Origin of the sequence: Bhargavaea ginsengi, from assembly GCF_900109165.1 — a bacterium.
In the GTDB taxonomy this organism is placed as follows: domain Bacteria; phylum Bacillota; class Bacilli; order Bacillales_A; family Planococcaceae; genus Bhargavaea; species Bhargavaea ginsengi.
Genome location: NZ_FNZF01000009.1, coordinates 1 through 46737, shown reverse-complemented (window position 1 = coordinate 46737; position 46737 = coordinate 1). Strand labels below are relative to the sequence as shown.

Here is a 46737-nt window from a genome sequence, read left to right as displayed (position 1 = left end):
ATGGCGAAGAGGTCACACCCGTTCCCATCCCGAACACGGAAGTTAAGCTCTTCAGCGCCGATGGTAGTCGGGGGCTTCCCCCTGCAAGAGTAGGACATCGCTGGGCACAAGGCCGTCTCCTTATGGAGGCGGTTTTTTTGTGCGGAAAAACAGTCCGCAGGACTCATCCTTGCGAACGCTCATAGATATACGGCAAGCGATGGTTGAAGCCTGCTGAGCGCTTTAATCAAATGCGGCCAGATCAAATCAAACCTAACAGGATTGTCTGAGCACTAATATTAGCCCTTGTTCCATCTCTTTTGCCAGGGCAAACTCCTCGCAGCCAGCCCTTAAGGGCCTTCCGCTTCTGCGGGTACCGGCCGTGTTATAATGAACCCATCAACAGATCCGTCCGATAAACGGATAAAGGGGTTTTGGCAATGAGCAGTCAGTCGCGGAGGCCGGTGGCCGATATGCTGGAGGAATTTGCAGGTCGAAGTCCGGTATCCTTCCATGTACCAGGACATAAAAACGGGAAGCTGACGGGGTTGCCGGAAGCAGTCCGGGGAATGATGGCCTGGGACCTGACGGAACTCCCGGGGCTGGATGACCTCCATGCGCCGGAGGGACCGATACGGGAAGCCCAGGGGCTTCTGGCGGATGCGTATGGGGCAAGGCAGAGCTTTTTCCTCATCAACGGTTCAACGGCAGGAAATCTGGCGATGATCCTTGCGGCTTGCCGTCCGGGGGACCGCATCATTGTGCAGCGCAATGCACACAAGTCAGTTTTTCATGGCCTCGCACTCGCCGGGGCGCGGCCTGTGTATATTGATCCTGTTTGGGAACCGCTAACCCTCACACCCGGACATCCGGAGGCATCACTGATTCGCGAGGCCGTCCGGAGCTATCCGGAAGCCAAAGCGGTTGTGTTGACCAATCCATCCTATTACGGGACGGTGTCCCCGCATCTGCGCGAGATTGCCGAGATCTGCCACGGCAAGGGCATGCCGCTTCTCGTCGACGAGGCGCATGGGGCGCATTTCGGAATCGGCGAACCTTTTCCGGAGCCATCGCTTGCGCAGGGGGCGGATGTGGTCGTCCAGTCCGCCCATAAAACACTGCCTGCCATGACGATGGCTTCTTATCTTCATGTGGCGCATGGCTCTCTGATTGAGGCAGAGCGCATCGGACATTACCTCGGCATGCTCCAATCGAGCAGCCCGTCCTATCCGCTTATGGCGTCGCTTGATGATGCAAGGCATTATCTTGCCACTTATACAGAAGAAGATTTGCAGGACTTCCTGTTGTTCAGGCATGCACTAATCAGCGGGTTCGCAGCTATAGAAGGACTGGCTACCATATCCACGCATGATCCGCTCAAACTGCTTCTTCGCGCAGACGGGCATACGGGAAACGCACTCGCGAATTCATTGGCGCAACAAGGCGTGCACGCTGAACTGTCGGATCCCCAACAGGCACTGCTTATCCTGCCCCTCATCAAGAACGGGCATGATCCGCGCCTGCAGGATGTGCTGGGGGCAGTTCGGAGGGCCATGCAATCACTTGGTCCCGGTGTGGACGTATACGAACCGCAGGCTCCAGCCGCGAATCCGTCGATCAAAGCGGCGGACGGGCCTCCGGTTATCGAACCAGGAAAGATGTCCGAGTGGATTGACTACCGCGAATCGGCGGGGCGAATTTCCTCGGCCTCGGTCATTCCATATCCGCCGGGCATCCCGCTGCTTTTGCCGGGCGAACCCGTCACTTGCGAGACGATCGGCATGCTGCGTACCCATCTTACGGCCGGCACGGCGTTCCAGGGAACCCACCGGCTGGGCGAACAAAAAATCTTGGTCTCACAACAGTCAACGGAGGCATAATATATGAAGAAAAACGGTTTGTTCATCACACTGGAAGGACCCGACGGAGCAGGGAAGACATCCGTTCTGGAAATCCTGGCCCGACGCCTGGAAAATTCGGGTACCGATTTCCTGAAGACCCGTGAGCCGGGCGGCATCAGGATATCAGAGAAAATCCGGGAGATCATTCTCGATAATGATCATACGGAGATGGAAGCGCGGACGGAAGCGCTGCTTTATGCGGCAGCCCGCCGACAGCATCTCATCGAAAAGATCATCCCGGCACTTGAGGCCGGCAAGGTCGTCCTCTGTGACCGTTTCATCGATAGTTCAATCGCCTATCAGGGCGCTGCGCGCGGCATCGGTACCGAAGAAGTCCGCTCGATCAACCGCTTTGCAATCGGGGACACGATGCCCGACCTCACGATTCTCCTGGATGTTCCGGCGGAAGAGGGCATCCGGCGGATCAGTGAGGGGCGGGGACATGAAGTGAACCGTCTGGATGCCGAAGGGCTTGGCTTCCACAGAAAGGTCCGCTCCGAATACCTGAGGATCGCAGAGAGGGAACCGGAGCGGGTGGTCTTGGTCGATGCAACGAAAAACCTTGAAGATACAGCCGAAGTTGCCTGGGCCGCCATAAAAAGTCGCATGAAGTAAAGGGCGTTTGTGCTATACTTATATAAAAGCTGGCGAGGAGTGATCCATATGAAATTGGTCGTAGCAGTCGTGCAGGACCAGGACAGCAACCGATTATCCGCCGCTCTGACAAAGAATGACTTCCGGGCCACTAAGCTGGCCAGCACCGGCGGCTTCCTGCGCTCGGGCAACACGACCTTCCTCATCGGGACGGATGACCCGCTCGTGCCGAAACTGCTGGGCATCATCCGGGAAAACTGCCGTTCCCGTGATCAGATGGTTGCACCTGTATCGCCGATGGGCGGGAATGCGGATTCCTATATCCCTTATCCCGTAGAAGTCGAAGTTGGCGGCGCAACAGTTTTTGTGCTGCCGATCGAGCAGTTCCATCATTTCTGATTCAAAACGACCACCCGTGCCCGTGTGACTTCCGGACACGGGATTTTTCAAACAGGGGGAGACGCCGATGGAAACCGAATACAGCATCCTGGCACGGCAGCCCAAAGCCACCTCGCTGCTCGGGGGATCCGCAGCTTCCGGACGCGTCGCCCATGCCTATCTTTTCGAAGGTGTGAAGGGAGCAGGAAAAGAAGCACTTGCCCGTTTTTTTACTCAGCTTCTCCTTTGCCCGGAATCCGCCGGCGGCAAGCCCTGCGGTGTATGCCGGAATTGCCGGAGAATCCGGGAGGACAACCATCCCAACGTCACACAGATCCGGCCGGATGGACAAGACATCAAAAAAGGCCAGATTTCAGACCTGATCTATAAGCTGAACAAGACGGGGATCGAGGACGGGCGAAAAATTTATATTCTTCACCAGGCTGACCGCATGAACATAGCGGCAGCCAACACACTTCTGAAGTTCCTCGAGGAACCGGAAGGGGAAGTGACCGCCCTTCTCCTGACAGACCGATCGTCCGCTATTCTGCCGACGATCCGGTCAAGGTGCCAGGAGATCCATCTCCAACCGCCGCCGAGGGAGGCGGTTCTGGAGCAGCTTGTCGCAGAAGGCGGTGTGACCCGCTCGATGGCATCCACAGTCACGATGATCAACGCAGATCCGGATGGCGCTCTGGCGCTTGCATCGGATGAGCAGTTTGGACAGGCCCGTAAGACAGTGATAAAATTGGTGGAAGCATCGGATAAAAGTATCCAGGAAGTCCTGCTGTTCATCCAGACGGACTGGGGTCCGCTCTTCAAGGAGAAGGACGAGACCGAACTGGGGCTGGATCTGCTCCTGTTCGCCTACCGCGACATATCAGCGGTAAAGGCGGGACTCTCCACGTCGCTTGCCTATCCGGATAACCGGGCAAGATGGGAAGAGATGGCGCTGCGGCTGACATTCGGCCGTCTTGCGTCAATCCTCGAAGCCATCCTGAAGGCAAAACGCAACCTCCAAAGCAATATGAACCGCACGCTTCTCATGGAACAACTGGTGCTCAACATGCAGGAGGGTCAACATGCTCTATAATGTAGTAGGTGTCCGCTTTAAGAAAGCGGGTAAAATATATTATTTCGATCCGGGTGAATACCGCCTGGAAGAAGGGGACTACGTCATAGTCGAGACGGCGCGCGGCGTCGAGTACGGCAAGGTCGTGATCCCCGTCCGGCAGATGAGCGGCGATGATATCGTTCTTCCGCTCAAGATGATTGTCCGGCCCGCATCGGAGGAAGACCGCGCATCTGTACGGGAAAACGAGGAAGAATCCGCGCGGACGTTCGATATTGCAGCTAAAAAGATTGAGGACCATGGCCTGGAGATGAAGCTGGTCGATGTGGAGTATACGTTCGACCGCAACAAGATCATCTTCTATTTCACAGCAGACGGCCGTGTCGATTTCCGGAACCTCGTCAAGGACCTTGCATCGGTGTTCCGGACAAGGATCGAGCTGCGCCAGATCGGCGTACGCGACGAAGCGAAGATGCTCGGCGGCATCGGGCCGTGCGGCAGAATGCTCTGCTGTTCGACATTCCTCGGTGATTTCGAACCGGTCTCGATCAAGATGGCAAAGGACCAGAACCTCTCGCTGAACCCGTCCAAGATTTCAGGACTATGCGGAAGGCTCATGTGCTGCCTGAAATACGAGAATGACGAATATGAGGAAGCCAAACGCCTCATGCCGGATGTTGGCACCCGCATCACGACACCGGATGGTGCAGGCAGGGTTGTCGGGCTCAATCTGCTTGAGCGCATGCTGCAGGTTGAGCTGTCAGGTGAGAAAAAAGTGATCGATTACTCACTGGACGAAATTTTACAATCGGTTTGACGTAATCATTATGGGGTGTGAGCATTGATGGACCGGAATTTCTTGGATAAGGTCATGGAATTCGGGCAACACCTTGAATCGGCCAACCGCCAGTATGTCGAACTGAAGGAATCGGTTGCACAGATGATGGAGGAGAACCATGCTCTACAGATTGAGAATCATCATCTCCGCAACCGCCTGGAAGAGATCGAGAAGCAGCTGGAGGTCAAGGGCCGTAAGCCCGGGAAAAAGCATCAGCAGAATTCGGCGGATATCGGGGAGGGACATGACAACCTCGCACGCCTTTATAATGAAGGGTTCCACGTCTGCAACGTCCATTTCGGGAGTTCGCGGAAGGGCGAGGACTGCCTGTTCTGTCTCTCATTCCTGAACAAGCAGAATGGATAAAGACCGGTTCCGCTTCAGGCGGAATACGGTCTTTTCTTTTTGTGGCCGATATCCGCAGCATCAGAAATCGTTTCACGGAGGACAATTGTCATGAACATAGAACTGAACAAAGATGAACGGCTGGACGATCTGCTTGCGGAGGGCTTGAAAATCATCCAGAGCCCGGAAGTGTTTTCGTTTTCCCTGGATGCGGTACTGCTGGCGAAATTCGCCTATGTGCCGATCCGCAGGTCAGGGAGCATCATCGACCTGTGCACAGGCAACGGGGCGATCCCCCTGTTTCTGAGTGCGCGGTCGAATGCGGCGATCACCGGTGTCGAACTGCAGCCACGCCTGTCGGATATGGCGGAGCGGAGCGTCGGGCTGAACTCTCTGGAGGACCGGATCCGCATCATCACAGCGGACGTCAAGGGAATCGCGGATATCCTGGGACATGAAAAACATGATACGGTGACATGCAATCCGCCCTACTTCCCGGCGAATGAAATGAGCGACCGCAACATGCTGGAGGAAGTCGCCATCGCAAGACATGAACTTTATCTGACGCTTGACCAGGCCGTCGAAAACGCAAGCGCTCTCCTGAAGCAGGGCGGCAAGGCGGCATTTGTCCACCGGCCGGGACGGCTTCTTGATATCGTCACGGCGATGAGGAAGCACCGCCTGGAGCCGAAGCGGATCCGCTTTGTCTATCCGAAGAGGGGACGCGAGGCCAATACGCTTCTGATCGAGGGCACAAAAGACGGCAAGCCGGATCTGAAGATCTTGCCGCCGCTCTTTGTTTATGAGGATGACGGAACCTATACGCCTGAGGTCCGGGAGATGCTGTATGGAAAGGAAGCCTGAGGCTGAACATGTGCTATACGTGCTTGAATGTTCGGACGGTACGTACTACGCGGGCTATACGAACAATCTGGAACGCCGGGTAAAGGCGCACAATGAGGGCAAAGGCGCGAAATACACCAGGCCGCGCCGTCCCGTCCGCTGTATCTTCCATGAACCGTTCGGAACCAAGCAGGAGGCGATGCGCGCGGAATACGCGTTCAAGCAGCTCAGACGGTCAGAGAAGATCGACTATATGAAACGGAATGGAGGCGGTCGACCGTGAAATCCCAGCGGAGTGTACAGGACCCGGGCGGAAAGCTTTATCTCGTAGGGACGCCGATCGGCAATCTGGAGGACATCACCTACCGCGCAATCCGGATCCTGAAGGAATCAGCGATCATTGCGGCGGAAGACACACGGAATACGAAAAAACTGCTGAATCACTTTGATATCCATACATCACTCCTCAGCTACCATGAGCACAACCTGAAAGAAGGCGGTGACCGGATTTTGTCCGTGCTCTCGGGCGGTGAAGATGTGGCCCTCGTCAGTGATGCGGGTATGCCGTGCATCTCGGACCCCGGGGCGGACATTGCCGCCCGGGCAATCGTGGAAGGCTATGCCGTCGTTCCGGTGCCCGGAGCCAACGCGGCGCTGTCGGCACTGATTGCTTCAGGTTTGCCGGCTCAGCCGTTTTTGTTCCACGGATTCCCGCCGAGGAAGAAAAACGACCGGCGTGAACTGTTCGGAAAGCTTGCCTTGCGAGGGGAGACGGTGATTTTCTACGAGTCCCCTCACCGGCTGAAAGAGTCGCTCCGGGACTTAGAGACCGCCTTTGGAGCTGAGCGGCGGGTCGCGCTTGTCCGGGAACTGACAAAAAAGTTCGAGGAGATTCTGCGGGGCACAGCCCGGGAAGCGGTCGCCTATGCCGAATCATCCGACCTGAAAGGGGAATTCTGCATCGTCGTCGAAGGCGCTGATGCGGAAGTTGTCCAGCGTGCCGAGGAGGAAACGGAATGGTGGGCCGGCCTCTCACAAAAGGCGCATGTAGAGGCGGTTATTGAGCGTGAAGGTGTTCCGTCTAAGGAGGCCATCAAAATTACAGCAAAAGAACGCGGTGAGCCGAAGCGGGATATTTACCAGGCCTACCATCTCGGGTAATGTGGTGAATACGGACATAAAACAAAACGTCAGGCCGAATGATATAGGGCCTGACGTTTTTTTGTTTATTCCAAGGACAGCAATATGACACGGATATCCCGTCTACTTAATAAGAAGAAACTCTGTGCAACAAGTGCAGGGACGTATAAAGCAACAGAAAACCGCCCGGATAATTCCGGGCGGTTGAATAAATTTCGATTAAACGTTCTGGCCGAGTCGCTCCGAGATTTCGCTGACAAGCTTTTTCGCGCCTTCTTCGCTGAGAATCAGCTTGCCGTCGATCAGGCGGAGGTTGTCGTCGGATACGTCGCCGGTAATGGCGCATGTCATGTTCGGCATGTATTTTTTAAGGATGATTTTGTCATCATCCACATAGATCTCCAGTGCGTCTTTTTCTTTGATGCCAAGTGTTCGGCGGAGTTCAATCGGAATGACTACCCGTCCAAGTTCATCGACTTTACGTACAATGCCCGTCGATTTCATCAAGTATTGCCCCTTTCGAGTGCTATCTTATTTTTCGTCAAGATTCGACATAGTTCGTCGACTGGAACAATCATACCAACTAATGCCAATAACGTCAATTTGCAAAGCCGAAAGTTTTTAGAAAAACAGTAATTTTTCCGGCCTAAGACAAATTTATACCATTTCACGTGATAAATAAAGTATTTTGTTAGAACACACTCAAAAAAGTACTAATACTGACATAATGAAAAATGGAAATTGTCCTGCCGGATTGCCTGCATTGAAGTGGAAGGAAGCATCCGGTAAAATGAAGGGAAATGCATCTTCATGGAGGCAATGGCATGAGTGAACAGAAAACTTTCTACCTGACGACGCCGATCTATTACCCGAGCGGCAAGTTCCACATCGGCACTGCATATACAACCGTGGCATCCGATACGATGTCGCGTTACAAGCGGCTTCGCGGATATGATGTCCGTTTCCTGACCGGGATGGATGAGCACGGTCAGAAAATCCAGGAAAAGGCGGAAGAAGCCGGTATGGCTCCGCAGGAATTTGTTGACGGCATCGCAGAGGGCGCGAAGAAACTCTGGGGACTGATGGACATCTCTTACGATGACTTTATCCGGACGACCGAAAAGCGCCACAAGCAGGGTGTCGAAAAGATCTTCCAACATTTCCTCGACAACGGGGATATTTATAAAGGGGAATACGAGGGCTGGTACTGCACGCCGTGCGAGTCGTTCTTTACCGATGCGCAGCTGGAAGACGGAAACTGCCCCGACTGTGGCCGTCCTGTCCACAAGGTGAAAGAGGAATCCTATTTCTTTAATATGAAGAAATATGCGGACCGTCTGCTTCAGTACTACGAGGAGAACCCTGAATTCATCCAGCCGGAATCCCGAAAAAATGAGATGATCAACAACTTCATCAAGCCCGGGCTCGAGGACCTCTCGATTTCCCGCACATCATTTGACTGGGGCATCCGGGTGCCGGGAGACCCGAAGCATGTTATTTATGTCTGGGTCGATGCGCTGTCGAACTACATCACATCAATGGGCTACGGCTCGGATGATGACTCGCAGTTCCGGAAATACTGGCCGGCCGACGTACATGTTGTCGGGAAGGACATCGTCCGTTTCCACACGATTTACTGGCCGATCTTCCTCATGGCGCTTGACCTTCCGTTGCCGAAGAAAGTGTTCGCGCACGGATTTATCATGATGAAGGACGGAAAAATGTCGAAGTCCAAGGGCAATGTCGTTTATCCGGAGATGCTGATTGAGCGATTCGGACTGGATGCGACGCGGTACTTCCTTCTGCGGGAGCTGCCGTTCGGCTCAGACGGCGTATTTTCTCCGGAAGCGTTCGTGGAACGTGTGAATTATGATCTGGCGAATGACCTGGGCAACCTGCTGAACCGCAGTGTCTCGATGATCAATAAGTATTGCGGCGGAGTTGTGCCGGCCCATCCGGAAGGCTCGACTGAATTTGACGAACCACTGCGCAATGTAATGGAAGAAACGGTCCGGAAGTACGAAAAGGGCATGGAAAACATGCAGTTCAGTGTTGTCCTGTCTGATATCTGGGCGCTTGTTTCCCGTACGAACAAATACATCGACGAAACCCAGCCATGGGTACTTGCAAAAGACGAGGCGAAAAAAGGTGATCTTGACTCCGTCATGCACCATCTTGTGGCGAGCCTCCACGAAATTGCCGTCCTGATCCAGCCGTTCATGACAAAATCGCCAAAGCAGATCGTCAGCCAGCTTGGACTCGGCGAAGAAGCACTGGCCTGGAAAACGCTGGGTAACGGCGCAATCAAGGAAGGCACGAAAGTCGTCGAAAAAGGGACTCCGGTGTTCCCGCGCCTCGACCCGGAAGTGGAAATCGCCTACATCCGCGGCGAAATGCAGAAATCGGTCCAGCCTCAGGCGGAAGAAGCCGCAGCCGGAGAAGATAGCGCACCGAAATCGCCTGAGAAGCCGGACGTTCCGGAAATCACGATCGACGACTTCGCCAAAGTGGATCTTCGCGTTGCAACAGTGACGGCATGCGAGAAAGTGCCGAAGGCAGACAAACTGCTGAAACTCCAGCTTGACCTCGGCTATGAAACACGGCAGGTCATCTCCGGTATCGCGAAGCACTATGAACCGGAATCGCTTGTCGGCGAAAAAGTAATTGTCGTTGCCAACCTGAAACCGGCTAAATTGCGCGGCGAACTGTCCCAGGGGATGATTCTTGCGGGCGAACAGGATGGTGTCCTCAAGCTCGCATCGGTTGATTCGTCACTGCCGAACGGCTCCCAGATAAAATAAAAACAAAACCAATTACAATACAGGAACAGTACAAAACCGGAGGACTTTGGTCCTCCGGTTTTCCGTTTTATAGGAAACGGAATTCGGTTTCTTTGACTTTTCCCATGTCTTCCCGTACAAATTTAGAAGTCTCGGAATAGAGCTATGTAATTAAACTTAATCTAATTTGTAATCTAAATGTAATAGAACTGTGAAATTTGAAAAAGGATTTATGTATAGACTTGAACAATACATTGGGAGAGTGAAACGCATGCTGATCGACACACATGTCCATTTGAACGCAGACCAATACGAGGAGGACGTTCATGAAGTGATCAATCGCGCGCTTGAGGCGGGCGTTGAAAAGATGGTTGTCGTCGGGTTCGACCGGCCGACCATCCGGCGCGCGCTCGAGCTTGCGGAAGCATACCCGTTCATCTACCTGGTGATCGGCTGGCATCCGGTCGATGCGGTGGACTGCACGGAGGAGGACCTCCGGTGGATTGAGGAAATTGCCGCCGGACATCCAAGAGTGGTCGGAATCGGCGAAACGGGTCTTGACTACCACTGGGACAAATCGCCGAAGGATGTGCAGCAGGAACTGTTCCGCAAACAGATTGCGCTGGCAAAAAAGCTGAACCTGCCAATCATCATCCATAACCGCGAGGCGACAGGCGATGTGGTTCGCATCCTCAAAGAAGAAAACGCAGCAGAGACGGGCGGCATCATGCACTGCTTCAGCGGCAGCTCCGAGACGGCGAAGGAATGCGTGGAGATGAATTTCATGATCTCCCTCGGCGGACCGGTTACATTCAAGAATGCCAGGCAGCCGAAGGACGTGGCAAAAGAAATTCCGCTCAATCACCTGCTCGTCGAAACTGATGCGCCGTACCTTGCGCCCCATCCTTACCGCGGTAAGCGCAACGAGCCTTCCTATGTCCGGCTCGTCGCGGAAGAAATCGCTCGGCTCAAGGAACTGCCTTATGAGGAAGTAGCCCGCAAGACTACCGAAAATGCTATGAAACTATTTAGGATTAGTGAATAAATCGGCCTGAATTGGCCAAACTTCACCCGTAATGCGGCATTGGTAAAACCCGGTTTGGTTGACAAGCCGGAAAACTGGCCGCTATAATCACTCGGGTGATAAGGAGGAGTTTTTTAGTGTCAACGAATTCCACGAAAAACAAGCAACCCAGGTTAATGACAGGCAAGAAAATCATGATGTCCATCTTGACGATCGCGCTGTTCGCGGGCGTCATCACATATGCGGTTTACGAGGGTACGAAAAAGAACGTCACCCTTTCCGAAGACGGCGAACAAACTGAATTCCGCACGCATGCGGATACAGTCGGCGAACTTCTGGAGGAACAGGACATTGCGGTCGGCGAACATGATGACCTCTCGCCTGCCAAAGAAGCGGAACTCGGGGACGGGGCGTCCATCGAGTGGAAAAAAGCCAGACAGTTTACGATCAGCGTAGACGGAGAAGAAAGCAAAGTCTGGTCGACGAAAGACGATGTCGATGCGCTTTTGGCGGATGCCGGCATCGAACTCACTGAACATGACGCCATCACGCCGGCACGCGGCAGCGAGCTGGGCGATACGGAAACCGTCAATATTGAAAAAGCATATGAAGTTGCCATGATCGACGGGGGCCAGGAAAGCAAGGTCTGGACCACTTCGACTACGGTCGCTGACTTTTTAAGCAAGCAGGGCATCAAGCTCGGTGAGAACGACCGCGTGGAACAGGGCATGGACGAAACCGTCAAGCCGGGCTCCAGCGTCAAAGTCGTCCGGGTAGAAAAGGTCACCGATGTAGTGGAAGAATCGACAGACTTCACCGTACAGACGAAGAAAGACAACGGTTTGCTGAAAGGCAAAGAAAAAGTCGTCCAAAATGGTGAAGCAGGTAAAGTGGAACGCACGTATGAAGTCATCAAAGAAGACGGCAAAGAAGTTGCGCGCAAGCTTCAGAACGAAAAAGTCGTTAAGAATCCGGTCAACAAAGTGGTTGCAGTCGGCACGAAAGCCCCTGCACCAGCGAAGGCAGTTGCATCGAAATCTTCCGGGAAGGTCGTCCAGGCATCGGCGCCCCGCAATGAGGCACCGGCCGGCGGCAAGGAATTCTATGTGACGGCCACTGCCTATACGGCATCTTGCAACGGCTGCTCGGGCATTACCGCAACGGGCATCAACCTGAAGGCGAACCCGGGCGCGAAAGTCATCGCAGTCGACCCGCGCGTCATCCCGCTCGGCTCCAAAGTCTGGGTGGAGGGCTACGGAACTGCAATCGCGGGTGACACCGGCGGCGCAATCAAAGGCAATAAAATCGACATCTTCGTTCCTACGAAAGATCAGGCCTACAGCTTCGGCCGCCAAAAAGTTAAAATCAAAATCCTCAACTGAGGATGAACGGATCCGCGGCCGGGTGCCGCGGATTTTTGTTATTCCCCCTGGAACTGGAAGGAAAACACCGTGAAGATACCTGGGCTGATTTCCACTGCGTGCCCTTCGGCTGATGCCTTCCCCGCGGAAAGCGTCCGCCCGTAACGGAAATTCTTATTGTTATATTAGTGTCGGCCTATTTGTCCCGCCAGGTTAATTAAGGCTGGTTCAGGGTGAGATTAGATTAACTTAAGGTTGAGAAAAGCGGGACTGGGCAGTAAGCGGCGAGCGACAATGTAAATTAACGCCCAAAAGAAGTTGAGTGAGCCATTTGTAAGACCTTATGTTAGCAGGCGCCGAGTGTCATCATGCTTCCGGCAGTACCGGCTTTCTGTACAATCAGGCCGCATGCCGGTAAAATTGGAGGAAATGAACGAAAGAATGGGATCATCAGTGACTATCGAAGAAATCATTGTCGTGGAGGGCAAGTCGGATACGATCGCCGTACGGCGTGCCACCGGGGCGGACACGATTGAAACAAACGGCTCCGCCGTATCGAAAGAGACGCTCATGAAGATCCGCCACGCCCAGGAAAAGCGGGGCGTCATCGTCTTTACCGATCCGGATTATCCGGGCCGGCGCATCCGTGCAATCATCGAGGAGCATGTGCCGGGGGTGAAGCACGCCTTCCTTCCGAAGGCGCAGTCGATTTCGGAGAACGGCCGGAAAGTCGGCATCGAGCATGCCGCAGACGATGATATCCGAGCGGCGCTTGCCGCCGTACGCACGCCGGTGCAGGATAAGGTGGGCGAGCCCCCCGTCACCGATGCGGAGCTGGTCAGCCTGCGTCTTGTCGGCCATCCGGACGCCAGACGCAGACGTGAGCGGATCGGGCTCATGCTACAGATCGGACAGACGAACGGCAAGCAGCTTGCCAAGCGCCTAGCCATGTTCAGGATCAGCCGCGAGGAGTTCCTCGCCGCGGTCCAAGCCATTGACGAAGAAGGAGACATCCATGCATAGAGACATCGCCACACCCGTAAGGACCAAGGAGATTCTTGACAAGTACGGGTTTTCATTTAAAAAGAGCCTCGGCCAAAACTTCCTGATCGACCCGAACATCCTCCACAAGATCGTGTCATTTTCAGGTCTGACGGAGAAGTCGGGCGCGATTGAAATCGGGCCGGGGGTCGGTGCCCTCACCGAGCATCTCGCCCGGAATTCGGGAAAGGTTGTCGCCTTCGAGATCGACCAGCGGCTGCTTCCGGTTCTTGAGGATACGCTTTCCCCGTACGATAATGTGAAGGTCATCCATCAGGACATTCTCGAAGCGGATGTGGCGGGCGTGATCGAGGAAGAGTTTGCCGGCATGGAGCACATCGCCGTTGTCGCGAACCTCCCGTACTATGTCACGACGCCGATCCTCATGAAGCTGCTTGAGGACCGCCTGCCGATCGATTCCTTTACCGTCATGATGCAGAAGGAAGTGGCGGACAGGATTAGCGCGAAGCCGGGAACTAAGGAATACGGCTCCCTGTCGATCGCCATCGAGTACTACACTGAGGCGCAGACGGTGATGATCGTGCCGAAGACCGTATTTATGCCGCAGCCGAACGTCGCATCCGCTGTCGTCCACCTCAAGCGCAGGAGCGCGCCGCCGGTCACGGTCAAAAATGAGGACTTCCTGTTCCGTGTGACAAGGGGATCATTTGTCCAGCGCAGGAAAACGATCCTGAACAACCTGCAGACTTCGCTTCCGGACGGCAAGGAGCGGAAAGCGGAAATCGTGGATGCCCTCGCGGCAGCCGGCATTGACTCCGGACGCCGGGGAGAGACGCTGACGCTCGAGGAATTTGGGCGGCTTGCGGATGAATTGTATCCTGCATTCGGCTGATTAATTGTTACAAATTATTTGCAAGCAGATTAAAAGTATAAAAAGCTGAAGAAAAAACATTGACATCCGATGGGTGCATTGATAAAATTTTAAATTTAATTGACAGAAACTTTGAAATGTGTTATCCTTACATATAGTGAGGTGTAAGCGATAATGCCAAAAACATTAGCTGATATCAAGAAGGCGCTCGATTCTCATTTAGGTCAGCGTTTGCAACTTAAGGCGAATGGTGGCCGGAAAAAGACGATTGAGCGTGCCGGTACACTTCGGGAAACGTATCATGCCGTATTTGTCATTGAGCTCGACCAGGAGGAGCATGCGTTCGAGCGGGTCTCCTACAGTTATACGGACCTTTTGACGGAGGCCGTGGAACTGACATTCATCAACGGCTCAGAGAAAATGGATTTTGTCGTAAAGTAATGCAATTATTTTCTTACATCTTTGCCCGGTCAAACCTTTTATGGAAGGTTTTGTCCGGGTTCTTTTTTTATTTCGGGCCATACTACATGTGTCAGCCGAACGAGGAGGAAAAACCGAATGGCTAGAAACGGCGGAGTAATGTCCCATCGTCTGAAGGAAGAGATCGCGAAGGAACTTGGGTTTTACGATGTTGTGCAGCAGGAAGGTTGGGGAGGCATCAAGGCTCGTGACGCCGGTAATATGGTGAAGCGGGCTATCGAGATGGCAGAGCGGGGCGTCGGCGAAGGCCGAAAGTAACGCTTTAGTAACCCGAAATCCAAAAACGGCTGACACCGGCAGACGGAATTTATCCGTCTGCTTTTTTCATTCCTCCCGCCTATGGTAAAATAGGGGCATTGAATTTTGGGGAGGTGCCTTCATGATCCATGAAAAAGCACCGGCGAAGATTAACCTGACACTCGATGTCCTTGGCAAGCGCCCGGACGGCTACCACGAGGTCGAAATGATTATGACGACGGTTGACCTGTATGATCGTCTGACCATCGAAGGCGCAAAGGGAGGAAAGATCGTCATCAAATCCTCCGACCGCTATGTACCGGATGACCGTCGCAACCTGGTGTACCAGGCGGCGGACCTTCTCCGGCGGCGGACAGGAATCCGGGACGGTGTCACATTTACGCTCGACAAGCGAATCCCGGTCGCCGCGGGACTTGCAGGAGGCAGCAGTGACGCCGCAGCAGCGCTCCGCGGGCTGAACCGGTTCTGGAAACTTGGCCTGTCATTGGATGAACTGGCGGAATTGGGCGCGGAGATCGGGTCGGATGTTCCGTTCTGTGTTTACGGCGGAACGGCATTTGCAACGGGACGGGGAGAGCAGATCCGTCACCTGCCGGCCCCTCCGAACTGCTGGGTGATTCTGGCCAAACCTGATATCGGTGTGTCGACGGCGGATATCTACGGCAGATTCGACCTGTCCCGCGCCCGTCATCCGGATATCGGAGCGATGGAGGCTGCGCTTCATGCCGGAGACTACGGCGGGGTCTGCCGAAACCTCGGCAATGTGCTTGAGCCGGTGACGATGGACATGCACAAGGAAGTGGCTATGCTCAAGGACGGCATGGAGCGCTTCGGAGCGGATGCGGTTCTTATGAGCGGAAGCGGGCCGACGGTCTTCGGGCTTGTCTCGCAGGAAGCGCGTGTTGCTCGTATTGTCAACGGACTGAACGGCTTCTGCCCGGAAGTGCATGCGGTCAGGATGCTGGGCGGCCCGCACAGTCCCCGGCTTGATTAAATCCGGATGTTTATGTTAATCTGAAGGTAAATTATTCGGATTTAGTGAAGGTAATCCGGTGCAGACAGATGTAGAGGTGGACATTTTGAAGTGGAAGCGCAGTGAACGGCTTGTCGACATGACCCAATACTTGCTCAGCCATCCGCATACGCTGATTCCCCTGACGCACTTTTCATCCGCCTACGATGCGGCGAAATCATCGATCAGTGAGGACCTGGCAATAGTCAAGGCGACGTTCGAAGAACGTGGGAACGGTCGGCTTGTCACCGTGCCCGGCGCTGCAGGCGGCGTAAAGTACATACCCGACGCCAGCAGGGGCGAAGCCGAGGAAATTATCCGTGACTTTATGGAAGCCCTCGGCGATCCGGACCGGCTGCTGCCGGGCGGATATCTATTCATGACGGATCTGCTGGGCAATCCCGGTCTCATGGATCGCATCGGGCGGCTCTTTGCTGCGCGCTATAAAGATTCACGTATCGATGCCATCATGACTGTCGCAACAAAAGGAATCCCGATCGCCCATGCGATCGCCCGCCACTTGAATGTCCCGGTCGTTGTCGTTCGGCGCGACAGCAAGGTGACCGAGGGGTCGACCGTCAGCATCAATTATGTTTCCGGGTCGAGCCGCCGCATCCAGACGATGGTCCTCTCCAAGCGCAGCATGAAGAGCGGACAACGCGTGCTCCTAACGGACGACTTTATGAAGGTCGGCGGTACGATGAACGGCATGAAGAACCTCCTGAACGAGTTCGACTGCGAGCCGGCGGGCGTTGCCGTCCTGGTAGAGTCGGAGGATGTGCAGGAAGAGCGTCTCGTGGAAGACTATGTGTCTCTCGTGAGACTGCGCCAGGTCAACGAAAAAGAACGCACGATCGAACTTGTGGAAGGCAACTATTTCAGGGAAGGCGGAAACTGATATGAACTTGATCCAGACAGACAAGGCACCGGCGGCAATCGGCCCGTACTCGCAGGGAATCGTGACAGGCGGAATCGTCTACACATCCGGCCAGATTCCGCTCACACCGGAAGGCAGCCTCGTGGAAGGCGGCGTCGAAGAACAGACACATCAGGTGTTCAAAAACCTTTCAGCCGTGCTGGAAGCCGGCGGATCCTCACTTGACCGCGTCATCAAAGCCACTGTATTCATCAAGGATATGAATGATTTTGGCACGATCAATGAGATTTATGCGTCTTACTTCGGCGATCACAAGCCGGCACGTTCCTGCGTGGAAGTCGCCCGTCTTCCAAAAGATGTCCTCGTCGAAATCGAAGCGGTCGCACTCGCAAAGTAATAGAATTATAGCCACGGCAGCTCCCGATGCGGAGCTGCCGTTTTTTAATGCTGAAATCTCCCGGCTTTGACCGGGGCAACTCCCAATTTACAAGATTAACTGAATGAAGTGAAAGGCCGGGATGTCTGCGGGCAAACGTTAGCCGAGGTCCCCACAGAGCGAAGCAAGGCCGCTGAAAAGCTTGCCATGCGGCTGATTGAGACTCCTGCGGGAACAGCGGGCCAAGCGAGACCCCGTAGGACGTAGTCCGAGGAGGCTTGCGGACCGCCCGCGGAAAGCGAGTGCTCGTAGCGTAAATCAGCTTTTTCACTTTTCGGTGGTCTCCTTTAACTGGTGTATGAAAATGCCTAACTTTGAATAGTTCAAAAATTTTGTATTGTAAGAAGGGAATTTACCATTTATATTGAATATAGACAACCAGGATATTACTGAAGGTGGTGAGAATGTGGAAGTAACAGACGTGAGACTTCGTAGGGTAGAGACTGATGGCCGGATGCGGGCCATTGCTTCCATCACGATTGATGAGGCGTTCGTGGTCCATGATATCCGGGTCATCGACGGCAATGACGGCCTGTTTGTCGCCATGCCGAGCAAACGGACGCCGGACGGCGAGTTCCGGGACGTGGCCCATCCGATCAATTCGGGTACGCGCCAGATGATCCAGGATGCCGTACTGGGTGCCTATCACCTGACGAAAGAAGAAGAACCGACACTCGAAGGCGCCGGCGCATGACCGGTTCCTCCCAGCCGTCCCCGTTTCCGGTGGCGGTTTTTTCATGTTTCTGCCCGCTGTCCCGGTTTTCAATTTCTTGTTAAACTGGAAGACATGAGGGAGGGTCAACATGAAAAAGATACTGCTCGGCACAGCCATCATCCTGCTGGTCTTTTTGGCAGGGTGCAGGGATAAGCCGACACCCGAAGACCGGCTGGCGGAATATGTCAGCCAATGGAATAAAAGTGGTTTTGCCGTGATGTATGAGAACTATCTGACCACGGAAACTAAAGAGGCATTTCCGGAGGACGAGTTTGCGGCGCGGCAGGAAAAGCTCGTGGAGGACCTCGGAATCGATCACCTGGAGGTCACTTATGACAAGCCCGGCGAAAATCCCAAGTGGGACAAGGAGCAGCCTGCCGAGTTCGATATCCATGTGAAAATGGAGACACTTGCCGGTCCGGTCGAATTCGAAAAGCCGATCAGGCTCCGATACGAGGAGCGGGAAAAGGAGAAAACCTGGTTTGTCGAATGGGATCCGTCCTACATATTCCCGGACCTGGAGCCGGGGGATGAAATCGGTATTTCCCGTACGGAAGCAAAGCGGGGAGAAATCGTCGACAGGGCAGGGATCCCAATTGCGAAAAACGGAACCGGCTATCAGGTGGGCATTGTCCCGGAAAAGCTGGATGAAGCCAGAAAGTCGGACATTGCGAAATTGCTCGGCACCACATCCGAGGCGATTGATAAGAGCCTTAATGCAGCATGGGTTAAGCCGGATCTGTTTGTCCCGATCGGAAAGTCGGCAAAAGATGATGCCGCCCGGCTGGACCGGCTGATTGAGATTCCGGGTATTGCTGCACGGGAAATCGGCATGCGGGAGTATCCTTACGGCCCGGCACTGGCCCACCTGACCGGCTATATCGGCGCGATTTCCGCCGAACAGTTGGAAAATCTGGCGGACAAGGGCTATACGGAGACCGACCAGATCGGCCGGAGAGGCCTTGAGAGCCTGCTTGAGGACCGGCTCCGAGGCCGGGACGGCATGAAGATCACGATCAAGAAAGAGCAGGAAGGGCTGGAACCGGTGACCGTCGCCGAGCGCGCGGCGGAGGACGGGGAAACGGTCAAGCTGACCATCGACGCCGAACTGCAGAAAGTGGCCTATGACGCGATGATGGGAGAGCCGGGCACGGCTGCCTCAATAAATCCCGGAACCGGCGAAGTACTGACGCTCGTCAGCTCTCCTGCCTATAATCCTAATGAGTTTATCGCCGGCATGAGCGGTGCCAGATACAGCGAGCTCGAGGAAGACGAAAAGACGCCGCTGTTCAACCGCTTCGCCCAGAGTTATGCGCCGGGTTCGACAATAAAGCCGATTACCGCGGCCATCGGCATGGAAGCCGGCACGCTCGATCCCGCAGCGGGCCTCACGATCACGGGGAAGACCTGGCAAAAAGATACTTCATGGGGCGCTTACCGGGTGTCCCGCGTGCATCCGGAAGCACCGAACCCGATTGACCTGAACCGGGCAATGGTTTACTCGGACAATATCTATTTCGCTCAACAGGCGCTCGCGATGGGGAAGGACACTTTAGCAGAAGGGCTGAAACAGTTCGGCTTCGGCGAGCCAATCCCCCTCGAGGCGATGGAGCTAAAAGCTTCCCAAATCTCCAATGACGGCACGATCGGCTCGGAAGGCCAGCTGGCCGATACGTCATTCGGCCAGGGACAGATGCTGACGAACATCCTGCATCTCGCATCGATGTACGAGCCGATCCTGACGGGCGGGACGATGCATAAGCCCACCTTATTGTTCGACGAGGAAGACGGGCAAGTATGGAAAGAGGGACTGGTCGACCCGGCACATGCGGAAACGCTCCGCTCCACGCTCCGCAACGTCGTCGTGGATGGCTTCGCCCAGTCCGCCAATCTCACGGACGTCCCGATTGCGGGCAAGACCGGTACAGCTGAACTGAAGGCGGCAGGCGAGGACCGCGGCAAGGAGAATGGCTACTTCGTTTCCTACCCTGCTGAAAATCCGTCCTTTATCCTGGCAATGATGGTGGAAAACATCGAGGACAATGGCAGCAGCGATTATGTTGCGGCCATGTCCGCGGAAGTCCACCGCTATGCTGCCGGAAGATGAACCCATTGATGCAGCCGCTCCCGTGGAGGCGCGGCTGCTCTTTTTTATTGGGCCGTGTGTTTCCTTTGCCGGCCAAAACAATTCTGTGCTGCCAATCTTTCAGGAACGCCTGTGGCCCGGATGTCAAGCCTCGGCCTGTAAAATGTTGAAAAAAAGGCCGTTTTCGTCTATCGTTAGAGGGAAAACCAAGTTAAAAAAGTTAGGGGAACTGCCTGATGACGAATACATATGCCGTAATCCTGGCAGCCGGCCAGGGAACACGCATGAAATCAAAGCTCTATAAAGTGCTCCACCCGGTATGCGGTAAACCGATGGTCAGCCATGTTGTCGACAATGTTCGGGGAGTCGGCGCAGACCGCGTCGTCACAATCGTCGGATTCGGTGCGGAAAAGGTCGAAGAAGAAGTCGGCGGACGCAGCGAGTTTGTCCTGCAGGAAGAGCAGCTGGGAACCGGCCATGCCGTCCTTCAGGCGGAACAGAACCTTAGCGGACTCGACGGTACGACGATCGTCGTATGCGGAGACACGCCGCTGATCACGCCGGAGACGATGAAGGCGCTGATCGACCATCATAATGAGACAAAAGCAAAAGCCACGATCCTCACCGCTTTCGCGGACGACCCGACGGGCTACGGGCGGGTCATCCGTGACGATCATGGAAACTTCCTGCGCAGCGTCGAGCAAAAGGACGCGACTGCAGAAGAGCAGCAGGTGAGGGAGATCAATACCGGCACTTATTGCTTCGACAATAAAACCCTGTTCGAAACCCTACGTAAAGTCGGCAACGACAACGCGCAGGGAGAATATTACCTGCCGGACGTCTTCGGCATCCTTCAGTCGGAAGGCGAAACCATCGCCGCCTATGCCACGGATGATTTTGAAGAAACGCTCGGAGTCAATGACCGCGTCGTGCTGGCGGAGGCGGAGCGGGTCATGCGCCGCCGGATCGCGGAGAAGCACATGCGGGCAGGCGTCACGATCCAGGACCCGGCAAACACGTACATCAGCGCTGATGCCGAAATCGGCCGTGACACGGTCCTCATGCCGGGCACGGTCATCGAAGGCCGCACGGTCATCGGGGAAGACTGCCTGATCGGACCGGGAAGCCAGATCAGGGACAGCATCATCGGCGACCGGACGGAAGTCCGCCAGTCCGTTGTGATGTCCAGCAAAATCGGGGAGGATGCGGCGGTCGGCCCGTTCGCCCATATCCGGCCGGAATCCGACCTCGGCAAAAAAGTGAAGATCGGCAACTTCGTCGAGGTGAAAAAGTCGAACCTCGGTGAAGGCAGCAAGGTTTCACATCTCAGCTACATCGGCGATACAGACATCGGCGAACGCGTCAACATGGGGTGCGGCACGATCACCGTCAATTACGACGGCGTCAACAAGTTCCGTACGACTGTCGAAGACGACGCGTTCGTCGGCTGCAACTCCAATCTGGTCGCACCGGTCACCGTCGGAAAAGGCGCTTACGTCGCCGCCGGATCCACAGTGACAAAAAATGTTCCTGAAAATGCCCTTGCAATCGCGCGCTCCAGGCAGGAGAATAAGGAAGGTTATATTGAAAAATTGAACAAAAAGCGATCGGAGGAGCAATCCAAAAAATGACGAACCATTATCCGGACCATAAACTGAAGATTTTCTCCCTGAATTCAAACGAGTCACTGGCCAAGGAAGTCGCAGAGGAAATTGGCGTTCCGCTTGGCGCATGCTCGGTCAACCGCTTCAGCGACGGCGAGGTACAGATCAACATTGAAGAGAGCATCCGCGGCTGCGATGTCTTCGTCATCCAGTCGACGTCGGCTCCGGTCAACGAGAATCTTATGGAGCTGCTCATCATGGTTGACGCGCTCAAGCGCGCTTCCGCCCGCACGATCAACGTGGTCATGCCGTATTACGGATATGCCCGCCAGGACCGCAAAGCCCGTGCGCGTGAGCCGATCACCGCGAAGCTTGTGGCGAACCTGCTGGAGACTGCCGGAGCGCACCGCGTCATCGCACTCGACCTGCACGCACCGCAGATCCAGGGCTTCTTCGACATTCCGATCGACCACCTGGTCGCGGTACCGATCCTTTCCGATTACTTCAAGGAAAAGAACATCCCCGGCGAAGAGCTTGTCATCGTATCGCCTGATCACGGCGGCGTGACACGCGCCCGCAAGATGGCGGACCGCCTGAAGGCACCGATCGCCATCATCGACAAGCGCCGTCCGCGGCCGAACGTCGCAGAAGTGATGAATATCGTCGGTAACGTCGAAGGCAAGAAGGCGATTCTGATCGACGACATCATCGATACTGCCGGCACGATCACGATTGCGGCAAATGCACTCGTGGAAAACGGCGCGACCGAAGTGTATGCATGCTGCACACACCCGGTGCTGTCCGGCCCTGCAATCGAGCGCATCGACAACTCGAAGATCAAAGAACTCGTCATTACGAATTCGATCAGCCTTGCGGATGACAAACAATCGGAGAAAATCAAGGAACTGTCCGTCGCGCCGCTCCTCGCCGACGCCATCGTCCGGGTTTTCGAAAACAAATCCGTCAGCACCCTGTTCAACTGATAGCTGTTCTGAAGGCCGCCTGTGTGCGGCCTTTTTGTGCGACGGGCAGTGATAAGTGGCGCGTGCCCGTTGGGTACGTGTCTTTTATCTTCCTTCCGATACTGATGACGTCACTTCGGTGAAACGATTGGGTTATGCGGTCTAGGAAGATTCATGCCAGATGGTGAAAGTCCATCCTCAAGGAGACTGACCTAGCTTGAGAAGTCTAATCTAGGGCATCACCGTGAGGTGATGTCTGAAGGAGATGCGGACAGTCGAGAGACCCGTAGATGAACGGGCAGACCCTAATGTGAAAACGTGAAGCATGTGGCGGCCGGCAAAGTTGACGACTCTGCGAAAAGTGAGGAAGTCCGCTAAAAGGATGATGTCTCCAGAAGTCAGAACGGGACACCATAGCTTTGTTGGTGAAGATGCAGGGTATGTTCGGAAGGCACTTATCATGACCCCGTGAGGTCTCCACTCCACCCGACAGGCCGGGATTTCCTTCTATAAGGCTGAGCCGAAATGAAGACGAATGAGTGGAGAAGTCAGAGGTTCTCATAGTACGGAAGTAGTCCTGTGACCAAACGCAGGATGAACGGAAGGGGAGCCACCTTATGGTTTTACACCGTCCCGTCTGTAATGTGAACGGTAAAGCTACTGCGGTAACACTAACTGAATGGACACACGGAAAGGTGTGAAATAGCCGAATGAATCAGGAATGGAAAATGAAACTGCACAGCGTCTATGGACAACTACTGTTTGACCGGAAACTGACGGCCAGTTTTAATCAGGTAAAGGCCAATAAAGGGACCGGCGGAATAGACGGAGAAACCATTGAGAGCTATGAAGCCGAGTTGGATGACAACATCATGGACCTGCTGGAACGGCTAAGAAGTAAGGAATACAAGCCAAGTCCGGTAAAGCGGGTCTACATTCCGAAGAAAGATGGAAAGAAAAGACCCTTGGGCATTCCGACCATCGAAGATCGGATTATCCAGCAAAGCCTGGTCAATATTCTTCAACCCAAATTCGAGGACACTCTGTTTCATAACTGGTCTGTCGGCTACCGCCCCGGACGGGGCGTCAAGCGGGCACTGCAAATCATCCTTTGGAATATCGAGTCGGGATATAACCATGTCTATGACGCGGACATCAAGGGGTTCTTTGATAATATTCCACATAAGAAGCTGATGGGCATCCTAAAGAAGTACATCTCGGACAGGACGACGCTTGGATTGATTGAGGAATTTTTGAAAGCGGGGCACATGGAAGAGGGTAAGCTGATGGATAGCGACAGCGGCACGCCACAGGGCGGGGTAATCTCCCCTCTACTGGCAAACGTTTACCTAAACGAACTGGATTGGGAATTGGACTTGCATGGTCTCCGGTTTGTCCGGTATGCGGATGATTTCCTCGTCTTCGCCAAAAGCAGGGAAGATATCCAGCGTGCTGTCGGTATCACGAAGACAAAGCTCAAAGAGCTGGGTCTAGAAATAGCGGAAGGCAAAACCCGGGTGGTTAATTTCAAGAAAGACGACTTCGACTTCCTCGGATTCACTTTTCAGCATTGGACCGTAAACAAGAAAGGGAAACCGGTCTTCCATGTCGTGCCCAAAGAAGAGTCCATCAAAGACTTCCGCCTGAAAATCAAGAGGAAGACACCCAAGTCCCTAACTCTCGACAAGCTGGAATGGGTTAATCGTGTGAATCCCATCATCAGGGGGAAGGTCAATTACTATGTGCTCGTCGTAGATGCCATCAAGGCAAATACGGAGTTGGGACAGGAAAGCCATTGTGTTACCAGAAAAATCCGTAGGATTTTGGATAGCCTAGACGCTTATACAAGAAAGAGGCTCCGGGTGGCATTTATCCATAAGCATCCGAGTCAAATTAAAGAATACAAAATGCGGTCCAGATGGAACAATGAGTTCTTTCTCTCAATCCGATTGATTCCAAGCCTCTGGCTGTATCTGAACAAGGTTTACGGAATGACGCTTGAGCAATTCGCAGAGGAGAAGAAACAGGTTGCCAAGAGACGCTATGAACTGGCCAAACAACGAGCAAGAAGAAAAGGCGAGGAATATTTCACTCCTCACCGCCTGCAAAAGATGCAAAATGCCTGGAATGCATCGAGATAACAACATTCGGTAACATACTGGTAAGCCGTATGCCTGAAAAGGGCACGTGCGGTTTGATAAGGGGGAAGCCACGCAAGTGGTTTCCCTACTTTCTTTGTTTTCGGAAAATCTGTGCCGCTCTAATTCTTTCTCCGGCTTTTGTATAGAAAATTTAATTATGTTTAACTCTCTGAATAATGGGTAAACACTATCTATGTAACTAAAGAAACGGATGGTGACTGCAGATGGCTATGACAATCAAAGCAGAAAAACGGGAAAAATCAGGACGTTCCGGTCTGACCGGACTCCGCACTGAAGGATATGTACCGGCAGTGGTGTACGGATATAAACTGGAAAGTGTGCCGGTCGCAATCCGCGAGAAAGATCTGATGATGACCCTGCGCGATGAAGGCCGAAATGCGGTATTCCAGCTTGAGGTCGACGGCAAGAAAGTCAATGCGGTACTGCATGACTATCAGACAGATGTGATGAAGGGCGAGTTCAAGCACGCCGACTTCCTCGCCATCGACATGAACACCGAAATGGAAGCTGAAGTGAATGTCTCGCTTATCGGCGATGATGTGGCACCGGGCATCAAAGAAGGCGGCGTCCTCAGCCAGCCGTTCTGGACGGTCAACATTTCGGCCAAGCCTTCAGACATGCCGGAATCGCTTGAAGTCGACGTCTCGGAAATGGCTGTCGGTGACACCCTCACGGTCGGTGATATCAAGTCCAAGTGGGGTGTGGATGTAACCGATGAAGATGATAAGGTACTAGCTACAATCACCGCACCGCGTGTTGAACAGGCGGAAGACGACGCGGAAGAAGGAGCGGCCGATCCGGAAGCCGGAGCGGATGCAGAAGCAGGCGGCGGAGCGGACGAAGCTCCAAAGGAAACGGAATAAGAACTGTAGAAGGATTGTCCGATTGCGGGCAATCCTTTTTGCCTGCCCGCCTGCCGGAATCATGGTAAAATGGAAAGCATCATTGCCAAGAGGAAGATGTCCATGAAACTAATCGTCGGGCTCGGCAACCCGGGCAAGCAGTACGAACAGACCCGCCACAATATCGGTTTCCACGCCATCGACCGGCTTGCGGACCGGTGGAATGCCCCGCTCAACCAAACCAAATTCAACGGCATGTATGCGACGGCGCATCGACCGGAAGGAAAGGCGCTGCTCGTCAAGCCGCTTACGTACATGAATCTCTCGGGAGAATGCATCCGCCCGATGATGGATTATTTCGGCGTCGCAGAAGAAGACCTGATTGTCGTCTACGATGACCTGGACCTCCCTCCGGGCAAGCTCCGGCTCCGGCAAAAGGGCAGCCCCGGCGGCCATAACGGGATGAAGTCGATCATTCAGCATATCGGCACGCGCGAATTTGACCGGGTGAGGATCGGCATCGGCCGGCCCGACGTCCCGATGGCTGTGACCGATTGGGTGCTCGGCCGCTTCAGTGATGAAGAGGTTCCGGTCATGAAAGAAGCCGCGGATCGTGCGGCAGACGTCTGCGAGGCGGCCCTCGCACGCCCATTTCTCGATGTCATGAATGAATTCAACGCCAAGTGAGGCATAGCGCCCGATGCTCCTGTCTATACTGATGGGAAAGGAAGGGGGCGCATGCATGGCGATCCGGTACCGCTGCCGCCATTGTGAGACGGAGATTGGCAAGCTTCCGTTCGGCTCCGCCGACGAAGCGAGGACCCTTCTCCGGCTTGGTGAAGAGGAAGCGGAGGAATTTATCCTGGAAGGGGACGACGGGGACGCGACGGTCCAGTGCATCTGCAATGACTGCGAGCAGTCACTGGACCGCTTTCCCGACTACTACTCCCTGCAGAAATGGCTGCAATGATGCCGTTGCTTTGGCACCCGCCGGTGTCCAAGGCTTTTTCTGCGTTTGGGACACACCGGCCATGACGCACCGGAATCCGACTACTTTCCCGCAGAACGGGAATCTGATAAATCAAGAATGCTTGTTTTTCTGAAAGGATGGAACCCATGGAAGAGTTACTCGATGTACTGGCCGGAGGAGGGGAGATTGCGGACCTCCTGGGCGATCTGAAGAGTGGCCGTGACCGGCAGCTGGTTACGGGCCTTGCGGGCGGCGCGCGTGCCGCCCTGTTTGCGTTGGCGGCGAAGGAGACGGGACGGCCCGTTCTCGTCATCGAGCCGAATATGCTGCAGGCGCAGCGCACGTATGAGGACCTTGTGCGGCTGTCGGGGGAAGATTCGGTCCGCCTTTATCCCGCTGATGAGCTGACGGCGGCGGAGCTGTCCGTGGCAAGCCCGGAACTCCGGGCGCAGCGCATCGAGGCGCTGGACCACCTCATGCGGGACGGCTCCGGTATTTTCGTCACGCCGATTGCAGGACTCCGCAAGTTGCTCCCCGCACAGGCGGATTGGGAACATGCCGCACTTACAGCGGAGACCGGCGATGAGATTGATCCTGCCGGATGGGCGGCGAATCTTGTCGCAATGGGCTTTTCACGCCAGCCGATGGTGACATCCCCGGGCGAGTTCGCTCTCCGGGGCGGCATCCTGGATATTTATCCGCTCAATCGGGAAGAGCCTGTCCGGATCGAGCTGTTTGATACGGAGATCGACTCGATCCGCACCTTTTCAGCGGACGACCAGCGCTCCACGGGACGGCTGGATAAGGTCAGGATCCTTCCGGCCCATGAATTCACCTGGCCAGCGGAGAGGCTTGCCGTCACGGCGAACCGCCTGGAACAGGCGCTTGCAGCGAGCCTGAAGAAAGTGAGCGATGAGGCTGCAAGGGAAGCGCTCCTCGAAAACATTACTTCGGATATCGGGCTCATGAAGGACGGAGACATTCCGGAAGGTGTGATGAAGTATGCATCTCTCGCAGGTGAGACGGCATTTCTGGGCGATTATTTCCCGCAAGAGGGCATCCTGTTCTATAACGAGGCAGGAAGGATCATCGAGGTCGCCGAGTCACTGGAGCGCCAGGAGGGCGAGTGGCACACCGAGATGATCGCCCAGGGAAAGCTGGTCCATGAGGCGCGTCTCAGCCATACATTCAAAGAGATCGACGCGATGGCCGGACAGAAAAAAGTGTATCTGTCCCTGTTCTCGAGATCACTCCCGGGCCTTGTCCTGAAGGATACGGTGCAGATTTCCTGCAAGCCGATGCAGCAGTTCCACGGCCAGATGAACCTACTGAAGTCGGAAGCCGAGCGCTGGCAGGCCGGCGGCTTCACCGTGCTCCTGCTTGCTGACGGGGGAGAGCGGCTTGAGAAGATCCGCTCTATCCTCGGAGACTATGGCATGGAGGCGGATATTCCGAAAGAGGGAACTGTCCCGGGGCCCGGCATCCACCTGATCGAAGGAGACCTGTCCGACGGCTTTGAGCTGCCACTCCGGCAGATCGCCGTCGTAACGGACAGCGAACTCTTCAAGCAGCGCTCCCGCAGAAAGGCGCGGCCGCAGAAGCTGTCGAACGCCGAGCGGATCAAGAGCTACTCCGAGATCAAACCGGGCGACTACGTCGTCCATATCCAGCATGGTATCGGGAAATACATCGGCATCGAAACACTCGATGTCGGCGGGACGCACAAGGACTACCTGAATATTAGTTACCGCGGGGACGACAAGCTGTACGTGCCGGTCGACCAGATCGACCAGATCCAGAAGTATGTCGCCTCGGAGGACAGGGAACCTAAAATCCACAAGCTCGGCGGCACCGAGTGGAAAAAGACAAAGAGCAAGGTGTCGAAGGCGGTCAAGGACATCGCCGACGACCTCATCAAGCTGTATGCCAAGCGCGAGGCTGAAAAAGGCTATGCCTTCTCGCCGGACGACGATCTCATGCATTCGTTCGAGGCGACGTTCCCGTATGAGGAGACCGACGACCAGCTGAGGTCGATCGAAGAGATCAAGCGGGACATGGAGCGCGAGCGCCCGATGGACCGGCTGCTCTGCGGCGATGTGGGATACGGCAAGACGGAAGTCGCGATCCGCGCCGCCTTCAAGGCGGTCGGCGACGGCAAGCAGGTGGCTTTCCTCGTTCCGACGACGATTCTCGCCCAGCAGCATTTCGAGACGATGAAGGAGCGCTTTGCCGGCTTCCCGGTCGAGGTCCGAATGCTGAGCCGGTTCGGCACGAGAAAAGAGCATCAGGAAACCGTCAAAGGCCTGAAAGACGGTACAGTCGACATCGTGGTCGGCACGCACCGCCTCCTTTCGAAGGATGTGGAATACCGCGATCTCGGCCTGCTCATCGTTGATGAGGAGCAGCGCTTCGGTGTCACGCATAAAGAGCGTATCAAGCAGATGAAGGCAAATGTCGACGTCCTGACACTGACGGCGACCCCGATCCCGCGTACGCTCCATATGTCGATGATCGGTGTCCGAGACCTGTCCGTCCTGGAGACGCCGCCGGCAAACCGTTTTCCGGTCCAGACCTATGTCATGGAATACAGCGGCCCGCTGATCAGGGAAGCGATCGAACGCGAGATGGCGCGCGGCGGCCAGGTATTCTATCTATACAACCGCGTCGAGGACATGGCGAGGAAGGCCGAGGAGATCCAGATGCTCGTGCCGGAAGCCCGCATCGCGACCGCACACGGCCGCATGTCCGAAACGGAACTTGAAGCGGTGATCCTCGCTTTCCTGGAAGGGGAGTACGATGTCCTGGTGACGACGACGATCATCGAGACCGGCGTAGACATCCCGAACGTCAATACGCTCATCGTCCATGATGCAGACAGGATGGGCCTCGCCCAGCTGTATCAGCTGAGGGGGCGTGTCGGCCGGTCGAACCGCGTCGCCTATTCATACTTCCTCTATCAGCGCAATAAAGTTCTGTCCGATGTGGCGGAAAACCGCCTGCAGGCGATCAAGGAATTCACCGAGCTGGGCTCCGGCTTCAAGATCGCGATGCGCGACCTGTCGATCCGGGGTGCAGGGAACCTGCTCGGCGCCCAACAGCACGGCTTTATCGATTCAGTCGGATTTGATATGTATTCGAAGATGCTCGAAGAGGCGATCGAGGAAAAACGCGGCAACGGCAAGGAAGAGGACGTTCCGGATGTCGAAGTGACGCTGCACATTGATGCGTACTTCCCGGACAGCTTCATTCCCGACGGTTTCCAGAAGATCCAGATGTACAAACGGGTCAAAGCGGTCGCAAGCGAGGAGGATTATTCGGAGCTCGTCGATGAGATGGCCGACCGCTTCGGTGACCTGCCGCTCGAGGCGGAGCAGCTCCTGAAAGTCGCACTGATGAAAGTGTGGGCACGCGATGCCGGCGTGGAATCGATCAAGCAGCAGGGTGACCGGGTGATCATTTCTTTCACAAATGCGGGAACTCAGCAGGCGGACGGGGCGAAGATCATGGAAGAAACGCTCCAGTACGGCCGTGCTGTCGGCTTTCATGTGGAGGACGGTCGGCTGCTCCTCACCGTCGACGGGTCGAAAACCCGAAAAAAGACGCTGTTTGATGTGCTGGAAGGCGTCATGAAAATTTTGCCGGAAGCGAAAAAACAGGAAGCGTGACCTATACACAGGGTGGGATTGCATAAATTGGCTAAACGTGATGCATAATAAGCGCGAAGACCTATCCGAACGTCGAAAGCGAGGCATCACGAATGAGAGCAACTGGTATCGTCAGGAGGATCGACGACCTCGGCCGCATAGTTATCCCAAAGGAAATCCGGCGCACGATGCGCATCAGGGAAGGCGACCCGCTTGAGATCTTCACCGACCGGGACGGGGAGGTCATCCTGAAAAAGTATTCCCCGATCAGCGAGTTGGGCAGCTTTGCACAGGAATATGCTGAGACGCTGTACGAAACATTGGGAACGCCGGCACTCATCAGTGACCGCGATGAAATGATCGCCGTCGCCGGCCTCCCGAAAAAGGATTATCTGGGCAAGAGGATTTCCGGTGAACTGGAGGAAGTCATGCTCGGCCGCTCGATTGTCACGGAGAAAAATGAAAAATCCCTGGAGTGGGTTCCGGGCGTCAACGAGCAGATCAAGTCATCATGCATTTGCCCGATCGTTTCGGGCGGCGACCCGATCGGCGCCGTCTACCTGCTGTCGAAAGTCCACTTTATCGGCGACCCCGAAGTGAAGGCCGCGGAAACCGCCGCCCACTTCCTCGCCAAGCAGATGGAGCCGTAATCGCCAACAAATGCAAAGAACGGGGAATGCCCCGAATAGAATGGCCAAAGGGCCGCCGCATTTGCCGGATATCACCGGCGGAGCGGCGGTTTTTTGTATGGGAGCCATATGGCGGGTACTCGCAGTGGCAGGCAGATGTTCCGTTTTGCCGGCGTGCTATAATGGGGATATTCTTGGAAAGAAGGAAGCCTGAAGCATGCAGCAGCAATGGAACATGAAGACCTTCATGAAAGGCGCGGCGCTCTTGGCGGCGGCCGGCATCATCGTCAAAATCCTGAGTGCGGTTTACCGCATCCCGTTCCAGAACCTGGTCGGCGACAAGGGGTTTTATATATACCAGCAGGTGTACCCGTTCATCGGCATCATCACGGTGTGGACATCGGCAGGGTTTGCGGTTGCCGTCTCCAAGGTGATGGCGGACCGGGACCGCGCAGAAAGCGGCGCTGTCATGAGGATCGCACTGGCATGCCTTGCTGTGGTGTCCGGCGCAAGTTTTCTTGTACTGTTTTTTGGCGCAGAGATGATCACCGGCTGGATGGGCGACCTGCAGCTGGCCCCGCTTCTGCGGGCCGGGTCGCTTGTCATCCTGTTCATGCCGGTTCTCGCGCTTCTCAAGGGGGTCTACCAGTCGGAAGGCCGCATGGCCCCGGTCGCGGGCGCCCAGGTGGCCGAACAGGCGGTACGGGTGACGGTCATCCTGGCGGGCACTCTCATCGTCGTCTCGGCCGGTGCCTCACTTTATATGGCGGGGCAGATGGCGATGTGGGGAGCGGTAGCAGGCGAGGCGGCAGGCGTTCTTCTTCTGTTTGCCCTGTTCAGGAAGTGGACGGGCCGTCCGGACTTCCGTGACCGTTCAACATCGGTCCGCGCCTGGCCGGTAGTAAAGGAACTGACGGCGATCAGCCTCGCCGCGAGCCTGAGTTCGCTGATTCTGCTTTTCTTCCAGATGGTCGACTCGTTCACGGTATTCAATCTGATGGCGGAAACGATGGAGCGGGAGACCGCGATGGAGGCGAAGGGTGTGTACGACCGGGGCCAGCCGCTTGTCCAGATGGGCATTTTGCTTGCCTCGACCCTATCGCTGTCGATCGTGCCGCTTGTCGCGGCGCACACGGCAAAACAAAAAGGCAGAACGGCCGAGCCGTTTATCCGACTGGCCTGGAGGCTCGCCTTCCTGTTCGGCTGGGCAGCGGCACTCGGACTGATCCTCGTCCTGCCGTATGTCAATGAAATGCTATTCGAAACCCGGAGCGGTTCGGCAGCCATCATGGTGTTTTGCATCCAGATATTCGAGCTGTCGCTGATTTTGCCGCTAATGGCAGTTTTACAGGGGCTGGGCCGGGTAAAGGTGCCGGCGCTCCTGCTTTTGCTGGGCCTCGCGGTCAAGACGGCGGCCAACTGGCTGCTCGTGCCGCAGGCGGGCATCTTCGGCGCCTCCCTAGCCGGAGTCGCCGGTTTTGCCGCAGCCGGTGCCGGAATACTGATCTACTTCAAGAAAGTGTGGCCGGTGCGTCTGGCAGAAGGCAGGTTTTACCTGATGATCGCGATGGCATCACTGATGATGGCGGCAGTCCTTATTCCGTGGATGCTCCTGGCCGACATCTGGCTGTTTGACGGGCTCCCCGGGCGGATCGGCGCAACATTTACCGCGCTTACCGGAGTCGCGATCGGTGCGGCTGTGTTTCTTGCGGTCATCGCGAGGACACGTGTGCTGTCGGAGCGGGAGTGGTACCTGATCCCGTTCGGTCGCAGGCTTGCCGCCCTGCAGCTGTTTTTGAACAAACCCAAGAGGAAGTGATCCCATGAATGAAATTACCGTGATCGGCCTCGGTGCATCAGGCCTCGACGGATTGCCGCTCGGCGTCTACAGGAAGCTGAAAAACACCGGACTTGTCCATGTCAGGACGGCGGACCACCCCGTTATCGCCGAACTCGAGGCGGAAGGCATCACGTTCCGCACATTTGATGACGTCTATCGGAAGCATGACACCTTCCCGCCGGTTTACCGGGAAATCGCGGACACGCTCCTGGCGCTGGCCGAAAAAGAACCGGTCATGTACGCAGTGCCCGGCCATCCGCTCGTCGCAGAGCAGACTGTCCAGCATCTGGTTGAGGCAGAGCGGGAAGGCCAGGCCCGCCTGCACATTGAAGGCGGCCAGAGTTTTCTCGATCCGGTGTTCAATGCGCTCCGGATCGACCCGATCGACGGCTTCCAGCTTCTTGACGGCACGGAGATGCACCGGGACGATGTAAAGATGAACCAGCATGTCCTGATTGCGCAGGTGTATGACGCGTTCAGCGCATCTGATGTGAAGCTCACACTTATGGAAAAGTATCCGGACGACCATCCGGTGACGATTGTGACAGCTGCAGGCTCACCTGAAGAAAAACTTGTCACCGTTCCGCTTTATGAACTGGACCGGACGGTGGAGACCAGCAATCTGATGACGGTCTATATTCCTCCTGCCGACCGGCTTGAAGGCCGGCTGAAAGAATGGGACGCGTTCCGCGAGATCATCCGGATCCTGAGAAGCCCGGAAGGCTGCCCGTGGGACCGGGAACAAACCCATGAGTCGCTCAGAAAGTACATGATCGAAGAAGCACATGAGCTCGTCCAGGCAATTGATGACGGTGACGATGACGGCATTATCGGCGAATTGGGCGATGTGCTTCTGCAGGTGTTCCTCCACGCACAGATCGGCGAGGACGACGGCTACTTCCAGATGGAGGATGTGCTCGAGACGGTGGCGGAAAAAATGATCCGCCGCCATCCTCATGTGTTCGGAGATGCAGACGCTGAGGATGCCGATGCCGTAGTCAGCAACTGGCAGGCGATCAAGGAGAAGGAAAAGGCCGGAGAGGCCGGCTCGGTCCTGGACGGTCAGGAGCGCTACGCGTCCTCCCTCCTTACGTCATACAACTACCAGAAGGAAGCCGCCAGGCACGGATTCACCTGGCCGGATGAGGCGGGAGCCTGGGAGAAGTTTGACGAGGAATGGCAGGAATTCCGCCAGGCTGCGGAGAATGGGGGAGAAGGCGAGCGGACCGATGAGTTCGGCGACGTGCTGTTCACGCTCGTCAATCTCGCCCGTTATTATAAGGTATCGCCCGAAGAGGCGATGGCCGGCGCCAACCGCAAGTTCAGAAGGCGCTTCACCCATGTCGAAGAACGGATCCGGGAAGGCAGGGGCCGTTTTGCAGACTACACGCTCGACGAACTCGATGCGTTCTGGGACGAAGCGAAACGATTGGAGAGGATGTAAGTGAGACTCGATAAATTCCTGAAAGTGTCCCGCCTTATTAAGCGGCGCACGCTCGCAAAGGAAGTGGCGGACCAGGGCCGCATCACGATTAACGGCAAAAAGGCCAAGGCATCAAGCGTTGTCAAAGAAAGTGATGAGCTTGCCATCCGCTTTGGCCAGAAACTGGTCACCGCCCGGGTGGACATGCTGAAGGACTCCGTTAAAAAAGACGAAGCCGGCAACATGTTCACGATCCTGAAAGAAGAAAAACTTGAAAAAGTCGAACCCGAATTCATCGACGACGAAGACTGACAGAAGCCGGCCCGGAGCGCATCCAGCGTTCCGGGCCGGTTTTTGCTTCCAGCCGCCCGGGTCATGTTTCCCCGCTTCCGCTCATACAATGCGTTGAACGGACAAGGACAAGCGAAAAGGGGGAACGAACAGATGCAGATCGAACAGTCGGACAATCCGGGCACCGCCTACCAGATTCCATCGGGCGACCACCACGTGTCACTCCGCAACCGCAAGAGGATGGACCTGACATCGGTGAAAGCGATCGACCGATTCGACCAGGAAGAATTCATCGTGCGCACCTCTCAGGGCCAGCTCCAGATCCGGGGGGACGGGCTCCGGATCGTCCACCTCGACGTGGACAAGGGCCTTCTCACCCTCGAGGGAACCGTGAAAGTGCTCCAGTACGAAGATGAAGACGGCCATTCACGGAATATCCTTACCAAGTTATTCGGATGATCGTTTCCCATCAGCTGCTCAGCCTGCTGGCCATGGTCGGGACAGGCATCCTCGCCGCTGCCGTCATCGATATGATCCGGACGGCGGGCGGCGGCACCCGGGCCGGCACCGCCATCGAACTGATGGCGTGGCCGCTTTTGGGGTTGGCCGCGTTTTCCGTCCTGTTCGCGGTGCGGTCCGGCGAATGGCGGCTTTATGACCTGCTTGCCCAGCTGCTAGGCGTCCTGCTCTATGAATCTTCACTTCACCGCCCGCTCCGGTTTGCCGGGCGCCTCCTCACCGCGCTGGTCATCCGGCCCATCCTCTTCCTGCTGGACCTCGTCTGGAGGACAGTTGCCTTTATAGTCGGTATCCCGCTTAAACTGATTCTCACCCTGATCCGGTTTCTGCTGCGTCCCTTCCGGAGGCCGGCCCGGGCAGTGCGCAGGAAAGCGGGAACTTTGTCAAGAAAAGTTCGCCGCAAGTTCGCCGGTCTCCCCTTAAAAAAGAGGTCCGCATGAGGTATAATAGATGAATCATGCGCTCCGACGCAGGCAGGGGGACCGAGGATGGAACAGAAAAGCAGGCAGGCAAACAATCATGGGCCCGTCACACCGATCCAGACCGAATATGTCCGGGCCCGGGAACGCAAGGAACAGATCAAGAAAGCGCGGAAGATCCGGCTCTACCGGAGACTGGCCGTCTTCGCTGTCATCGCTGCGCTGATATTCGGCTGGATGGGCTGGTCGCTCATCGAGAAAAACCAGGCCATCGCCGCCAAGCAGGAAGAGAAAAAAGCCGCATTGGCGGAACTGGAGAAACTCCAGGAAGAAGGCGCAGCCCTGGAACTTGAACTTGAAAAACTTGACGACCCGGAATACATCGCCAAGCTCGCCAGGAAGGAATATCTCCTGTCCGAAGAAGGCGAAATCATCTTCACCCTCCCGGACGAGGAGAAAAAAGACAAAGACAAAGATAAAAAAGACGGTGACTCCGAAGAGTAACCCGTCATTTATAAAAAAGCTCTGTTATTGGCGAGTGTACTGAAAAAGTAAAAGTGCTGATTTCCGTTTCAGGCCCTCTATGGTGAGTTTTTCAGTGGCCTCATTACCGGCGGGAGTTTATTAACCATTAATTGGAGTGAAGGGCGGTGACTCCTGCGGAAAAGGAAGAGCGGAGAGACCCTGAAAGGGGCCCGATGCCTTCCCCGCGGGTAGCGGGCGCCGTCACGTAGAACGGCGTCTGTGCCCAAAAGTGAATGCGTTGGGCAACATCCCGCCCGTAACGGAAATCAACAGCCGGTCCTAAAGCAGAGATATATAAGGAGGACAGCAGCGGCCCGGAAATGACCGGAGTAGCCGCTGCTGTTTTTAATGGGAAGGCTCCTCTGAAACTCGGCACCTGCCAAGAAAAACGTCCGATTCATTGACACTCTTTGATTGTTGGTTATAATTAGGTCAAGGGACTTGGTCTGTCAAGACCCGGAATATGTATGCATGGCTGTATGAACAGCCCGCTTAATCTTTAAGGAGGAGCATTTTTTTTATGTCAATTGAAGTCGGCAGCAAGGTACAGGGAAAAGTAACAGGAATCACCAACTTCGGGGCATTTGTTGAGCTGCCTAACGGAAAGACTGGCCTGGTCCACATCAGTGAGGTTGCAGACCACTACGTCAAGGACATCAATGAACTGCTCAAGGTCGGCGATACCGTAGAAGTTAAAGTGATGAATGTCGGCAATGATGGCAAAATCGGCCTGTCGATCCGTAAGGCGAAGCCTGAAGCGGAACGTCCACAGCGTCCGGAACGCCCATACCGCCCGCGTGGCGGCAACCGCGGCGGCAACGATCATGGCCGTGTAGGAAAAGAAAACTTCGAGCAGAAGATGGCACGGTTCCTGAAGGACAGTGAAGACCGTCTGTCCACGCTCAAACGTGCAACAGAGTCCAAGCGTGGCGGCCGCGGTGCGAGAAGAGGCTGACTTGCTGACTGCTTCGACCAAAAAAAATCTCTGATATAGATGGCCCGGGAATAGCCCGGGTGCGCTTCGGCGGCCTGACGGATCCATTTCGTCAGGCCGCTTTTTGGTGCGGACAATGGTTTCCGGTGAGACATGGCAAATCGATATCCTCCACAAGCGGCCCATCCTCCGCCATCCGCCAACGTTCCGCATGAACCAGGACGTGCTGCGCACCGGAAACAAAAAACCGGCCCTCCCCGAATGGGAAGGACCGGTTTTCGTATAGCGGCGGAGGGGATCGAACCCCCGACCTTACGGGTATGAACCGTACGCTCTAGCCAGCTGAGCTACACCGCCGTGTTTGCGACACTACCATATCATACAGAGCGGCAGACCATGTGTCAATCCTTTTTTGGCTGAAACGAATAAAACCTGTCCCGCAAGATTCGCCGTTTTCCTACCAACTTCCGCGTATACGGAAAATTCCCAAAAAGAGGCCGAATCCGTCGAAAGTTTCTTCGGCGCGGTTGCCAGGAACAGACAAACTTCCGTGAATCGCCCCGGTATACTCAGGACACTCGATTCGAGATAAGGGGGAATCCAAACATGAGATTATTGGGGAGTGATGCCTGGCAAAATGCCGGCATGCCGTTGAGACGCTGGGCGGACGCGGTAGCCAGGCGAAAAGTGAAGATCGGGTTTTCGCTGTTTTTCCTGGCGGCCTCATTCTTCCTGTCGAGGGCGGTGCTGTTCGAGGCGGCGGTGCCGTTCCTTTTGCCGGTATGGGCGCTCGCAGCGATCCGCTACAGGAACTATCTGCCGCTCGTCATCATTGGAGGCGGACTCGGCAGTCTGATGCTCGGTCCGGGACAGGCTGCGATCCATATCCTTCAGATCTTGCTGTTCCATTCGATCATCCGGTTCCGGCTCTTCCGGAAATCGGTTCCTGTGACGCTCGGGCTCACCGTGCTTTCGGTCCAGGCAGTGTGGCAGATGGTCTCCCACGGCGGACAGGTGGCGGGAAATATCTGGTTTCTCGTGGGCTGCGAGGCGTTGCTGACTGCATTTATGGCAGTATTTCTGTTTGCGGTGTTCACTCCGGCACACCGATTTCTGCATGAGCGGTGGACAGCGGAGCGGACGGGTGCCGCATTTCTTGTCGGCGCACTCATGATTACAGGGATGGGCGGCGTGATCTACGGGCAGTTTTCGCTTCCGGCAGTACTGATTCATCTTGCTGTCCTGTTCTCGGTGTCTGCTGGGGGTCTGGCCGCGGGAACGGCCGCTGCTACCGTGATCGGGACAATTGTCAGCGTGTCCAATCTCGAGTTCAGCGGCATGATCGCACTTTATGCGCTGACCGGGTTTTGCGCGGGGGTCGCGGCAAAGGCCGGAAAGCTTGGCATCGCCGCTGCCGCACCGATCGCCTCGGTATTCTTCTATATGTATGATGAAACACTGCCGCTTGATGAAGTTCACTTTATGTCGATGGCGCTGGCCACACTCCTGTTCCTGTGCATTCCATCCCGCTCGCTTGCATTCGTGCGCAGCCGTGTAAATCCGGACCGTACCGTGCAGTCAGAGCGACGCAGGGTCTGGCTCGAGGAGAAAATGGACAGCCAGCTGCAGGATTTCCATCAATTTGCACACTTCATGTCACAGCTTGTAAGCGATCACAACGGCAGCCGGGAAGATGAAGGACAACGGCGTCCGCCGTCCATCTGCCAGTCTTGTTTCCGCTACGAAAAGTGCTGGGCTGATCCGGAGGATGGAATCGCGCCTCTCCTCGATGATTGGATGAAGGCACAGGCCTCGCCGAAGCGCGGGGCGAGAATCCGCATGGAGGAGCGGATCGGGTACAAATGCGTACGTTCCACAGGACTTATCCAGGAGCTGGAGGAAGATTATTCCCAGGCCGTTCTGAACAATCAGCTTCACCACGGGCGGAAGATGCTTGCGCTCCAGCTTCGGGACATGAGCCGCCATCTGAACGATATGATGATGAATATGAAAGAAGAGATCAAAACATTCCGCCCTGAAGAGGAGGAGTTGTCGGCGCGTCTTCACCAGATGGAGATCCCGCACTTCCAGGTGGATATCCTTTCCGAGGAGCGGGGCGCTCGCAAGATCGTCTGTTCACTTCCGGACCGAAAGAGCGAATGGGAAACAGAGCGTATGGTCGCGGAGCGCCTCATCATGCCCGTGCTGAACGAAATGTACGGCGAGCCGTTCGAGGTGGAGAAGTCGGTATTCCTGGAAGATCCGTTCCCGCATCTCCAGGTGACATTCGTCTCAGCCGTCCGCTTCAAGATGGACTATTCGGTCGTCTCCTCTTCAAAGGACGGCACATTCCATGCGGGCGACTCCCACGAGGTGTTCCAGCTCCATGACGGTCTGGCGGCAGTCATCCTGTCGGACGGCATGGGTTCGGACGCACAGGCATACCGTGAAAGCCGGAAGGTGATCCGGCTTATGAGGGAGTGCCTGAACCGCCGGATGGATCCGGAGACCGCAATGCATACGCTTCATTACGTCATGTCGCTCAAGGGCGGGGACGATATGTACGCGACGGTTGACCTTGCGCTGATCGACCTTCAGGACGGGCGGCTCTGGTCGTACAAGGCGGGTTCCATGTCGACGTACATCAGCCGGGGCGGCAAACTGTTCAAGCTTGAAAGCGCTGCGGTGCCGTTCGGATTCCTGCCATCCTTCTCGGTTGATGCCAAGCGCCACGGCCTGAAGGCGGGTGATGTCATCGTTATGATGACGGACGGCATGTTCTCCCCGTCGGTCGCGCCCGAACAGCAGGAGCGCATGCTCGGCGCGGTGCTGTCCCGCTGCGAAGACCGCGGGACGGATGGGATGGCCGACTATATCATGCAGGAGATGGGACGCAAATTCCGGCTGCCGTCTGACGACCGGACGGTGATTGTCATCAAGATCGAGCATACGGTCCAGAAATGGTCAATATTCACGCCGTATTCGACGGTTACCGGGAAGGAAACGGTGGTAAGATGAAAGGAAATGGGAGGAGGGGTGCAGATGACGGAAGAACTGGAAAGGCAGGCAGCGGCGCTGATCCGTGAGCGGGACTTGATTCCGTCGGGCGGCCGGGTGCTGGTCGCCTGCTCCGGAGGACCTGATTCTGTCGCCCTCCTCCATGTAATGAAACAGTTGGGGGAAGGTTCCGGGTTCATGGTGGGTGTGGCTCACGTCGACCATATGCTCAGGGGTGAGGAGTCCGAGGAAGATGCACGCTTTGTCCGCGCAATGTGCGCAGGGCTTGGCGTGCCTTTCCATGGAACGGCGATACCTGTCGGTAAGATCGTCCGGGAACAAGGCGGTAACGTCCAGGATATCTGCAGGGCCGAGCGGTACCGATACTTCGCCGAAGTCATGGAGAGGGAGGGATACGGGGTGCTTGCCACGGCGCATCATGCGGACGACGTGCTCGAGACTGTGCTCATGCGTCTGGCGCGGGGAACGGCGAATGCGGCACCGGGTATTCCGGTATCCCGGAAATTCGGCCATGGACTTCTCATCCGTCCGTTTCTTTTAAGTGAAAGAAGGGAAGTCATGGAGTACTTGGACGTGCGCGGGCTTTCTTATAGGACGGACCCGAGCAACATGAAGCCGGATTATACGCGAAACCGGTTCCGGCATCGCATTCTTCCGCTTATCCGTGATGAAAATCCCGGAGCCGCGCGCCATGTCGCCAGTTGGGATCTCGCCAGAAGAGATGACGAGGCCTATCTCCGCGAGCGTGCCCTGGAAGTGTGGGAGGAGATTTCGGAGCCCCTTCCGGGGGGCGGGCTCGCCGTGAAGACGGAAGCCTTTTCCCGCGTGCCCGTTGCTTTACAAAGGCGTCTGGTTCCCCTACTATTAGACTATCTATACCTTTCGGATCCGACCCCCTCAGGATCGCGTCTCGAGTCGCTGATCCTCAGCCAGCTTTCGAGTACCGGGGGGAGCGGTTCGGTCGATCTGCCGTCCGGTTACAGGCTGGAACGTGAGTACGGAAAAGCCGTATTCCGGAAAGCCGCAAAGGAAGTGCCCGAAAAAGCGGGGGAGATGTCCCTGCCCAAGGGCAGCTGGCTGACGGCGGAAAATGGGATGCGGCTGTTCTGGTCGGACCGGGTGGCGGTTTCCGATCCCGAACCCGCTCCCGGCAGGGAAGTGCTGTATTTTGGTGAAGAAGAGGCTGTCCTGCCGCTCTCGGTCCGCCTGCCGCGTGCGGGCGACCGGATCTTCCTCCCGAATATGGCCGGACCGAAGAAAGTGTCACGGATTTTTATCGACGGCAAAATCCCGCGCAGCCTGAGGGATGCGTGGCCGGTCGTCACCGCGGCGGACGGAAGCGTCATCGCAGTCCCGGGCGTCCGGTACGGCAAGGGATTCACCCGGGACGGCCGCAAGGGCGGCCCGTACATATTCATCGTGGAACATGCAGGAGATGTAAATCACGCGGACCACGCACAGGAGGAAACCACATGATTGGAAACGATATCGAACAGATTCTCATCTCGGAGGAAGAGATCCAGGAAAAGGTCGCCGAGCTCGGGGCGGCGCTCACGAAAGAGTATGAAGGGAAGTTCCCGCTTGCAATCGGTGTGCTGAAAGGCGCGCTGCCGTTCATGAGTGACCTGATCAAGCGTTTTGACGGCTACGTTGAGATTGATTTTATGGACGTCTCGAGCTACGGCAATGCGACAGTCTCATCCGGTGAAGTGAAGATCGTCAAGGACCTGAACACGAGTGTCGAAGGGCGCGACGTCCTGATCATCGAGGACATCATCGATAGCGGGAAGACACTCAGCTACCTGATTGATCTCCTCAAGTACCGGAAGGCGAATTCGATCAAGATCGTCACCCTGCTCGACAAGCCGACCGGGCGCAAGGTTGACCTGAAGGCGGACATCGTCGGTTTCGAAGTACCCGATGCATTCGTCGTCGGCTACGGACTTGACTACGCTGAAAAGTACCGGAACCTTCCTTATATCGGCGTCCTGAAAAAAGAAATCTACTCGTTCTGATGCACATGCCGGTTTAAGTGAACGGTAAGAAATTCTCGGGGTTTTGGATCGTGTTCCACGGACCATTTCCAGTCAAAGCCTTTTCTTTTGGCGGCGGTGGGGTCCTATGATAAGATTTACTATAGTTTTCTTTTAATGGTGAGGAGGCTCGGGATGAACCGAATATTAAGGTATACCATCTTGTACGGCCTGATTTTCCTCGTAATCATGGGGATCTTTGGTTCGTTCAATAACCCGAATACACAAACGAAAAACCTGACGTATAACGAGTTCCTGACGGCTTTGGCCGAAGGGGATATCAACGAGGCGACCATCCAGCCTAACCAGCTGGTGTACGAGGTCCGCGGGACGATGAATGACGCCAAGGAAGGCGAAACCTTCATTGCCAACATTCCTCCGGACAACGAGCAGCTCATGAACGAGATCGACCGCGTGGCGGACCAGTCCGACACCAAGATCACCTTCCTGCCTGCACCTCAATCAAGCGGCTGGGTCCAGTTCCTGACAGGGCTCATTCCGTTCATCATCATCATCATCCTCTTCTTCTTCCTGCTGAACCAGGCACAGGGCGGCGGCAACCGGGTCATGAACTTCGGTAAGAGCAAAGCCAAACTGTATAGCGAAGAAAAGAAAAAGGTCACGTTCAATGACGTGGCCGGCGCCGATGAGGAAAAAGCCGAGCTGGTCGAAGTCGTCGACTTCCTGAAAGACCCGAGCAAGTTTGACAGCATCGGTGCACGCATCCCTAAAGGGATTCTTCTTGTCGGACCTCCGGGTACCGGTAAGACACTCCTCGCCAGGGCAGTAGCCGGTGAAGCCGGCGTGCCGTTCTTCTCAATCTCCGGTTCGGACTTCGTCGAAATGTTCGTCGGTGTCGGGGCATCCCGTGTCCGTGACCTTTTCGAAAATGCGAAGAAAAACGCGCCGTGCATCATCTTCATTGATGAGATCGACGCAGTCGGACGCCAGCGGGGCGCAGGCCTCGGCGGCGGACATGATGAGCGTGAGCAGACGCTGAACCAGCTTCTCGTAGAGATGGACGGCTTCGGCGAAAACGAAGGCATCATCATCATCGCCGCGACAAACCGTCCGGATATTCTTGACCCTGCGCTTCTCCGCCCGGGACGTTTTGACCGTCAGATCACGGTCGGCCGCCCGGACGTGAAGGGACGCGAAGCGGTCCTGAAGGTCCATGCACGCAACAAGCCGCTCGCGGACTCCGTCGATCTCAAGGCGATCGCGGCCCGCACACCGGGCTTCTCCGGGGCGGATCTTGAAAACCTCCTTAACGAGGCTGCCCTTGTAGCGGCACGCCGCAACAAGAAAAAGATCGACATGACCGATATCGACGAGGCGACGGACCGCGTTATCGCGGGGCCGGCCAAGAAGAGCCGCGTCATCTCCGAGAAGGAACGCAAAATCGTCGCATTCCACGAAGCGGGCCACGTTGTTATCGGCCTGACGCTCGATGAAGCGGAAATGGTCCACAAAGTGACCATCGTCCCTCGCGGCCAGGCGGGCGGCTATGCGGTCATGCTTCCTAAAGAAGACCGTTACTTCATGACGAAGCCTGAACTCCTCGACAAGGTGTCCGGCCTCCTCGGCGGCCGTGCCGCTGAAGATATCGTCTTCGGCGAAGTGTCGACCGGCGCTCACAACGACTTCCAGCGTGCGACGGGCATTGTCCGCCAGATGGTCACCGAGTACGGGATGAGCGAAAAGCTCGGTCCGATGCAGTACGGCCAGAGCCAGGGCGGCAACGTCTTCCTTGGCCGGGACATCGGTTCGGAGCAGAACTACTCCGATAAGATTGCCTACGAGATTGACCAGGAAATGATGGACATGATCAAAGAGCAGTACGCGCGCACGAAGAAGATCCTGACCGAACGTCGCGATCTGCTTGACCTCATTGCAAACACGCTTCTCACCAAAGAGACGCTCGACGCACGGGACATCAAGCACCTCGAAGACCACGGCAGGCTCCCGGAGCCGCTTGATGAAGAAGGCCAAGAGCCGGAAGCTGAAGCGACGCCGGATTCAACCGGTGCGCCGTACGATCCTTCTTCGGGTGACCTCCCGCAGGAAGACGGCTCAAACACCGAAACACCACAAGGCCCGATCCGCGAAGACCGGAAGGGACCTGGAATCGATTAAGCCTATCAGACCGGCGCCCCAAATTAGGGGCGCCGGCTTTTTTTGCCGGCAGCGGTTGTGATATGATGTTACGGACAATCGAATGAATAAGTGAGGAATGGCCATGATTCTGGTAATGGATACCGGGAATACAAATATTGTCCTTGGTGTATACAAAGGGGACGAGCTGATCTACCAATGGCGGATGGGCACCGACCGCCGGAAAACAGAAGATGAGTTCGGCATGCAGGTGAAGTCGCTGTTCACCCATGCGGGGCTCGACATGAAGGCCATCGAGGGAATCATCATCTCCTCCGTTGTGCCGCCGATCATGTTCGCGCTCGAGCATATGTGCGAGAAGTACTTCGGATTGACACCACTCGTCGTCGGGCCGGGGGTCAAGACCGGCCTGAACATCAAGTACGAAAACCCGCGCGAGGTCGGCGCGGACCGGATCGTCAATGCGGTGGCGGGCATCCATGAGTACGGCACTCCGCTCATCATCGTGGATTTCGGAACCGCGACGACACTCTGCTATATCAATGACAAAAAAGAATATATGGGTGGCGTCATCGCACCGGGGATCGGCATTTCGACGGAAGCGCTTTTTGAGCGCGCATCCAAGCTGCCGCGCGTCGAACTCGTCCGCCCGGAAAATGTCCTTGGGAAAAACACGGTCGCAGCCATGCAGGCGGGTATCGTCTACGGCTATGTCGGCCAGGTGGAAGGCCTGATTTCGCGCATCAAAGAAATGGCCGGCGAGGAGCCGACTGTCATCGCGACAGGCGGACTTGCTCCGCTTATTGCAAGCGAGACGGAAGCCATCGACATCGTCGACTCCCATCTGACACTCAAAGGATTGAAACTGATTTACGACCGCAACCAATGAATGAAGGAGATGGATCATATGTCTGATTACATCGTCAAAGGTTTGGCTTTTGATGGGACGATCCGCGTCTTGGGGGCGCGGACCACGGAAACCGCGGCAGAAGCACAGCGCCGCCACCAGGCTTGGCCGACGGCAACTGCTGCACTTGGCCGGACGCTGACGGGCACCGTCATGCTCGGCTCGATGCTTAAAGGTGACGGTAAACTGACGGTTAAAATCGAAGGGGGCGGCCCGGCGGGTGCCATCCTGGCTGATGCTGATGCGAACGGCCATGTCCGCGGCTATATTTCAGACCCGTACGTCCACTTTGATCTGAACAGTCAGGGCAAGCTCGATGTCCGCCGCGCCGTCGGGACGGAAGGGATGTTTTCCGTCGTGAAGGATCTCGGTCTCCGTGACCACTTCACGGGGCAGGTTCCGATTGTTTCCGGTGAAATCGCCGAAGACTTCACCCAGTACCTGACTGTCTCCGAGCAGGTGCCGTCCGCGGTTGCGCTCGGTGTCCTGGTCAATCCGGACAATACGGTCAAGGCTGCGGGAGGCTTCATCATCCAGGTCATGCCGGGGGCAACCGATGAAACGATCGATCTCCTTGAAGAGAGGATCACGAAAGCCCGTCCGGTATCCCGACAGATCGAAGACGGCCTGACTCCGGAGGAAATCCTCGGGGAGGTGCTCGGAACCGAGAATATCCGCTTTATCGACACGCTACCGGTAGACTTCGAATGCGACTGTTCCAAGGAGCGGTTCAGCAATGCGATTGCCGGGCTCGGGGACCAGGAAATCCGCGAAATGATCGAAGAAGACCATGGAGCCGAGGCGCAGTGCCACTTCTGCCTCGAAACGTACCAGTTTTCCGAAGACGAGCTGAGAGGATTCCTGAGCGATGAGAAGGCAACGGACTGAAACAGATCAGCCGATACGTAAACGCCGTCTGAAGACAAAGCCTGTCCTGATCCTCCTCGCCATCCTGCTTGGCGGCAACCTGCTCTGGTTCACGCTCTGGCTGACCAAAGACGGCGGAAGTGTAAAGTCCGCCGGCACCGGCGAACAAGTGGCTTCCGTCGGCAAGGAGGTCGTCACGCATGAGGAGTGGGTGGCCGCCATGGAAGAGCAGGTCGGCCGGGAAACCCTGCGCGGACTGGTCAACCAGAAAGTGATGGAGGCTGCTGCAAAGGAATATGGCATCAAGGTCTCCGAGGACGAAATCGACCTGGAGATTGCCATGCTCCGGGCGGGCGGTGAAGGCACCGGGGAGCTGACGGGTGAGCCGCTCCGAAAGCAGGTGAAGTCACAGCTGATCCTTGAGAAGGTGCTGACGAAAGATATCATCATCGAGGACGGGGCAGTGGAAGACTACTACGAGAAAAATGAATCGCTGTATGATGTAAAGCCATCTTACCGGACTGCGGTGATCATCCTGCCGAATCAGTCGGAAGCTGAAAAGGCGCTCGGCGAACTGGAGAACGGTTCATCGTTCGGTGCGCTTGCACGTGAACGATCAGCCGACCGCGTTTCAGGCAGCCTAGGCGGGGAGATCGGCTATGTCAGCGAGTCTTCCGAGAATATCGATCCGGCCATTGTGTCGGCCGTTACCGGCATGAAGAAGGACGAGACCGCCGGTCCGATCGCGCTTGCTGATGGGACAGTGGCTATTGTGAAAGTGTCTGACGCAGCGGAAGGACGTCTTTTCAAGTTCAAAGAAGTCAAAGACCAGATCCGGCGGGAACTCGCCATCGAGCAGCTTCCGCAGTCCGTCACGCCGGAAGTATTCTGGGAAGAGTTTGGCGCGGAATGGATTTACGGAAAAGAATAAGCAAATAAAAAAGCATTGAACTGAACCCCGAACTACGGACACTTTAAAAAAGTCCCGGTTCGGGGTTTTTGCGTGGTCAAAAACTCCGCTATACTGAACACAAAGTTGAA

44 protein-coding genes, 1 tRNA gene and 1 rRNA gene are annotated in these 46737 nt (G+C 55.8%); 44 read left to right on the top strand and 2 right to left on the bottom strand.

The features are described 5' to 3' along the window. The 10 genes from rrf to rsmI all read left to right on the top strand — a co-directional run. A 5S ribosomal RNA gene (gene rrf, locus BMX91_RS15090) occupies positions 1-106 on the top strand; the annotation flags it as partial. 313 nt (positions 107-419) lie between these two features. After that, positions 420-1859 carry an aminotransferase class I/II-fold pyridoxal phosphate-dependent enzyme gene (locus BMX91_RS15085; protein WP_092056050.1) on the top strand — a complete coding sequence of 480 codons (1440 nt, stop codon included), beginning with the start codon at positions 420-422 and terminating at the stop codon, positions 1857-1859. Positions 1860-1862: 3 nt separating this feature from the next. After that, a complete protein-coding gene (gene tmk / locus BMX91_RS15080; protein ID WP_092056047.1) occupies positions 1863-2495 on the top strand; it encodes a dTMP kinase in 633 nt (210 codons plus the stop codon). 48 nt (positions 2496-2543) lie between these two features. Next, positions 2544-2873 (top strand): cyclic-di-AMP receptor, encoded by a 330-nt coding sequence (locus tag BMX91_RS15075; RefSeq protein ID WP_008301272.1) that lies wholly within the window; start codon positions 2544-2546, stop codon positions 2871-2873. Between the two features lie 67 nt (positions 2874-2940). Beyond that, positions 2941-3945 (top strand): DNA polymerase III subunit delta', encoded by a 1005-nt coding sequence (holB, locus tag BMX91_RS15070; protein WP_092056046.1) that lies wholly within the window; start codon positions 2941-2943, stop codon positions 3943-3945. After that, on the top strand, positions 3935-4741 hold the full coding sequence (locus BMX91_RS15065) for a PSP1 domain-containing protein (protein ID WP_092056044.1): 807 nt from the start codon (positions 3935-3937) through the stop codon (positions 4739-4741). The genes holB and BMX91_RS15065 overlap by 11 nt, the downstream gene beginning before the upstream one ends. 24 nt (positions 4742-4765) lie before the next feature. After that, positions 4766-5128 (top strand): DNA replication initiation control protein YabA, encoded by a 363-nt coding sequence (gene yabA / locus BMX91_RS15060; protein WP_092056041.1) that lies wholly within the window; start codon positions 4766-4768, stop codon positions 5126-5128. Positions 5129-5218: 90 nt separating this feature from the next. After that, a complete protein-coding gene (locus BMX91_RS15055; RefSeq protein ID WP_092056039.1) occupies positions 5219-5971 on the top strand; it encodes a tRNA1(Val) (adenine(37)-N6)-methyltransferase in 753 nt (250 codons plus the stop codon). Then, positions 5955-6233, top strand: a complete 279-nt coding sequence (locus BMX91_RS15050) for a GIY-YIG nuclease family protein (protein WP_092056037.1) — start codon at positions 5955-5957, stop codon at positions 6231-6233. The genes BMX91_RS15055 and BMX91_RS15050 overlap by 17 nt, the downstream gene beginning before the upstream one ends. After that, positions 6230-7111, top strand: coding sequence for a 16S rRNA (cytidine(1402)-2'-O)-methyltransferase (gene rsmI / locus BMX91_RS15045; RefSeq protein ID WP_092056035.1), 882 nt, complete (start codon positions 6230-6232; stop codon positions 7109-7111). Before BMX91_RS15050 ends, rsmI begins: the two co-directional genes overlap by 4 nt. Before the next feature lie 198 nt (positions 7112-7309). Here the strand turns inward: rsmI and BMX91_RS15040 are convergent, their stop codons facing one another. Continuing rightward, the gene (locus BMX91_RS15040; protein ID WP_092056033.1) at positions 7310-7594 is read right to left on the bottom strand and encodes an AbrB/MazE/SpoVT family DNA-binding domain-containing protein; all 285 of its coding nucleotides are present in this window, start codon (positions 7592-7594) and stop codon (positions 7310-7312) included. Between the two features lie 320 nt (positions 7595-7914). Here BMX91_RS15040 and metG point away from each other — a divergent pair, with 320 nt between their 5' ends. The 27 genes from metG (at position 7915) to BMX91_RS14905 (ending at position 36777) form a co-directional block, all read left to right on the top strand. Continuing rightward, a complete protein-coding gene (gene metG / locus BMX91_RS15035) occupies positions 7915-9891 on the top strand; it encodes a methionine--tRNA ligase (protein WP_092056031.1) in 1977 nt (658 codons plus the stop codon). Positions 9892-10141: 250 nt separating this feature from the next. Next, the gene (locus BMX91_RS15030; RefSeq protein ID WP_092056029.1) at positions 10142-10915 is read left to right on the top strand and encodes a TatD family hydrolase; all 774 of its coding nucleotides are present in this window, start codon (positions 10142-10144) and stop codon (positions 10913-10915) included. Positions 10916-11031: 116 nt separating this feature from the next. Beyond that, positions 11032-12276: a G5 and 3D domain-containing protein gene (locus BMX91_RS15025; protein ID WP_245744485.1), complete on the top strand. Its 1245-nt coding sequence runs from the start codon at positions 11032-11034 to the stop codon at positions 12274-12276. Between the two features lie 408 nt (positions 12277-12684). Continuing rightward, positions 12685-13278 (top strand): ribonuclease M5, encoded by a 594-nt coding sequence (gene rnmV / locus BMX91_RS15020; protein ID WP_285859132.1) that lies wholly within the window; start codon positions 12685-12687, stop codon positions 13276-13278. Beyond that, complete coding sequence (rsmA, locus tag BMX91_RS15015; RefSeq protein WP_092056026.1) at positions 13271-14149, top strand: 16S rRNA (adenine(1518)-N(6)/adenine(1519)-N(6))-dimethyltransferase RsmA; 879 nt, start codon at positions 13271-13273, stop codon at positions 14147-14149. The genes rnmV and rsmA overlap by 8 nt, the downstream gene beginning before the upstream one ends. A 153-nt stretch (positions 14150-14302) precedes the next feature. Continuing rightward, on the top strand, positions 14303-14569 hold the full coding sequence (gene veg / locus BMX91_RS15010) for a biofilm formation stimulator Veg (RefSeq protein WP_092056024.1): 267 nt from the start codon (positions 14303-14305) through the stop codon (positions 14567-14569). Positions 14570-14686: 117 nt separating this feature from the next. Next, positions 14687-14866 carry a small, acid-soluble spore protein, alpha/beta type gene (locus BMX91_RS15005; protein WP_092056021.1) on the top strand — a complete coding sequence of 60 codons (180 nt, stop codon included), beginning with the start codon at positions 14687-14689 and terminating at the stop codon, positions 14864-14866. 121 nt (positions 14867-14987) lie between these two features. Continuing rightward, on the top strand, positions 14988-15860 hold the full coding sequence (ispE, locus tag BMX91_RS15000) for a 4-(cytidine 5'-diphospho)-2-C-methyl-D-erythritol kinase (protein WP_092056019.1): 873 nt from the start codon (positions 14988-14990) through the stop codon (positions 15858-15860). An 85-nt stretch (positions 15861-15945) separates the two neighbouring features. Beyond that, positions 15946-16776 carry a pur operon repressor gene (purR, locus tag BMX91_RS14995; protein WP_092056056.1) on the top strand — a complete coding sequence of 277 codons (831 nt, stop codon included), beginning with the start codon at positions 15946-15948 and terminating at the stop codon, positions 16774-16776. 1 nt (position 16777) lies between these two features. Continuing rightward, positions 16778-17152, top strand: coding sequence for a RidA family protein (locus BMX91_RS14990; RefSeq protein ID WP_008301252.1), 375 nt, complete (start codon positions 16778-16780; stop codon positions 17150-17152). Positions 17153-17597: 445 nt separating this feature from the next. Next, positions 17598-17885 (top strand): septation regulator SpoVG, encoded by a 288-nt coding sequence (gene spoVG, locus BMX91_RS14985; protein ID WP_092056054.1) that lies wholly within the window; start codon positions 17598-17600, stop codon positions 17883-17885. Between the two features lie 109 nt (positions 17886-17994). Beyond that, the gene (locus BMX91_RS14980; RefSeq protein WP_092056016.1) at positions 17995-20013 is read left to right on the top strand and encodes a penicillin-binding transpeptidase domain-containing protein; all 2019 of its coding nucleotides are present in this window, start codon (positions 17995-17997) and stop codon (positions 20011-20013) included. A gap of 215 nt (positions 20014-20228) precedes the next feature. Next, a complete protein-coding gene (glmU, locus tag BMX91_RS14975) occupies positions 20229-21623 on the top strand; it encodes a bifunctional UDP-N-acetylglucosamine diphosphorylase/glucosamine-1-phosphate N-acetyltransferase GlmU (protein ID WP_092056014.1) in 1395 nt (464 codons plus the stop codon). Continuing rightward, complete coding sequence (locus BMX91_RS14970; RefSeq protein WP_092056012.1) at positions 21620-22579, top strand: ribose-phosphate diphosphokinase; 960 nt, start codon at positions 21620-21622, stop codon at positions 22577-22579. Before glmU ends, BMX91_RS14970 begins: the two co-directional genes overlap by 4 nt. 689 nt (positions 22580-23268) lie before the next feature. After that, the gene (gene ltrA / locus BMX91_RS14965) at positions 23269-24699 is read left to right on the top strand and encodes a group II intron reverse transcriptase/maturase (RefSeq protein ID WP_092056010.1); all 1431 of its coding nucleotides are present in this window, start codon (positions 23269-23271) and stop codon (positions 24697-24699) included. Positions 24700-24923: 224 nt separating this feature from the next. Continuing rightward, positions 24924-25583, top strand: coding sequence for a 50S ribosomal protein L25/general stress protein Ctc (locus tag BMX91_RS14960; protein WP_092056008.1), 660 nt, complete (start codon positions 24924-24926; stop codon positions 25581-25583). 102 nt (positions 25584-25685) lie between these two features. Beyond that, entirely contained in the window at positions 25686-26249 is a 564-nt protein-coding gene (gene pth, locus BMX91_RS14955) for an aminoacyl-tRNA hydrolase (RefSeq protein WP_092056052.1), read from the top strand. Between the two features lie 55 nt (positions 26250-26304). After that, the gene (locus BMX91_RS14950) at positions 26305-26532 is read left to right on the top strand and encodes an anti-sigma-F factor Fin (protein ID WP_092056006.1); all 228 of its coding nucleotides are present in this window, start codon (positions 26305-26307) and stop codon (positions 26530-26532) included. A 146-nt stretch (positions 26533-26678) separates the two neighbouring features. Further along, on the top strand, positions 26679-30197 hold the full coding sequence (gene mfd, locus BMX91_RS14945) for a transcription-repair coupling factor (RefSeq protein ID WP_092056003.1): 3519 nt from the start codon (positions 26679-26681) through the stop codon (positions 30195-30197). Positions 30198-30289: 92 nt separating this feature from the next. Further along, on the top strand, positions 30290-30826 hold the full coding sequence (gene spoVT, locus BMX91_RS14940) for a stage V sporulation protein T (RefSeq protein ID WP_092056001.1): 537 nt from the start codon (positions 30290-30292) through the stop codon (positions 30824-30826). A 196-nt stretch (positions 30827-31022) separates the two neighbouring features. After that, positions 31023-32624 carry a putative polysaccharide biosynthesis protein gene (locus tag BMX91_RS14935; RefSeq protein ID WP_092055998.1) on the top strand — a complete coding sequence of 534 codons (1602 nt, stop codon included), beginning with the start codon at positions 31023-31025 and terminating at the stop codon, positions 32622-32624. 4 nt (positions 32625-32628) lie between these two features. Continuing rightward, positions 32629-34089 (top strand): bifunctional methyltransferase/pyrophosphohydrolase YabN, encoded by a 1461-nt coding sequence (gene yabN / locus BMX91_RS14930; protein ID WP_092055995.1) that lies wholly within the window; start codon positions 32629-32631, stop codon positions 34087-34089. Then, a complete protein-coding gene (locus tag BMX91_RS14925; protein WP_092055991.1) occupies positions 34090-34380 on the top strand; it encodes an RNA-binding S4 domain-containing protein in 291 nt (96 codons plus the stop codon). It begins immediately after the preceding gene. A 132-nt stretch (positions 34381-34512) separates the two neighbouring features. Then, the gene (yabP, locus tag BMX91_RS14920) at positions 34513-34818 is read left to right on the top strand and encodes a sporulation protein YabP (RefSeq protein ID WP_092055988.1); all 306 of its coding nucleotides are present in this window, start codon (positions 34513-34515) and stop codon (positions 34816-34818) included. Then, positions 34815-35318: a spore cortex biosynthesis protein YabQ gene (yabQ, locus tag BMX91_RS14915; protein ID WP_092055985.1), complete on the top strand. Its 504-nt coding sequence runs from the start codon at positions 34815-34817 to the stop codon at positions 35316-35318. The genes yabP and yabQ overlap by 4 nt, the downstream gene beginning before the upstream one ends. Before the next feature lie 48 nt (positions 35319-35366). Next, complete coding sequence (locus BMX91_RS14910; protein WP_092055983.1) at positions 35367-35801, top strand: FtsB family cell division protein; 435 nt, start codon at positions 35367-35369, stop codon at positions 35799-35801. Between the two features lie 541 nt (positions 35802-36342). Next, on the top strand, positions 36343-36777 hold the full coding sequence (locus tag BMX91_RS14905) for a S1 domain-containing RNA-binding protein (protein WP_092055980.1): 435 nt from the start codon (positions 36343-36345) through the stop codon (positions 36775-36777). A gap of 262 nt (positions 36778-37039) precedes the next feature. Here the strand turns inward: BMX91_RS14905 and BMX91_RS14900 are convergent. After that, positions 37040-37113: transfer RNA gene (locus BMX91_RS14900), tRNA-Met, on the bottom strand. A 249-nt stretch (positions 37114-37362) separates the two neighbouring features. Between BMX91_RS14900 and BMX91_RS14895 the strand changes: the two genes are divergently transcribed. The 7 genes from BMX91_RS14895 (at position 37363) to BMX91_RS14865 (ending at position 46627) form a co-directional block, all read left to right on the top strand. Then, positions 37363-39774: a SpoIIE family protein phosphatase gene (locus BMX91_RS14895; RefSeq protein WP_092055977.1), complete on the top strand. Its 2412-nt coding sequence runs from the start codon at positions 37363-37365 to the stop codon at positions 39772-39774. A gap of 24 nt (positions 39775-39798) precedes the next feature. Continuing rightward, the gene (gene tilS / locus BMX91_RS14890; RefSeq protein ID WP_177168423.1) at positions 39799-41250 is read left to right on the top strand and encodes a tRNA lysidine(34) synthetase TilS; all 1452 of its coding nucleotides are present in this window, start codon (positions 39799-39801) and stop codon (positions 41248-41250) included. Next, positions 41247-41789, top strand: a complete 543-nt coding sequence (hpt, locus tag BMX91_RS14885) for a hypoxanthine phosphoribosyltransferase (RefSeq protein WP_092055972.1) — start codon at positions 41247-41249, stop codon at positions 41787-41789. Before tilS ends, hpt begins: the two co-directional genes overlap by 4 nt. Before the next feature lie 153 nt (positions 41790-41942). Beyond that, positions 41943-43943 (top strand): ATP-dependent zinc metalloprotease FtsH, encoded by a 2001-nt coding sequence (gene ftsH, locus BMX91_RS14880; protein ID WP_092055970.1) that lies wholly within the window; start codon positions 41943-41945, stop codon positions 43941-43943. A 103-nt stretch (positions 43944-44046) separates the two neighbouring features. Then, complete coding sequence (locus BMX91_RS14875) at positions 44047-44811, top strand: type III pantothenate kinase (protein WP_092055968.1); 765 nt, start codon at positions 44047-44049, stop codon at positions 44809-44811. An 18-nt stretch (positions 44812-44829) separates the two neighbouring features. After that, a complete protein-coding gene (hslO, locus tag BMX91_RS14870) occupies positions 44830-45717 on the top strand; it encodes an Hsp33 family molecular chaperone HslO (protein ID WP_092055966.1) in 888 nt (295 codons plus the stop codon). Continuing rightward, positions 45698-46627, top strand: a complete 930-nt coding sequence (locus BMX91_RS14865) for a peptidyl-prolyl cis-trans isomerase (RefSeq protein ID WP_092055963.1) — start codon at positions 45698-45700, stop codon at positions 46625-46627. Before hslO ends, BMX91_RS14865 begins: the two co-directional genes overlap by 20 nt. Positions 46628-46737: the final 110 nt, after the last annotated feature.

What these genes read in the sequence shown, in the direction of transcription:
- BMX91_RS15085 (WP_092056050.1), top strand. Translation starts at nt 420, where the DNA reads ATGAGCAGTCAGTCGCGGAGGCCGGTGGCCGATATGCTGGAGGAATTT.
- tmk (WP_092056047.1), top strand. Translation starts at nt 1,863, where the DNA reads ATGAAGAAAAACGGTTTGTTCATCACACTGGAAGGACCCGACGGAGCA.
- BMX91_RS15075 (WP_008301272.1), top strand. Translation starts at nt 2,544, where the DNA reads ATGAAATTGGTCGTAGCAGTCGTGCAGGACCAGGACAGCAACCGATTA.
- holB (WP_092056046.1), top strand. Translation starts at nt 2,941, where the DNA reads ATGGAAACCGAATACAGCATCCTGGCACGGCAGCCCAAAGCCACCTCG.
- BMX91_RS15065 (WP_092056044.1), top strand. Translation starts at nt 3,935, where the DNA reads ATGCTCTATAATGTAGTAGGTGTCCGCTTTAAGAAAGCGGGTAAAATA.
- BMX91_RS15055 (WP_092056039.1), top strand. Translation starts at nt 5,219, where the DNA reads ATGAACATAGAACTGAACAAAGATGAACGGCTGGACGATCTGCTTGCG.
- BMX91_RS15050 (WP_092056037.1), top strand. Translation starts at nt 5,955, where the DNA reads ATGGAAAGGAAGCCTGAGGCTGAACATGTGCTATACGTGCTTGAATGT.
- BMX91_RS15040 (WP_092056033.1), bottom strand. Translation starts at nt 7,594, where the DNA reads ATGAAATCGACGGGCATTGTACGTAAAGTCGATGAACTTGGACGGGTA.
- metG (WP_092056031.1), top strand. Translation starts at nt 7,915, where the DNA reads ATGAGTGAACAGAAAACTTTCTACCTGACGACGCCGATCTATTACCCG.
- BMX91_RS15030 (WP_092056029.1), top strand. Translation starts at nt 10,142, where the DNA reads ATGCTGATCGACACACATGTCCATTTGAACGCAGACCAATACGAGGAG.
- rnmV (WP_285859132.1), top strand. Translation starts at nt 12,685, where the DNA reads ATGAACGAAAGAATGGGATCATCAGTGACTATCGAAGAAATCATTGTC.
- rsmA (WP_092056026.1), top strand. Translation starts at nt 13,271, where the DNA reads ATGCATAGAGACATCGCCACACCCGTAAGGACCAAGGAGATTCTTGAC.
- veg (WP_092056024.1), top strand. Translation starts at nt 14,303, where the DNA reads ATGCCAAAAACATTAGCTGATATCAAGAAGGCGCTCGATTCTCATTTA.
- BMX91_RS15005 (WP_092056021.1), top strand. Translation starts at nt 14,687, where the DNA reads ATGGCTAGAAACGGCGGAGTAATGTCCCATCGTCTGAAGGAAGAGATC.
- ispE (WP_092056019.1), top strand. Translation starts at nt 14,988, where the DNA reads ATGATCCATGAAAAAGCACCGGCGAAGATTAACCTGACACTCGATGTC.
- BMX91_RS14990 (WP_008301252.1), top strand. Translation starts at nt 16,778, where the DNA reads ATGAACTTGATCCAGACAGACAAGGCACCGGCGGCAATCGGCCCGTAC.
- BMX91_RS14980 (WP_092056016.1), top strand. Translation starts at nt 17,995, where the DNA reads ATGAAAAAGATACTGCTCGGCACAGCCATCATCCTGCTGGTCTTTTTG.
- glmU (WP_092056014.1), top strand. Translation starts at nt 20,229, where the DNA reads ATGACGAATACATATGCCGTAATCCTGGCAGCCGGCCAGGGAACACGC.
- BMX91_RS14970 (WP_092056012.1), top strand. Translation starts at nt 21,620, where the DNA reads ATGACGAACCATTATCCGGACCATAAACTGAAGATTTTCTCCCTGAAT.
- ltrA (WP_092056010.1), top strand. Translation starts at nt 23,269, where the DNA reads ATGAATCAGGAATGGAAAATGAAACTGCACAGCGTCTATGGACAACTA.
- BMX91_RS14960 (WP_092056008.1), top strand. Translation starts at nt 24,924, where the DNA reads ATGGCTATGACAATCAAAGCAGAAAAACGGGAAAAATCAGGACGTTCC.
- pth (WP_092056052.1), top strand. Translation starts at nt 25,686, where the DNA reads ATGAAACTAATCGTCGGGCTCGGCAACCCGGGCAAGCAGTACGAACAG.
- BMX91_RS14950 (WP_092056006.1), top strand. Translation starts at nt 26,305, where the DNA reads ATGGCGATCCGGTACCGCTGCCGCCATTGTGAGACGGAGATTGGCAAG.
- mfd (WP_092056003.1), top strand. Translation starts at nt 26,679, where the DNA reads ATGGAAGAGTTACTCGATGTACTGGCCGGAGGAGGGGAGATTGCGGAC.
- spoVT (WP_092056001.1), top strand. Translation starts at nt 30,290, where the DNA reads ATGAGAGCAACTGGTATCGTCAGGAGGATCGACGACCTCGGCCGCATA.
- BMX91_RS14935 (WP_092055998.1), top strand. Translation starts at nt 31,023, where the DNA reads ATGCAGCAGCAATGGAACATGAAGACCTTCATGAAAGGCGCGGCGCTC.
- yabN (WP_092055995.1), top strand. Translation starts at nt 32,629, where the DNA reads ATGAATGAAATTACCGTGATCGGCCTCGGTGCATCAGGCCTCGACGGA.
- yabP (WP_092055988.1), top strand. Translation starts at nt 34,513, where the DNA reads ATGCAGATCGAACAGTCGGACAATCCGGGCACCGCCTACCAGATTCCA.
- yabQ (WP_092055985.1), top strand. Translation starts at nt 34,815, where the DNA reads ATGATCGTTTCCCATCAGCTGCTCAGCCTGCTGGCCATGGTCGGGACA.
- BMX91_RS14910 (WP_092055983.1), top strand. Translation starts at nt 35,367, where the DNA reads ATGGAACAGAAAAGCAGGCAGGCAAACAATCATGGGCCCGTCACACCG.
- BMX91_RS14905 (WP_092055980.1), top strand. Translation starts at nt 36,343, where the DNA reads ATGTCAATTGAAGTCGGCAGCAAGGTACAGGGAAAAGTAACAGGAATC.
- BMX91_RS14895 (WP_092055977.1), top strand. Translation starts at nt 37,363, where the DNA reads ATGAGATTATTGGGGAGTGATGCCTGGCAAAATGCCGGCATGCCGTTG.
- tilS (WP_177168423.1), top strand. Translation starts at nt 39,799, where the DNA reads ATGACGGAAGAACTGGAAAGGCAGGCAGCGGCGCTGATCCGTGAGCGG.
- hpt (WP_092055972.1), top strand. Translation starts at nt 41,247, where the DNA reads ATGATTGGAAACGATATCGAACAGATTCTCATCTCGGAGGAAGAGATC.
- ftsH (WP_092055970.1), top strand. Translation starts at nt 41,943, where the DNA reads ATGAACCGAATATTAAGGTATACCATCTTGTACGGCCTGATTTTCCTC.
- BMX91_RS14875 (WP_092055968.1), top strand. Translation starts at nt 44,047, where the DNA reads ATGATTCTGGTAATGGATACCGGGAATACAAATATTGTCCTTGGTGTA.
- hslO (WP_092055966.1), top strand. Translation starts at nt 44,830, where the DNA reads ATGTCTGATTACATCGTCAAAGGTTTGGCTTTTGATGGGACGATCCGC.
- BMX91_RS14865 (WP_092055963.1), top strand. Translation starts at nt 45,698, where the DNA reads ATGAGAAGGCAACGGACTGAAACAGATCAGCCGATACGTAAACGCCGT.